Here is a 54689-nt window from a genome sequence, read left to right on the forward strand (position 1 = left end):
CGGTGCCCGGTGGGTGAGCTCGACATCGTGGCGCTCGATGGCGACGAGCTCGCTTTCGTCGAGGTCAAGACGAGGACGTCGACGGCGTTCGGTCATCCGGCCGAGTCGATCACCCGGGCGAAGCTCGCCCGGTTGCGGCGGTTGGCCGGCTCGTGGCTGGAGGCGCACGAGGTGCATGCCTCGGGGATGCGGATCGATGTGGTGGCGATCCTGCAGCGCCGTGGGGAGCCGCCGTTGATCGAGCACGTGCCGGGGGTGGGGTGATGGGTCTGGGTCGCACCTTCGGGGTGTCGCTGGTCGGGCTCGAGGGCAACGTGGTGGAGGTGGAGGCACAGCTGGCGTCGGGGCTGCCGTCGTTCCGGATCGTGGGGCTGCCGGACACCTCGCTCGGCGAGGCACGTGAGCGGGTGCGGGCGGCGGTCTCCTCCTGCGGTCTGGCGTGGCCGATGCGCCGGGTCACCGTGGGTCTGACACCGGCCGAGCTGCCCAAGGCGGGATCGGGTTTCGACCTGGCGATCGCCGTCGCGGTGCTGGCGGCCGATAAGCGGTTCGCACCCGGTCGGGGAGCGGGGCGCGTGCACCTGGGAGAGCTGGGCCTCGATGGTCGGGTGCACCCGGTGCGTGGCGTGCTGCCGGCGGTCGCGGCCGCGGTGGCCGGCGGGCGGCCGGAGGTGGTGGTGCCGATCGGCAACGAGGCGGAGGCCCGCCTGGTGCCGGGCGCGAAGGTGACAGCGGTGCGGCACCTCGCCGAGGTGGCGCTCGCCTACGGCGCCACGATCGGGCCGACGGTCCTCGACGACGCCGACGACGCGCCGGTTCCTGTGATGCCGAAGCCGGCGCCGCGCGGTCCCGATCCGGACCTCGCCGACGTGCTCGGTCAGGAGCAGGCGCGGCTGGCGCTGGAGATCGCGGCGGCGGGTGGGCACCACCTGTTGCTGCACGGCCCACCAGGGACCGGCAAGACGATGTTGGCGGCACGGTTGCCGGGTCTGCTGCCGGACCTCACCGAGTCCGAGGCGGTCGAGGTGACCAGCCTGCACTCGATCGCGGGCACGTTCGACGCGCACGGCGGGCTCGTGCGGCGGCCGCCGTTCGAGAACCCGCACCACACGGCCACACCGGCCTCGATCATCGGGGGCGGCTCCGGGCTGCCACGGCCGGGCGCCGCGTCTCGCGCTCACCGAGGGGTGCTGTTCATGGACGAGGCTCCGGAGTTCGGCAGCCGCGTGCTCGAGACGCTTCGGCAACCGTTGGAGCACGGTGAGCTGGTGCTGCACCGCGCTCGCGGCAGCGCGCGTTACCCGGCGCGGTTCCAGCTGGTGCTGGCCGCCAACCCCTGCCCGTGCGGCAAGGCGACCGGCAAGGGCATGGACTGCGTCTGCACGGCGGTGGCGCGGCGCCGGTACCTCTCCCGGCTGAGCGGGCCGCTGCTGGACCGGGTCGACATCCGCGTGGAGGTGCCCGATTTGGGCTCCGGGGTGCTGCGGGCGGCGACGGCAGGGGAGCCCACAGCTGTGGTCGCTGCGCGGGTGCGGGCGGCCCGGGAGCGATCGGCGGTACGCCTCGGTGGGACGCCGTGGCGGGTGAACGGCGAGGTGCCCGGTCCGTGGTTGCGCGATCTCACGCGGACACGGGTGCCGGGGCTGGTGGGCAAGCTCGACCAGCTGCGGGACTCCGGTCGGCTGAGCCTGCGTGGGCTGGATCGCGTGCTCAAGCTGGCCTGGACGCTCGCGGATCTGGGGGAGCGAGACCTGCCGGAGGCCGGCGACCTGGCGACCGCGGTCTCGCTGCGGGCGGGAGGGACCCATGGCTGAGGCAGTCGCCTACGACACCACCGACGTGCTGCTGGCCACGGTGGCCTGGAGCCGGATCTCCGAGCCAGGCGAGCACGTCGCGGGTGCGCTCGTGCGCGAGCTCGGGCCGGTCGCGGCCCTGGACTGGGTCCGCTCTGAGTCCCTGCAGCCGCCGGGCATGGCCCCGCACGTGGGATGGCAGGCCGCGGCGGCGAGATGGCGGCCACGGCTGCAGGCGCTCGATCCTCGCCGCGAGCTCGACATGATCCGGCGCCGGAGCGGCGCCGTGCTGCTGCCCGACGACCCGCGATGGCCACGTCGGCTCGACGACCTGGGCGACCGGCGCCCGATGTGCCTGTACGTGCGGGGGACCGCCGGTGTGGCTGAGATGACCGAGTCCGCGGTGGCGGTCGTAGGTGCCCGCGCGAGCACGGCGTACGGCAGGCAGATCGCGCGCGAGCTGGGGGTCGGGCTCACCGACCGAGGGGTGACCGTGGTCTCCGGGGGTGCGTTCGGGATCGATGCGACCGCGCACCAGGCGACCGTGAGCCAGGGCGGCCGCGCGATCGCGGTGATGGCCGGTGGGCTCGACCGGCTCTACCCGGCGGACAACCGCGAGCTGCTCGAGCAGGTGATCGAGTGCGGCGCCGTGGTCTCCGAGGCGCCACCCGGCACGTCGCCGATGCGGCAGCGCTTCCTCGCGCGGAACCGGTTGATCGCTGCTCTGTCCGAGGCGACTGTCGTGGTCGAGGCAGCGTGGCGCTCCGGTGCGCTGAGCACGGCGCGGCACGCGGCCGAGCTGTTGCGCCCTGTCGGGGTGGTGCCCGGACCCGTGACCTCGGCGGCCTCGGCAGGGTGCCACCGGCTGCTGCGCGAGGGGGTGGCGATCTGCGTCACCGACGTCGGTGAGGTCATGGAGCTGACAGCCGGTGCAGCAGCGGAGCAGCCGGAGCCGTACACGCAACCTGGTCTGCTCGACGGGCTCGGTGGCAACGAGGCCCGCGTGCTCGATGCGCTCCCGGTGCGCGCGGTCGCCGAGGTCGACAACCTCGTGCGCGCGTGCGGGCTGTCGGTCACCGAGACGCTCGCGGCGCTCGGGCTGCTGGAGATGGGCGGCAGGGTCGAGCGGACGGGATCGGGCTGGCGTCGCGCCCGCACCTGATCCACACCGCTTGACCTTGACACCGTGACAAGGTGTCTCATGGGGTGCTGGAGGTGGTCCCGATGACCCAACGACAGATGACCCGCGCCGACGAGAGGCTGGTGGCTGCGCTCACGGCGCCGTCGGCGTCGGTGCGCCTGCGGGCGGCGCTCGCAGCAGGCAGCGCTCCGCACGCGAGCTATGTCGAGGTGCTGGTGGAGCGGTGCCGGGTCGAGCCCGACTTCTACGTCCGCGACATGCTGACCTGGGCACTCACGCGACACGAGCGCGAGACCGTCATCGATCGGATGATCGGCGAGCTCGGGTCCGAGCTGCCGCAGGCGCGGAGCCAGGCGCTCCACACCCTGTCGAAGCTGGGGGCGCCGCGGACCTGGACCTCGATCACGACCGAGCTGCTGCGGGACGCCGATGAGGAGGTGGCCCGAACGGCGTGGCGCACCGCCGTCGGGCTCGTTCCCGACGGCGAGGCGGAGTCGCTCGCGGAGGTGCTGGCGACCCAGCTCGACCGAGGCGGGCGGGATCTGCAGCTCAGCCTCAGCCGCGCGTTCGTGGCGCTGGGGCACGCTGCGGCGCCCGTGCTCGAACGAGCCAAGGGTCATCCGCACGAGGGCGTGGCGGCCCACGCCATCGCTACCGAGCGGTTGATGGCGAACCCGGACGAGGGTTTCGACGACGCGATCGCTGAGGCGCAGCGGACCGCAGCGCTGCTCGCGGCGCCGAAGGTCGACGTGAGCCGATGCTGATCGGTGAGGTGGCGCAGCAGTCCGGGATCAGCGCCCGGATGCTGCGCCACTACGACCGGATCGGGCTCGTGCGACCCAGCGGGCGTACGGCCGGGGGCTATCGCGAGTACTCCGAGGCCGACCTGCGCCGGCTCTTCCACGTCGAGGGGCTGCGCTTGCTCGGGCTGGCGCTCCAGGAGATCGCTGCCGTGCTCGACGACGTCTCGTTCAGCCCCGCAACGATGGTGGAGGAGCTCATCACCGCCACCCGTGAGCGGCTGGAGCGCGAGCAGGAGCTGCTGCGCCGACTGGGTTGGGTGCGCGCGAGCGAGCCCACGGCATGGTCCGACGTGCTCCGCACGATCGGGATGCTGCGCGGTCTGGACTCCGGCGACCCGCGCATGCGGCAACGGCTCGCGCTCTCGTTGACCGTCGACGGGCACGACGCCGCAGCCCTCGCCGAGGTGCTGCTCGAGGAGCCCGAGACCAACGTGGCCGGGACGTTCGACTGGGTGCTGGCCAGGACGGGCGATCGTGGCATCGAGGTGCTCGTGGAGGCGCTCGACTCCGAGGAGTCGCATCGGCGTCGGCGTGCGGTGGCCGCGCTGACCAAGATCGGGACACCAGCTGCAGCAGGCGCGCTGGCCGAGGCCTTCCAGCACTCTGATCTCGACGTGCGCGCCCCCGCGCTGCTCGCCAGGGGCGGGCTCGGGCGGACCGATGCCATCCTCGGGCTGGTGGGCCTGGTCGTCGAAGGGCGCAGCGACGTCGAGGCCGCCGAGATGCTCGGGTCGCTCGCATCCCGGCACGGGCACGCCGAGGTCATCGTCGCCGCGCTCGAGGCCGCCCTTGGGCACGGGGATGCCACCGCACGACGCCGCCTGGTCGGGGCGCTGGCCGAGGTGCCCGGCGAGGGCGCCGTCGCGACGCTGAGCAGGCTGGCGGCGGACGTCGATCCCGGTGTCGCGCACACGGCGAGGTACCTGCTGCAGCAGCGCTGACCGCGTGTCCGTGACGGCGGTCGACGGGTGCATCTGCCACCGTGGGGCGATGGTGAGCACCGAGACACATCCTCGTCCCGGTGACGAGGAGATCCTGCACGCCTACGCGGGCTACCTCGAGGCGCAGCGCGGGATGTCGCCGCACAGCGTCCGTGCCTACCTCGGTGACGCCGCGCAGCTGCTGGCCACGTTGCCGTTGCGCTCGGGCGCGCCGGTCGAGACCAGTGATGTCGCCGCGCTCGACCTGACGGCGCTCCGTGGCTGGCTCGCCGAGCAAGCCCGACGGCGCATGTCTCGCGCCACCCTCGCACGCCGCTCGGCAGCCGCCCGGGCGTTCACCGCCTGGGCGCACCGCACCGGCCGGCTACCGAGCGACCCGGGGCTGCGGCTGCTCGCACCACGTCCCGACACCGTGGTGCCGACCGTGCTCGCGGTCGACGAGGCCGCCGCGCTGCTCGACGTCGCCCGCACCCGCGCCGACGACGGCGAACCGGTCCATGTGCGGGACTGGGCCGCGCTCGAGCTGCTGTACGCCACCGGCGTTCGGGTCTCGGAGCTAGTCGGCATCGACATCGCCGACGCCGATCTGGACCAGCGGCTCGTCCGGGTGCTCGGCAAGGGCGCCAAGGAGCGCATGGTCCCGTTCGGTCGCCCCGCCTCGGCGGCCGTGCGGGAGTGGCTCGCCGCCCGGCCGTCCCTGGCCACCCCCACCAGTCCCGACGCGCTGTTCCTGGGCCAGCGCGGCGGCCGGCTCGACGCCCGCCAGATGCGCGACGTCGTGCACCGACTCACCGCGCTCGCCGGCGTGCGCGACCTCGCACCCCACGGGCTCCGGCACTCCGCCGCCACGCACCTGCTCGAGGGCGGGTCCGACCTGCGCTCGGTCCAGGAGGTGCTCGGGCACTCGTCGCTCGCGACCACGCAGCGCTACACCCACATCAGCTCCGAGCGGCTGCGCGCCGCGTTCACCCAGGCCCACCCCCGCGCGTAGCCCGCCATCCCGGCCACCCGGCCGCCATCCCACAGTGCCACCGGCCAGGGCGCCGGCCGTACCGCCGCCTAGGTCTCCTGGCCCAGGGCTGGCCGCGAACTGTGCCGATCCTGAGCCGCTGCACGCGCGGTTGGTGATGTTCTGAGGCTGGGATCTTCACGTTTCCCGCGTTCGGCGGAGGGGCCGGAACCTACCGGGGTCACCGGAGGTGGCCGGGTACAGGCGGATCACTGGATCGGACAGCAGTGACAGGGGGTCGAGGTAGTCCTCACCGATTCGGGCACCCCAGTGCAGGCAGACGCCTGGCGCGCAGTGCGACCCGTCGGCGACGAGCGTCCCGATCGGCTGCCCCTGCTCGACGGCGTCGCCCACCTCGACCGTGGCTCTGACGGGTTCGTACGTGGTGCGAATGCCGTCGGGGTGGTCGATCGAGATCACCGGTCGATCGACGACCACGCCCACGAACGCGACCACACCATCGGCTGCGGCGTGGACGGTCGCCCCGGCCGTGGCGGCGATATCCACCCCGCGGTGGCCCGCGCCCCACGGCACCTCGGGATCATCGAAGGATGCGACGACCTCACCCTCGAGCGGCATCGCGTAGCGAGCCTGCGCCTGCCCGAGCCCCGATCCCACGGTCGGCGCGGGGCCGGCCTGGGTTGCGCCGTCGGGTGCCATCGGGGCGACCAAGGTGAGCGTCAACGCGCCCGCCAGGGCGAACGCCCCCAGCACCGAACCGATCCGGGATCCAGACATGCGCCCACTCCAGCGCAGCTGTCCGGCTCCGCGCGCGGTCCGCCCAGGGGTGCTGTGGACGCCGGTGCATCGGCAGCCTTCTGTGGACAACCCGGCGCGCCGGTATCGTCGCGCACATGGCCGAGCCCGTGGATGCCACCGTTGCCGGCAGCGACGACCTGCGAGCGGCGGCACAGGTCGCGGGTCTGGGGAGCGCGATCAAGTCGGCGCGACGGCGGCTGGACCTGTCGATCGCCGAGCTCGCTCACAGCGCCGGCGTCAGCCTCGGGCTGGTGAGCCAGCTCGAACGCGGCATGGGCAACCCCTCGCTGCAGACCATCGCCAAGCTGGCCGACGCTCTCGGGCTCACCGTCAGCCAGCTGCTCGAGGAGTCCGGCTCGGACTTCGAGGTCGTCCGGGCGGGTGCTCATCACGCGCTCCCGATCGATCCGCAGGTCCCCGCCGACCAGCAGGTCGCCCGGGAGCTGCTGACACCACGCGGCGAGTCGATGCTGCAGCTCATCCGCTCGACGCTCCCGGTCGGTTTCACCAACGAGGGCAAGCCGTTCCGGCACATCGGGACCGAGTCCGTGACTGTGCTGAGCGGTCGGCTGGAGATCACGCACGGCGAGCACACAGCGGTGCTCGAGCCCGGCGACACCGCCACCTACGGCTGCTCGTTGCCACACTGGTGGGCCAACGTGGCGAACGGGCCGACCGTCGTGCTGGGCGCCGTCAGCCCGTTCGAGCGCTGACCCGCGCTCAGCCCTCCCCGCGCGCCCGCAGCTGGGCGTCCACCAGTGCTGCGAGCCGGTGCAGGGGTGCCTCGTCGTCGTCCACGCGCAGATCGATGTCCAGCTCCGGCGGGAAGACGCGCCCCTCGCGGGCTCGTGCCACGAGCACGGCCGCGCTCTGCCGCCCGCGCCTGTCACCGCCCGCGGCCTCACCGGCAAGCATGGCCGCGACCATCCGACGGGCCAGGTGACCGATGGTCCCGGCGTCGTCGGACACATCGGCAGCCCCGGCCTCGAACGTGTCGGCGACCGCCTGCAGCACGTCGCTCCCGGTGAGCAGGTTCCCGAGGACGACCACCCCCGGACGCACGATCGCACCGGCCCAGTCCGTGGTCTCGGTGCCGGTGCGCGTATCGGCCTCGCCGGTGGGCAGCATGGCCGCGACCTGACGGCGCTCGGCCTCCTGGTCCCACTCGGTGACCCGCTCGACCACGCGGCTCGGACGCTCACCCGTGGCGAGCGCGTCGAGCATCCGCGCGCGCAGCGCCCGGTTCGTCCACGCCTGGCTGGCCACGACGCCGACCCCGGGGTCGATCGAGATGACCGCGTTCCCGACGGCGAGCGAGCGACTCGCTGCTGCCGCGCCGAGCAGGCCGGTGCGCGGGTCGGCTGCCAGCAGCGTGAAGGTCATCTGGGGTCCCCCGGGGAGTGAGTCGGTCGCGGGTGCGGATGTGACGTTCGGGTTACGACTTCTCGAAAGTGTTGTGACTTGCCGATGATTCTCCCATAATGAACGCACCATCACCAGAATGAAACTTTGGGAGCGCACCATGAAGCGACGCACATTTGTCAGCGGTGTCCTGCTGATGGCCACCGGAGCGGTCGCAGCCGGCTGCTCGACCGGTGAGGGCGTCGACCTCGACGGCGAGAGCACCAGCGGTGGGACCGACGGCGCCACCACCGGCGCGGTCCTGCGGGTCGCCATCGGAGGCGAACCGGACCAGCTGGACCCGAACAAGACCTCGGCCTACTTCAGCTTCCAGGTGCTCGAGAACGTGTTCGACACGCTCGTCGCGCCCGACGAGAAGCTCGAGATGCAGCCGGCGCTCGCCGAGACGTGGGAGACCAGCGAGGACCAGCTCACCTGGACCTTCCACCTGCGCGAGGGCGTCACCTGGCACGACGGCAGCGCGCTCACCTCGGCCGACGTCGTCTACACCTACAACCGGATCATCGACGAGGAGCTCTCCAACGCCTGGAAGTTCGGCAGCGTGACCGGCATCGAGGCACCGGACGAGCTCACGGTCGTGATCACGGTCGGGGCGCCGACGCCGAGCCTGCTCTCCAGCCTCGGTGGCTTCAAGGGTCTCGCGATCGTCCAGGAGGCGAACGTGACCTCGGGCGAGATCGGGACCAAGCCGATCGGCACCGGACCGTACTCGGTCACCGAGTACGCCAGCGGCGACCAGATCACGCTCGCCGCCAATCCCGACTACTGGGGTGGGGCGCCCGCGCTCGGCGGGATCGAGTACCGCTTCATCTCAGAGCCGTCGACGGCGCTCGCCGCGCTGCGGTCGGGTGAGATCGACTGGACCGACGTCGTGCCGCCCCAGCAGGTGGCCGAGCTCCAGGATGACGACAGCCTCGTCGTCGGCATCACGCCGTCGAGCGACTACTGGTACCTCGCGCTCAACCAGAAGCGGGAGGCCTGGAGCGATGTCCGGGTCCGCCAGGCGATCGCGTACGCGATCGACCGCGATGCGATCGTGCAGGCCGTGAGCTACGGGACGGCGGCGGCGAACCAGCTCGCGATACCGCAGGACAGCTTCTGGTACACCGAGTACTCGAGGTACTCCACCGACCTGACCACCGCGCAGGAGCTGCTCGACGAGGCCGGCTTCACGGGCGGCACGCTCGACATGCTCGCGACCAGCGACTACCCCGAGACCGTGACGGCGGCGCAGATCATCGCCTCCAACCTGGAGCCGCTGGGCATCACCGTGGAGATCCGGCAGCCGGACTTCTCGACCTGGCTCGACGAGCAGAACTCCGGCAACTTCGACATGCTGATGATGGGGTGGCTGGGCAACATCGACCCCGATGACTTCTACTACGCCCAGCACCACTCCGCGGGTGGCAGCAACGCCCAGGGCTACGCGAACGCCGAGGTCGACGAGCTGCTGGACGCCGCCCGCACCGAGCTCGACAAGGACGCCCGCAAGGAGCTGTACGCCAGCGCCGCGACCACGATCGCCGACGAGTGCAGCTACATCTACCTGTACAACCCGTCGGTGATCCAGACGTGGAGCCCCGACCTCGAGGGGTACGAGGCGCGTGCCGACCGGGCGATCCGGTTCGCCACCGCCACGCTGGCAGGATGACCTGACCCTTCATGCGTGTCGCCCCTCGCCAGCTCGTGGTGTTCCTCGGGCGGCGGCTGCTGTACTCGGCCGTCGTCCTCCTCGGCGTGCTCGTGCTCGTGTTCGCGCTCGTCCAGGTGGTGCCCGGTGACCCGATCCGGCTGGCGCTCGGCACCAGGTACACCGAGGAGGCGTATCAGGCGCTGCTCGCGGCCTCGGGCCTCGACCGACCGCTCGTCGAGCAGTTCTTCAGCTATCTGGGGCACGCGCTGACGGGTGATCTCGGGGTCAGCTTCCGCAGCGGCGAACCGGTCACGGCGCTGCTGCTGCAGCGGCTGCCGGCCACCCTGTCGCTCGCGGTCGTGGGCCTGGTGATCGCTCTGGTGATCTCGATCCCCGCGGGTATCTGGTCCGCGCTGCACGAGGGGCGGCTCAGCGACGCGATCATCCGCGTCACCAGCCAGTTCGGCGTCTCCGTGCCCGACTTCTGGATGGGCATGCTGCTGATCCTGCTGTTCTCGACGACGTGGGTGCTGCTGCCCTCCAGCGGGTACGTCGCACTCTCGGACGACGGCGCCCAGTGGGCCCGACGGGTCCTCCTGCCCGGGCTGACCGTGGGTCTGGTCGCCGGCGCGATCATGACGAGGTACATCCGCAGCGCGGTGCTCGAGGTGGCCTCGATGTCGTACGTGCGGACGGCCCGGTCGAAGGGGCTCTCGTCGGGGATCGTCGTCCGACGGCACATCCTGCGGAACGCCCTGGTGCCGGTGCTGACGATCGCCGGCATCCAGTTCGCCACCATCCTGGGTGGCGTCATCGTCGTGGAGGTCGTGTTCGCCTGGCCCGGCCTCGGGCGTCTGGTCTACGAGTCGGTCGCCGCGCGCGACTACTCGATGATCCAGGGATCGGTGCTGCTGATCGCGGCGATGTTCTTGCTGGTCAACCTCATCGTGGACGTGCTCTACGCCGTCGTCGACCCCCGGATCCGGCTGTCATGACCGAACCCCGCGACGAGATCGTCGCCGACGAGCACGGAGCCGGCGTGGCGCCGACGGACGAGGCCGCCCGCATGACCCCGTTCCGGCTGCTGGCGAGCAACCCGCTCACGGTCGTGAGCGCGCTCGTGCTCGCCGTCGTCGTGCTGCTGGCGATCGCGGCCCCGTGGGTGGCGCCCTACGGCATCAACGCCGTGGACGTCGCCAACGCGCTGCAACCACCGAGCGCCAGCCACTGGTTCGGCACCGACGACCTCGGGCGGGACGTCTTCTCACGCGTGATCGTTGCCGCCCGGGTGTCGCTGCAGGTGGCGGTCGTGTCGGTGACCTTCGCGTTGCTGGTCGGTGTCCTGATCGGCGTCGTCTCGGGCTACGTTGGCGGCCTGCTCGACGTCGTGCTGATGCGCGTGGTCGACGTGATGTTCGCGTTCCCCGTGCTGCTGCTGGCGCTCGCGATCGTCGCGATCCTGCAGCCCGGGATGGCGACGACGATGCTCGCGATCGGGATCGTCTACACCCCGATCTTCGCCCGGGTGGCACGCGCGAGCACGCTCTCGGTGCGGCACGAGCCGTACGTCCAGGTCTCCCGCACCATGGGCACCCCGACCACCACGATCCTGCGTACCCACGTGCTGCCCAACATCAGCGGCCCGCTGATCGTGCAGACCTCGCTGTCGCTGGCGTTCGCGATCCTCTCGGAGGCGGCGCTGTCCTTCCTCGGCCTCGGCATCCAGCCCCCGGCTCCCTCGTGGGGCGGCATGCTGTTCAGCGCCCAGGGCTTCCTCGGGCAGGCCTGGTGGATGAGCGTCTTCCCCGGGGTCGCGATCTTCGTGACGGTCCTCGCGTTCAACCTGCTCGGCGACGGCCTCCGTGACGTGCTCGACCCGAAGCAGCGCACGCTGATCGAGTCCAGGAGCCGGCGATGAGCCCGGTCCTGTCGGTCGAGAACCTCCGGGTCGCGATCGGCAGCCGCGAGATCGTGCAGGGGCTCAGCTTCGCCGTCGAGCCGGAGGCGACGCTCGGGATCGTGGGGGAGTCCGGCTCGGGCAAGTCGATGACCGTGCTCGCCGCGACCGGGTTGTTGGACGCCCCGGGCGCTCGCGTCACCGGTTCCAGCGTGCTGACGCCCGAGGGTGCTGGTCCGCTCGAGCTGGTGGGCGCCCGGCGGTCCGCGCTGCGCCGCGTGCACGGTGACAAGATCGGGTTCGTCTTCCAGGACCCCACGACCTCGCTGAACCCGCTGCTGACGCTCGAGCGCCAGATCACCGAGTCGCTGGAGGCGCACCGGAGCCTGACCCGCCGGGCGGCGGCCTCTCGCGCGCTCGAGCTGCTCGAGGCGGTCGGCCTCCCGGAGCCCGAGCAGCGACTGCAGTCCTACCCGCACCAGCTCTCCGGTGGTCAGCGGCAACGCGTGATGATCGCGATCGCGCTCGCGTGCGATCCCGCCCTTCTCGTGGCCGACGAGCCGACGACCGCCCTCGACGTCACCACCCAGGCCCAGATCATCGAGCTCGTGCGCACCCTGCAGCGCGAACGGGGCACCGCCGTCGTCTGGATCAGTCACGACCTCGGCGTGATCGGACAGGTGGCCGACGACGTGCTGGTGCTGCAGGAGGGCCGCCCCCTCGAGCATCGCGGCGTCGTGGAGCTGATGGACGAGCCCCGCCACCCGTACACCCGTGAGCTGCTGGCGGCGCGCCCGCGGCTGGGGGCGAGCACGCCGCCGGCGGCCACCGACGACGGCGAGGTGCTGCTGAGCGTGCGAGACCTCGACGTGCGGTTCTCGGTGACATCAGCCGCGGGCCGGAGCATCGTGCACGCCGTCGACGGGGTCTCCTTCGACGTGCGGCGAGGCCAGACGCTCGGCATCGTGGGGGAGTCGGGCTCGGGCAAGTCGACGATCGCCAACGTGCTCACCGGGCTCGTCCGCCCGCACGGAGGGTCCGCCGAGCTCGCAGGCGAGGACGTCCTGCACCGGGCGTCCCACGACCTGCGGCGCCGGATCGCGATGGTCTTCCAGGACCCGTTCTCCTCCCTCGACCCCCGGATGCGGGCCGGCGAGAGCATCGCCGAGCCGTTGCGTGTGCACCGGCTTCCCAGCGACGGGCGCCCCCGTGACGAGCGGGTGGCTGAGCTGCTGGAGCTGGTCGATCTCCCCGCGGCGTTCGCGCAGCGGTACCCGCACGAGCTCTCCGGAGGTCAACGCCAGCGCGTCTCGATCGCGCGGGCGCTCGCGCTGGAGCCCGAGCTGGTGATCCTGGACGAGTCGACGGCGTCTCTCGACGTCTCGATCCAGGCGAGGGTCCTCGACCTGCTGCGTCGGCTGCAGTCCGAGCTGTCGTTGACGTTCGTCTTCATCGCGCACGACCTGGCGATCGTGCAGCAGATGAGCCACGACGTGCTGGTGATGCAGCGCGGCCAGACCGCCGAGCACGCTGCTGCCGCGGATCTCTTCGCCGACCCGCAGCAGGACTACACCCGCCGTCTGCTCGCGGCGATCCCGCCGGACAGACCTCGCCGCGCCGTCGGGTAGTATTGAGCCCGCAGTCGGTGAGCCTTGCGGTGAACCGGCTGACATCGCGCGCTCACATGCCGCCCTCGGGCGGGACCGCACGGCGAGGTCCGGGAGTGATCCCGGGGCCGCACGGTCGTGAGCACCAGGAGGTCCGCCGCCCGGTGGACCGGACAACCGAGTTCGTGCCCACGCCCTGCGGATTGCCTGCAGGCGCCTGAGCACCAGATGAGCGTGAGGGCGGAGCGCCCCGCGCCGGAAGGACGAGCCATGGCCGTCGTCACCATGCGTCAGCTCCTCGAGAGCGGCGTCCACTTCGGGCACCAGACCCGTCGCTGGAACCCCAAGATGAAGCGCTTCATCTTCACCGAGCGCAATGGCATCTACATCATCGACCTGCAGAAGTCGCTCGCGGACATCGACCGCGCCTTCTCCTTCGTCAAGGACACGGTCGCCCACGGCGGCACCATCCTGTTCGTCGGCACCAAGAAGCAGGCGCAGGAAGCGGTCGCGGAGCAGGCGACCCGCGTCGGCATGCCCTACGTCAACCAGCGCTGGCTGGGCGGCATGCTCACCAACTTCGGCACCGTCAACAAGCGTCTGCAGCGACTCAAGGAGCTCGAGGAGGTCGACTTCGACGACGTCGCGTCCTCCGCGTTCACCAAGAAGGAGCTGCTGATGCAGCGCCGTGAGCGTGACAAGCTCGCCCGCACCCTGGGCGGCGTCCGCGACATGGCCAAGGTGCCCTCCGCCGTCTGGGTCGTCGACACCAAGAAGGAGCACCTCGCCGTCGCCGAGGCGCGCAAGCTCAACATCCCGGTCGTCGCGATCCTCGACACCAACTGCGACCCGGACGAGGTCGACTACCCGATCCCGGGCAACGACGACGCCATCCGCGCCGTCTCGCTGCTGACCCGCGTGATCGCCGACGCCGCGGCCGAGGGCCTGGTCGCCCGCGCCGGTGGCAACAAGGGTGGCGAGTCCGCCGCCGAGCCGCTGGCCGAGTGGGAGCGCGAGCTCCTGCAGGCGCACGAGGCCGAGGCGGCCGCTGCTGCCGAGGCTCCGGCTGAGGCCGCTGCAGCGCCCGCCGAGAACGCTGCGGCACCCGCCGAGGCTGCTGAGGCTCCGGCCGAGGTCACCGAGGCTCCGGCTGAGGCCGCTGCCGAGGCTCCGGCGCAGGAGGCAGCGCCGGCTGCCGAGGAGGCGCCCGCGCAGGAGGCTCCGGCCGCCGAGGCCGAGGTCGCCGCCGAGGACGCTGCTGAGGCTCCGGCTGAGGCCGCTGCCGACGACAGCGCCGACAAGGCCTGACCAACTCCTCCACGACACAGACAGGGGCTCACCCATATGACGAACTACACCGCCGCTGACATCAAGGCGCTCCGGGAGAAGACCGGTGCCGGCATGCTCGACGTCAAGAAGGCGCTCGACGAGGCTGAGGGCGACGCCGAGAAGGCGCTCGAGATCATCCGCGTCAAGGGTCTGAAGGGCGTCGCCAAGCGTGAGGGCCGTGCGGCCTCCGACGGCCTGGTCGCCTCCGACATCTCGGCCTCGGCCGAGGGCGAGACCGGCGTGCTGGTCGAGATCAACTCGGAGACCGACTTCGTCGCGAAGAACCAGACCTTCATCTCGCTCGCCGACCGCGTGCTCGCGGCCGCTGTCGCCTCGGGCGCCGGCGACGCCGAGGCGCTGCTGGCCGCCGACACCGACGGCGTGACCGTCGCGGCTGCCGTCGACGAGACGGCTGCCACGCTCGGCGAGAAGATCGTCGTCCGTCGCGTCGCCCGCATCTCGGGCGCGAAGGTCAGCTCGTACCTGCACCGCACCGCCAAGGACCTGCCCCCGCAGGTCGGGGTCCTCGTCGCGAGCGACGAGGCCGGCGCGGCGGTCGCCAAGGACGTGGCGATGCACGTGGCCGCCTACTCGCCGACGTACCTGTCGCGTGAGGACGTCCCGGCCGACCTGGTCGCCGACGAGCGCCGCATCGCCGAGGAGACCGCTCGTAACGAGGGCAAGCCCGAGGGTGCACTGCCCAAGATCATCGAGGGTCGCCTCAACGGGTTCTTCAAGGAGAACGTGCTGCTCGACCAGGCGTTCGCCAAGGACCCCAAGAAGACGGTCGGCCAGGTCGTGACCGAGGCCGGTGGCACCATCACCGGGTACGCCCGCTTCCGCGTCGGCTCCTGACCGTACACAGCACCATCGCGACGCCCCGTCCCGCATCGTCGGGGCGGGGCGTCGTACCATCACCGGGCCGGGCTATCCAGGAAGGACACCATGTCGCGTCGAGTGCTTCTCAAGCTTTCCGGCGAGGTCTTCGGCGGCGGTGAGGTCGGGCTCGACCCCGACGTCGTCGCCTCGATCGCGAACGAGATCGCGGCCGCCATGGCCGAGCACTACGTGCAGGTCTCGATCGTCGTGGGCGGCGGCAACTTCTTCCGCGGCGCCGAGCTCTCCCAGCGCGGCATGGACCGTTCCCGCGCCGACTACATGGGCATGCTCGGCACCGTGATGAACTGCCTGGCGCTGCAGGACTTCCTCGAGAAGGCCGGCGTCAGCACCCGCGTACAGACGGCGATCACGATGGGCCAGGTGGCCGAGCCCTACATCCCGCTGCGCGCGATCCGGCACATGGAGAAGGGCCGTGCGGTCGTCTTCGGCGCCGGGGCGGGGATGCCGTACTTCTCCACCGACACCGTGGCCGTGCAGCGTGCGCTGGAGACCGGTTGCGACGAGGTGCTGGTGGCCAAGAACGGCGTGGACGGCGTGTACACGGCCGATCCGCGCACCGATCCGAGCGCCACGAGGATCGACACGATCACCTACGACGACGCGCTGCGCCGCGACCTTCGCGTCGTGGACTCGACAGCATTCGGGCTCGCCCGCGACAACTCGATGCCCATGCGTGTGTTCGGCATGAGCCCCGCGGGGAACGTCACCCGGGCCCTCGAGGGTGACAAGATCGGAACACTGGTCGTGCCGGAGTCCCTGGCCAAAGAGCACGGGGTCGGCGCGTGAGTGCAGCTGAGCAGACCATGACGAGCAAGGAGCAGCCGTGATCGACGAGACCCTCTTCGAGGCCGAGGAGAAGATGGACAAGGCGGTCGAGGTCGCCCGCGAGGACCTCAGCAACATCCGCAGCGGCCGCGCGAACGCGGGCATGTTCGCGAAGATCTCCGTCGACTACTACGGCGCGGCCACGCCCCTGCAGCAGCTCGCCTCGTTCCAGATCACCGACGCGCGCACCGTGCTGGTGAGCCCGTTCGACAAGAGCTCGATGCCCAACATCGAGAAGGCGCTGCGTGACTCCGACCTCGGCGTCAACCCCTCGAACGACGGGAACGTCATCCGGCTCGTGCTGCCCGCCCTCACCGAGGAGCGGCGCCGGGAGTACGTCAAGCTCGCGAAGAACAAGGGCGAGGACGCTCGCGTGTCCGTGCGCAACGTGCGCCGCCGTGCCAAGGAGGAGCTCGACCGGATCGCGAAGGATGGCGAGGCCGGCGAGGATGAGGTGAACAGGGCGCAGAACGAGCTCGACGCGCTCACCAAGAAGCACACCGACCTCATCGACACCCTCCTCGCCGGCAAGGAGAAGGAGCTGCTCGAGGTCTGAGCATGGCGGATCCTCAGGCGGCCGACGTCTCCGGCCAGGCACGCGCGCCGATGACACGGCGCGAGCTGCGCGAGGCCGAGCGACGTGCGGCACGCGAGGCCGCACGGGTGGCCGAGGCGACCGCTGACGAGGCACCGGGCTCTCCCGCAGCCGCCCAGGCGGTCGAGACCGGCGAGAGCGCCGCCGTCGCGAGATCCGACGAGGGGCGCACGCCCGACGCCGTCAGCGGCGACAGGGGCATCGCGATCTCTCAAGGTATGGAGAGCACCGAGACCGAGCAGGCGCCCGAGGCTCCCGGCCCGGTCGCCGATGGTCGCATCGGCGATCTGTCCGCTCCGATGCCGACCCCTCCAGGCGGCCGCAACGTACCCGTGGCGGTCGGTGTGGGCCTCGGGCTCGGCCTCGTCGTGGTGGCCAGCCTGTTCTTCTGGCGCAAGGAAGCCTTCCTCGGACTCGCGGTAATCGGCTGCGGCGTGGGCCTGTGGGAGCTCAGCCGTGCGGTCGCGGTCCGCGACATCAAGCTGCCGTTGCTGCCGCTGCTGGTGGGTACGGTCGGCATGCTGATCTCGGCATACACCGCGGGCGTCGAGGCACTGCTGGTCGCGTGCGTGCTCACCTCGGGCGGTGCGTTCATCTGGCGGGTGCTCGACGGCGGCGGGGTCGCCGCCATGAGAGACGCCACGGCGGCGGTCTTCGCCACCGCGTACATCCCGTTCCTCGCCGGCTTCATCGCGCTGATGCTCTCGGCCGACGACGGGCCCTGGCGGGTGCTGACCTACATCGCCATCTGCGTCGCGAGCGACACCGGCGGCTACCTCGCCGGGGTCCTGTTCGGGAAGACCAGGATGGCCCCGATCGTGAGTCCGAAGAAGTCCTGGGAGGGTCTCGCGGGCTCGTACGTCGCGGCATCGGCGGTCGGCGTCGGCATGATGGTCGGCGTGCTCGACGGCCCCTGGTGGGCCGGCCTCGCGCTCGGCGTCGCCGGTGTCAGTGCCGCGGTCCTGGGTGATCTCGCCGAGTCGCTGATCAAGCGCGACCTCGGCGTCAAGGACATGGGCAATGTGCTGCCGGGTCACGGTGGCGTGCTCGACCGGGTCGACTCGGTGCTCTTCGCGGCTCCGGTCGCCTTCTTCATCTTCTATGCGGTGCTCGGGAGCAGGTAATGACACGAACGACACAGGGCGACCGGCAGGTTCGGCCCGCCGACGATGCGGCCAAGCCCGCCAGCCTGCCGACCCTCAGCTTCGCCGTGCCTCGACGCGGCAAGCCGCCGCAGCATCTCGCGGACCTCGACCTCGAGGCTCGTGGCGCCGTGCTGGAGGAGATGGGTCACCCCGGCTACCGCGCGAAGCAGGTCTCCACGCACTACTTCACGCACCTGACCCGCGAGCCGGGGGCGATGACCGACATCCCGGCCGCCGTCCGCGACGACCTCACGTCAACCCTGCTGCCGGACCTGCTCACCGAGGTGCGCCGGATGGAGGCCGATGGCGGGGCGACCGTGAAGATGCTCTGGTCCCTCTTCGACGACGTCAAGGTCGAGTCGGTCCTCATGGGCTACAAGGACCGGGCCACGCTGTGCGTCTCGAGCCAGGCCGGCTGCGGCATGGCCTGCCCGTTCTGCGCGACCGGGCAGATGGGACTGACCCGGAACCTCTCGACGGCGGAGATCATCGAGCAGGTGCGGCGCGCCGCGGTGGCGTGCCGGGACGGTGAGCTGAACCGTGGGCCGCGCCGGCTGTCCAACATCGTCTTCATGGGGATGGGGGAGCCGCTCGCCAACTACAAGGCCGTGATCGGTGCGGTCCGGCGCCTGGTGGCGCCTGCCCCCTCAGGCTTCGGGATGAGTGCGCGCAACATCACGGTCTCGACCGTGGGGCTGGTGCCCGCCATCGACAAGCTCACCAAGGAAGCGATCCCGGTGACCCTCGCACTGTCCTTGCACGCGCCCGACGACGAGCTCCGCAGCGAGCTGGTGCCGATCAACACCCGCTGGACAGTGGGGGAGGCGCTCGACGCCGCACGCCGCTACTTCGAGGCCACCGGACGCCGCGTGAGCATCGAGTACGCGCTGATCAAGGACATGAACGACCACGCCTGGCGGGCCGACCTGCTCGGCGAGGAGCTCAACAAGCGTGGCCGCGGCTGGGTGCACGTCAACCCGATCCCGCTCAACCCGACCCCGGGCTCGATCTGGACCGCGAGCGAGAAGGATGTCGAGGACGAGTTCGTGACACGGCTCCGTGCTGCCGGGATCCCGACGACCGTGCGCGATACTCGGGGCAGCGACATCGACGGTGCCTGCGGTCAGCTCGCGATCCAAGAGCCAGTACCAGGCCCAGCGTCCTGAGGGAGTAGAGCAGATGGCGGAGACGTTCCCGCGCAGCAAGAGGTGGTCCAGCGGGTACGACGTCGAGCAGGTCGACGAGTTCTTCGCGGAAGCCCGCGCGGCGTACGAGTCCGACTCCGAGGCGGGCATGTCCGCCGAGGACGTGCGTGCGGCTGCCTTCGACCTGGTGCGCCACGGCTACGACCCCGCGCACGTGGACGCGGCTCTCGACCGCCTGGAGGGCGCGTTCGTCAAGCGCGCCCGCGCCCGCAGCATCCGCACCGAGGGGCAGGGTGCCTGGATGGACGACGTCGCCAAGCGCGCGACCTCGCTCTACGGGCGGCTCGTGAGACCGGCCGGTGAGCGGTTCGCGCCGCCCGAGCGTGGCCGCGGATACTCGGCCGAGGCCGTGGACGCCTTGCTCGACAGGCTCGTGGACTACTTCGACTCCGGCGCCGAGCTGAGTGCCGGCGAGGTGAGGTCGGCGACCTTCCCATCGGCTTCCGGCGACAACGCCTACGCCGAGGGCCCGGTCGACGCGTTCCTCGACCGCGCTGTCGACGTGCTGCTCGCAGTCGAGTGATGACCGGCCGGCGCAAGCGCCTCGAACGCGCACGTCGTGGTGCTCTCAGCGTGAGAGCGACACCTTCCGCGCGTGCGGCCGTCAGATCCAGGATGCCCCGCGGCCTGGAGGGCGCGTGACTCGCAGCGTCGCGCTGCTCGGCAGCACCGGCTCGATCGGGACCCAGGCGCTCGACGTCATCGGTGCCAACCCGGGATCCTTCGAGGTCACCTCGATCGCCGCCGGCGGCGGTCAGCTCGACCTGCTCGCCGACCAGGTGGTGCGGTTCGGCGTGCCGCTCGTCGCGGTGGCCACCGGTTCGGAGCAGCAGGTGCGGGAGGCGATCGCTGCCGCAGCTGCGAGCGCGGGCGTGCGGACGCCGGACGTCGAGGTCGTCGTGGGCTCCGACGCCGCCACCCGAGCGGCGAGGACGGGTGCCGACGTGGTCCTCAACGGCATCACCGGCTCGATCGGCCTCGCGCCGACGCTCGCCGCCCTGGAGGCGGGCTCGACCCTGGCTCTGGCCAACAAGGAGTCACTGATCGCCGGCGGACCCCTGGTCCGTGCTGCGCAGCGCCGGCCCGATCAGCTCGTCCCGGTCGACTCCGAGCACTCCGCGATCGCGCAGTCGCTGCGCGGCGGACGCCGGGAGGAGGTTGCCCGGATCATCCTGACGGCCTCGGGCGGCCCGTTCCGTGGGCGCACCCGCGCCGACCTCGCCGGCGTCACGCCGGACCAGGCGCTCGCGCACCCGACCTGGGCGATGGGACCAGTGGTGACCACCAACTCCGCCACGCTCGTCAACAAGGGCCTCGAGCTGATCGAGGCACACCTGCTGTTCGACGTGGACGTCGCCGACATCACCGTGGTGGTCCACCCGCAGTCGGTGGTGCACTCGATGGTCGAGTTCGTGGACGGCTCGACGATCGCTCAGGCCTCGCCACCCGACATGCGGCTGCCGATCGCACTCGGCCTGGCCTGGCCGAACAGGGTGCCCGGGGCGGCACAGCCGTGCCGGTGGGACGAGGCGACCGCCTGGACATTCGAGGCTGTCGATGACGAGACCTTCCCCGCTCTCGATCTCGCACGTCTGGCCGTCACCTCCTCAGCCACCCATCCCGCCGTCTACAACGCCGCGAACGAGGAGTGCGTGCAGGCATTCCTGGCCGGCAGGATCGCCTTCCTCGACATCGTGGACACGGTGGCGCGCGTGCTCGACGAGCACCACGGCACCGACGCCGCCGCGCTCGACCTCGACGCCGTGGCGGCGGCCGAGGCATGGGCCCGTGGGCGCGCGCACGAGCTAATTGGCTGAGCGACCTCACCAGCCGAGCCGATCGCGCCGCGCCCAGTTGCTGCACGCCTGGGTGGAGCCGCGACCGACGCCGGCGCATCGGGGCAACGGCACAGGCGGCGGGGTGGCGCCCGTGTCGGCTGCTGCTCGCGCTGGCGGAGAGGTGGCCGACCAGAACCTCTGGTCGAGCCACCAGCCGTTGAGGAAGATCTCGCAGTCGCAGCAGGCGCCCGCGCGGTGCAGCCGCCCCTCGAGCGCGACGGCCGCCGGGGCGGTCAGGTCGCGGAAGCGGCTGGCGAACCTCAGGTGGGTGTCGCACCCGAAGGAGTCGAGCATCCGCGCCACGTAGCAGATGAGGCACTCGCCGCTCCGGGGGTCCATCAGCTCCGCGGTGAACGCGCGCAGCATCCGGTCCCAGGTGTCGGGGGTGCCGGGATCAAGATCGAGGTTCGTCATACGGATGTTCTATCGCTAGGCACCGACATCGATCCGTCGTGATGGGCACATGCAAGACCCAGAAGTGGCGGAAGCCGCTCGAGCCGGCGCCCAGGCAGGTCCTGTACCGCCGAGAACGCGTTCTGGTTCGGCTGACCGGTCGATGTCACGTCGCCGAAACCAATGCCGCCCCCGCGCCCCCACTAGCGTGCGGACCATGGCTGCGTCACGGCTCCAGACCCACACGATCCGCCCTGCCACGCACGCCGACCTCGACGGGGTCGCGGCGATCTACGCGGACGAGGTCCGGCTCGGTACCGCGACCTTCGACACCGAGCCGCCCCCGCGCTCGCGGTGGGAGTCGATGCTGGCCTCCGGCTGGCCGAGCGACCACTTCCTGGTGGCGGTCGACAGCTCCGAGGTGGTGGTGGGGTACGCGTACTCGGGCGTCTACCGACCCCGCGGCGCGTACCTCGGCACCCGCGAGGTCAGCATCTACCTCGCGCCGACGGCGACGGGTCGCGGCCTCGGTCGCCGGCTCTACGAGGACCTGCTGCGACGTGTCGAGGCCGGGGGCGCGCACACGGTTCTGGCCGGTGTCGCGCTGCCGAACCCTGCGAGCCTCGCCCTGCACCGCGCCTGCGGGTTCGAGCACGTCGGCATCATGCGCGAGGTGGGGTTCAAGCAGGACCGCTGGATCGACGTGTCGTGGTGGCAGAAGCGGTTCGGCATCCGCTGAGCGTCAGCCTGCCACGCACCGGTCAGCTGATCCGCCCCCGCATCTCGCGGTAGTGGGGGTTGGTCATCACGCCGAGCACGTTCCCGAACGGGTCTGCGACCGTCGCGGTCACGAAGCCCTCGCCGCGCGCCGTCGGAGGTTCGATCGAGACCGCGCCCAGGTCGAGCAGCCGCCTGTAGGCGTCATCGACGTCGTCGACCGCCCAGTTGACGACGAGCCCGGCGGGCGTGCCGGTCGGGTAGGGCGCGTATGCCGCGTCGATGATCCCGACCTCGGTCTCGAGGTCCCCGATGCGCCACTCGGCGTAGGCGGTGGGCCCTCCCTCGGGGCGCAGGAAGTAGGGCGGGCCCCCGAGCAGCTCGGTGTACCAGGCGATCGCGGCGTTCATGTCGGATGCGTAGAGGTTGAGGGTGGCGGGTCCGTGGAACATGGTGCTCTCCTTGGTCGTGATGTCACCCCAGCCTCTCGGCCAAAGTGCTCACCTAGTGATCACTTTTCCCGATAGCGTCTCCGGATGCGCGCCGACCGACTCGTCGCAGCGACGCTCTACCTCCAGCGCCGCGGCACCGTCACGGCCGCCGGGCTCGCCGAGCACCTCGAGGTCTCCGTGGCCACGGCTCGCCGCGATCTCGCCGCCCTCAGCAGCGCCGGCATCCCGGTCTACCCGCAGCGGGGCCGGGGCGGTGGCTGGCAGCTCGTCGGTGGGGCGCGTACCGACCTCACGGGCCTGACCGAGCCCGAGGTTCGCGCGCTGTTCCTCGCGGTCGGGGACGCCGAGGGCGACGCCACCGCCCGCGCCGCGCTGGCCAAGCTGGTACGCGCGCTGCCGGAGCAGTTCCGCGAGAGTGCCGAGATCGCCGGGGCCGCGCGGCGTATCGAGCCGCAGCGCTGGCAGGAACGACCGCGCGCCGGGCACCGCTTCGAGGGCGCGCTCAGGGATGCGATCGTGCGGCGGCTCCGCGCGGCGATCCGCTATCGGTCCCGCGACGCCGAGACCGACAGCGAGATCGATGTCGCGCCGTGGCGGCTGGTTGACAAGGCGGGCGTCGGGTACCTGCTCGCGGGGACCGCACGCGGGCCGCGGACCTATCGGCTGGACCGGATCGCCGCGTTCACGGTGACGAGGGAGACGTTTCGGCGGCCGGCGGAGCACCTGATCGACGAGCAGTGGCGGCAGACCTCCGACGTGGTGGACACCGCTCGCACCAGCACCCGGGCGACGGTCCGCGTGGATGAGGTCGCCAGATCGATCCTCGCCGACCACTTCGGGACCGGGTTCGAGGCTCTCGACGGCGATCGCGCGGCCGTCGCCGCGCAGTCGCCCCGTGGCCTGGCCGAGCAGCTGGCAGGATGGGGTGGCCGGGTGGTGGTGCTCGACGCGCCCGAGGTCGTCGCCGAGCTCCGGGCGATCGCTGCCGAGCTGGCCGCCACCTATCCTGCCGACACGCCATAGCGGGTCCGTGCCTGACCTGGGCTCGTGAGCATCTGGCCCGCCGCGGGCGCAGCCGACTGCCTCGAGCTGGATGAGGTCGCGAAGGCGGCCCGGATCATGGGCACCGGGAGCCGCTGGCCTTCGTGACCTTCGTCCTGGGATGATGGGCCAGCGAGATGGAGGTCCGGTCATGGTTGCTGAGCCCGAGCCAGAGCTCCCCTGGACCGACCCGCGCGAGGAGATCGAGCACTCGGTGCTGCTGCCCACCGGCCGGCTGGCACCCCGACGCTTCGCCAACCGGGCGGAGGCCGAGGCCTGGGCGCGGCCCGAGGAGGGCGAGCAGGTGGTGAGCTACAACACCGTCTGCGAGTGCGAGATGTGAGGTCCGGGCACACCTGCCCCGGCCGTCACGGGCAGTTGTCAGGAATGGTGCCTACCATGACCCGGTGACGTTCTGGATCGGTGTGCTCGCCGTGGCCCTCGGGCTCGTGATCTCGATTGCGCTGCACGAGATCGGACACCTCGTGCCCGCGAAGAAGTTCGGCGTGCGCGTGCCGCAGTACTTCGTCGGCTTCGGCCCCACCATCTGGTCCCGCACACGCGGTGAGACCGAGTACGGCGTCAAGGCCATCCCGCTCGGCGGATTCGTGCGCATGGTCGGCATGTTCCCGCCGGCGAAGCGAGAGCTCAGCGAGGACGCAGCCGCCGAGGCACGGCTGCGCCGCCGCGGCATCGTCGGATGGGCGAAGGAGGTCACCGAGGAGGCTCGTGCGGCGTCCCTGGAGGAGCTCGAGCCCGGTGACAAGGGCCGCGCCTTCTACCAGCTGAGCATGCCCAAGAAGCTCACGGTGATGTTCGGTGGGCCGTTCGTCAACCTCGTGCTCAGCTTCATCCTGTTCGCGATCGTCGTCTCCGGCATCGGCTTCAACGTCGCCACCAGCACGGTGGACTCCGTGGTGGAGTGCGTCGAGCCCACGAGCGACGGCGCCTGCGCGGCCGGGTCGGCGCCGGCGCCCTCGGCCGAGGCGGGCTTCCAGCCGGGCGATGTCATCGTCTCGTGGGGCGGCGTTGCGACCGAGAGCTGGAGCGACGTCACGGCCGGCATCCTCGCCGGCGGCGACCAGCCCACCGAGGTCGTCGTCGAGCGCGACGGCGCCGAGGTCACCCTGACCGTCACTCCCACCCTGATCGAGCGCGAGGTCAGGGCAGAGGATGGCACCACCACCGTGCAGGAGGTGCCCTACGTGGGCATCATCTCCGCCGTCGTGCGCCAGCCTGAGCCGCTGACGGCGGTGCCCGGGATCGTGGGGGAGCAGCTGTCCGCCACGGTCGGCGTGGTGCTCACGCTGCCGCAGCGGCTGGTGTCGATCGGACAGGCCGTGTTCGGCTCCGGTGAGCGCGACCCCAACGTCATCGGCATCATCGGTATCGGACGCGTGGCTGGTGACCTGACGGAGGCCAGCGCCGACAACGGCTTCGTGGCTCAGCTCGCCAACATCCTCGTGATCCTCGCGAGCCTCAACATGGCGTTGTTCGTGTTCAACATGATCCCGTTGCCACCGCTGGACGGCGGGCACATCGCCGGAGCCCTCTTCGAGGGCAGCCGCCGGCAGGTCGCGCGGTGGCGGGACCGTCCGAACCCCGGCTACGCGGACACCGCGAAGCTGATGCCACTGACCTACGCGATGGTGTTCCTGTTCCTCGGCATGGGGCTGTTGCTCGCCGTCGCCGACATCGTCAGACCCGTGGTGCTCACGTAGCTGTGAGCCGTGACACGGTGGCCCCGATCGATGCGCGGTCGCCACAGGTTCTTCACCTCACGGTGAGATACTCGCTTGCGTGACTGCTCCGATCGCGCTGGGTATCCCCGCTGTCAACCAGACCCCTGAGGTCTTGAGTCCGCGACGCAAGACTCGCAAGATCCGGGTCGGCAAGGTCGAGGTCGGCGGCGATGCGCCGATCTCGGTGCAGTCGATGACCACGACCCAGACGACCGACATCAACGCCACGCTCCAGCAGATCGCCGAGCTCACGGCGTCCGGCTGCGACATCGTCCGCGTCGCCGTGCCCACCTCCGACGACGCCGAGGTGCTGCCGATCATCGCGAAGAAGTCGCAGATCCCGGTGATCGCCGACATCCACTTCCAGCCGAAGTACGTGTTCGCGGCGATCGACGCCGGGTGCGCCGCGGTCCGTGTCAACCCGGGCAACATCCGCAAGTTCGACGACCAGGTCGGCGCGATCGCCAAGGCCGCCGCCGATGCCGGGGTCTCGCTGCGGATCGGCGTCAACGCCGGCTCGCTCGACAAGCGGCTGCTGGAGAAGTACGGCAAGGCGACCCCCGAGGCGCTGGTGGAGTCCGCCGTCTGGGAGGCCTCGCTGTTCGAGGAGCACGACTTCCACGACTTCAAGATCTCGGTCAAGCACAACGACCCGGTCGTGATGGTGCGTGCCTACGAGCTGCTGTCCGAGGCGGGTGACTGGCCGCTGCACCTCGGTGTCACCGAGGCCGGCCCCGCCTTCCAGGGCACGATCAAGTCCGCCACCGCGTTCGGCGCGCTGCTGAGCAAGGGCATCGGCGACACGATCCGGGTGTCTCTGTCCGCCCCGCCGGCCGAGGAGGTCAAGGTCGGGCTGCAGATCCTGCAGTCGCTCAACCTGCGTGAGCGCAAGCTCGAGATCGTCTCCTGCCCTTCCTGCGGCCGTGCCCAGGTGGACGTCTACTCGCTGGCCGACGAGGTGACCGCGGGCCTGGAGGGCCTCGAGGTCCCGCTGCGCGTCGCCGTCATGGGTTGCGTCGTCAATGGCCCCGGTGAGGCACGCGAGGCCGACCTCGGCGTCGCCTCCGGCAACGGCAAGGGCCAGATCTTCGTCAAGGGCGAGGTCATCGCGACCGTCCCCGAGGACCAGATCGTCGCGACCCTCCTCGAGGAGGCGCACCGCATCGCGGCGACCATGGAGGCGGCCGGGTCCCCGTCCGTCTCCGTCTCCTGACGGCACCGCCATGGCGCGGTGGCCCTGGCAGAGCACGACGGCCCCCTCCCCGATCCTCGTGCGTGACGCGCGTAACGTCGACATGGGCGGCGTGCTGGAGTTCTGCCAGCAGCGCGCAGTGGACGCCGCCCTTCTCGGGGAGCACGTCGAAGCGATGGTGGCCGGGCCGCAGCTGCGCGAGCAGCTCCTGTGCGTGAGCACACCGGCCGGGCTCGCCGGGCTGTGCTGGACCGGCGGCAACATGGTGCCGCTGGGCATCGAGCCCTCCGCGATGCCGGACGTCGCCGCCGAGCTGCGCCGCCGCTCGCGCCGCTACTCCTCGATCGTGGGCCCTGCCGAGGGCGTGATGGCGCTGTGGGAGCTGCTCGAGCCCACCTCGCCGCGGCCGCGTGACATCCGGCCCGAGCAGCCGTCGATGGCGATCGCGAGCGACCCGCTGGTCGAGCCGGACCCCGAGGTCCGGGTCACCACCGAGGATGACTTCGACATCCTCATGCCCGCGTGCGTCTCGATGTTCACCGAGGAGGTCGGGCACTCGCCGCTGAGCATCGGCGGTGGGTACGAGCGCCGTGTGCGGTCGCTGGTGGCCGCGAAGCGGTCGCTCGCGAGGATCGAGGACGGCCGGGTGGTGTTCAAGGCCGAGCTCGGGACGGTCGCGCTGGGGGTCACGCAGATCCAGGGCGTATGGGTCGACCCCGAGCTACGCGGCCAGGGCATCGCGAAGGCCGGCATGGCGGCGGTCGTCGCGTACGCCCGCGCGCACATCGCCCCGACGGTCTCGCTCTACGTGAACTCCTACAACGAGACGGCGATCCGCACCTACGACGCTGTGGGTTTCCGCCAGGTCGGGACCTTCGCCACGATCCTGTTCTGAGCGGGGCGTGCCCGACGGCGCTACTTGAGCAGCTTGGACATCCGCCGGTCGGCCAGGATCTTGCCGCCGGTCTGGCAGGTGGCGCAGTACTGCAGCGAGGAGTCGGCGAAGCTGACCTCGCGGACGACGTCCCCGCAGATCGGGCACGCCTCACCTGTGCGCCCGTGCACGCGCATGCCCGAGCGCTTGGCGTCCTTGAGCTCCTTGGCAGGCTTGCCCGACGACGCCGCGATCGCCGCGCGCAGCGTCTCACCGATGGCGGTGTGCAGGCGGGTGAGGACCTCGTCGTCGGCCGCGATGGACCGCGTCTTCGCGAACGGGCTGATACGCGCGACGTGCAGGATCTCGTCCGAGTAGGCGTTGCCGATCCCGGCGATCGTGGCCTGGTCCCGCAGCAACCCCTTGACCTGCTGGTTCCTGGTGTTCAGCAGCTCGCGCAGCCGCTCGAGCGTGAAGTCCTCGCCGAGCGGATCCGGACCGAGCGTGGCGATCATCGGCACCTCGGCCGGGTCCGCCACCAGGTAGACCGCCAGCTTGCGCTTGGTGCCCGCCTCGGTGAGGTCGAAGCCTCCGGCATCGGTGGCGACCCGGAACGCGAGCGGAGACTTGGGGGAGGGGCGAGGGATCGTCGTCGGCATCTCGTCGTACCAGCGCAACCAGCCCGCCCGGGCGAGGTGGAAGACCAGGTGCCTCTCGCCGTCGGGCGTGCTCACGACGACATCGAGCCACTTGCCGTGCCGCGCGACCCCGGTGATCTCGCCACCGACGAGCTGCTCCGGTCCGATGGCGAACGTCTTGAGCGCGGTGAACGCGACCGGTCGCACATCGGTGAGCGTGCGGCCACGGAGCCGCTCGTCGAGGAAGTCGACCAGCCCCTGCACCTCGGGCATCTCGGGCATGTGCCAAATCTACGGGCTGACTGGGCCGAGAGAGAGGCCCGGACGGGTGGGGTCTGCTGCCCGCATAGACTCGCCCGCGTGCTGAGGATGTCGAGTCTGTTCGTGCGGACGTTGCGTGAGGACCCTGCTGATGCCGAGGTGGCGAGCCACAAGTGGCTCGTGCGTGCCGGGTACATCCGGCGGGCCGCCCCGGGGATCTACACGTGGCTGCCGCTCGGGCTGCGGGTGCTCGCGAAGGTCGAGGCAGTCGTTCGCGAGGAGATGAACGCGGCCGGCGCCCAGGAGGTCCACTTCCCGGCGCTGCTGCCGCGGGAGCCCTATGAGGCGACCGACCGCTGGACCGAGTACGGCCCGAACCTGTTCCGACTGCAGGACCGCAAGGGCAACGACATGCTGCTGGCGCCCACGCACGAGGAGATGTTCACGCTGCTGGTCGGCGACCTGTACTCCTCGTACAAGGAGCTGCCGCTGACGCTCTACCAGATCCAGACCAAGTACCGCGACGAGGCCCGCCCCCGCGCGGGGCTGCTGCGCGGCCGTGAGTTCATCATGAAGGACGCCTACTCCTTCGACATCGACGACGCCGGCCTCGAGGCCTCCTACGAGGCGCAGCGCGAGGCGTACCAGCGCATCTTCACGCGGCTGGGCCTGGAGTTCGTCATCGTCACCGCCACCTCGGGCGCCATGGGGGGCTCGCGCAGCGAGGAGTTCCTGTTCCCGTGCGACATCGGTGAGGACACCTTCGTCCGCTCGCCCGGCGGTTACGCCGCCAACGTCGAGGCCGTGGCCACGCTCGCGCCCGCCCCGCTGCCGGCGAGCGAGATCACGAAGCTGCCCGCCGCCGTCGTGCACGACACCCCGGACACCCCCACGATCGAGTCGCTCGTGGCGCTCTCCAACGCCGAGTACCCGCGTGCGGACGGCGTCGCCTGGACCGCGGCGGACACGCTCAAGAACGTCGTGGTCACCTACGAGCACCCGGGCGGCGAGCGTGAGGTCGTGGTCATCGGCATGCCCGGCGACCGCCAGCTGGACATGAAGCGCCTCGAGGCGGTCGCGTTCCCGGCCGAGGTCTCGCAGGCGACCGCGGACGATCTCACGCAGCACCCCGAGCTGGTGGCCGGCTACATCGGCCCCGCCGTGCTCGGCCCCAACGGCGCCCCGCGCGAGGAGAGCGGCAGGGGAGCGGTGCGGTACTTCCTCGACCCCCGGGTGGCTGAGGGCACCTCCTGGATCACTGGTGCGAACGAGCCCGGCAGGCACGTCTACGGACTGGTGGCGGGGCGTGACTTCACCGCCGACGGCGTGCTCGACGTCGCCGAGGTCAAGGAGGGCGACCCCGCCCCCGACGGCTCCGGGCCGCTCGAGCTGGCGCGCGGCATCGAGATCGGCCACATCTTCGCGCTCGGCCAGAAGTACGCCAAGGCGCTCGATCTCAAGGTCCTTGACGCAGGAGGCAAGGCCGTCACGGTCACGATGGGCTCCTACGGCATCGGCGTCACGCGGGCGCTCGCGTGCATCGCCGAGAACACCGCCGACGACGCCGGGCTCGCCTGGCCGATCCAGGTGGCGCCCGCCCACGTGCACGTGGTCGCCACCGGCAAGGACGAGGCGGTCTTCGCGGAGGCCGAGCGGCTCGCCGAGGCTCTCGAGAGCTCCGGCCTCGAGGTCCTCTACGACGACCGCCCGAAGACCTCGCCCGGCGTCAAGTTCGCCGACTCCGAGGTGCTCGGCGTGCCCTACACGCTGGTGGTGGGGCGCGGCCTGGCCACCGGTGTGGTCGAGGTCCGCACCCGTGCCACGGGCGAGCGGGTCGAGCTCGCGCCCGACGACGCCGTGACCCACCTGGTCGCGACGGTCATCGCAGCGCTGGGCTGAGCGGGGCGAGGGCCCTCCCGTAGGCGGCCACGTCGGCGGGGCGGTCGCTCAGCAGCCGGAAGAGGGCCGCGCGGATCATGGCCTGGCGAGGCACGCCGTCGGCCCATGCGGTCATCGCCTCGACGTCCGCGCCCCACCACATCACCGAGTCGAGCACGCAGGTGGCCTCCGCCCACAGCGGCGGCCGCCAGTAGGGTGCGATGTCGATGACTACGGGCGCGCCGTCGGGATCGAGCAGGACGTTGCCGGCGAGATCGCCGTCGACGAGCTGGGGCTCACCGAGGTCGGCGCCCGGGTCCCGCTGCTCCAGCAACCAACGCAGCAGCGGCTCGGCCTCCGCACCGGCGGCCCCCGGCTCAGGTGACGCCTCGCCGAACGCGATCCGCTCCGCCTGCGACCAGCGCTCGCGGGGCGGCTGCTGCGCCGGCGGCCAGTCGCTGACGCGCGGTGCCAGCTCGGCGTGCAGCACCGCGGCGACCGCGAGCGTGGCCTCGAGGTCGACCAGCAGCTGCGCGCCCGGCTCGTAGCGGGAAGCGCTCCAGCCGTCGACCACCCAGGAGCCGTCGCGAGCCGGGATCGGCATCGCGATCCGCAGGTCCTGCCGCTCGCGAGCCGGGCGGGTATCGAGGTCGACGGCGAGCCGTGCGATCACGGGGTTGAGGAGGTCCTGCACGACGGCGTCCCGCCCGGGGGACAGCACGAGGTCACCCGCGCGGACCGAGCCGCCCTGGCCGCCGGTCAGCGGTTCGACGTCGCCAGGGACGGCGAAGAGGTCGAGGACGTGCTCGGACGGGGGCATCCCGATCAGGCTACCGAGGTCCCGAGGATCGCCGGGATCTCGGCACCGGGCTCACCGAGACCGGCGTCCCTCGCGGCCGCGAGCGCGAGGTCGATCACCGCACGGCGGTCCTCGCCGGTGGTCGTGGCGACCTGCGCCAGCCAGCACGGCACCAGATCGGCGCGGAGATCGGCGATGGTCTCGTCGAGGTCGCCCGCGAGGTCGTAGGAGACGGCCCGCGGATCCTCGGGTGTGTCGGCGACACCGGCGAGGACCGCGAGCTGCTGCGCCTGGTCCCGCCAGCTCGCCGCCTCCGCGCTCGCGGACGCGGGGTCCTCGCTGCGGGCCGCGACGACCTCCCAGGCCTGCCCGAGCGCATCGAGCGTGCGGACGAGATCTGCCGACGTGGCCGGGTCGACCGCATCGGGCAGGGCAGGCTCGACGGCGTCCGGCTCGGTCCCGAGCGCGGACGCCAGCTGGTCGGTGCGCAAGGACCGCGAGACCGCGATGCCGGCGAACATCCCGGCGAGGTCGCCGTCGCCGTCGATCGCGCTCTGAGCCGCAGCCGCCGTCGAGGCCGCGAGGAGATCGACCACGGCGCTCGCGTCCCCGCGGGGCGTTGCAGGCTCCAGGTGTCGGCCTGCCGGCTGCCAGACGCCCCCGAGGGCATCGAGCTGGACGAGCGCGTCCTGCGTCACCGACTCCAGCACAGCGGCGTGATCGGGGTCGGTGGCCGCTGCGGACCGGGCCAGCTCGGCCAGTCGCCAGGTCTGCGTGGCGTGCTCCTGGCGCAGCTGCTCCTCAGGACCAGCGCTCTGCGCGGGCGGGTCCTCGGACTCCAGCCGCAGCGCGCCGCACCCGGCGAGTGTGAGAGCCGTCACCACGGCCGCGAGCGCGGCGAGGAGACGACGAGGCATAGGCCGATCTTGTCACGCGTGCGCGGACCGGCCGCGCGTGCGCGGGCGACGGCGGCAACGTAGTCTGGGAGGCTGCACCGACAACTTCACACAGGGAGGCACGATGGGATCCGATATCGCAGCTCGGCTGCACGAGGTCCTCGCTCCGGTCGTCACCGGATCGGGTCTGTACCTGGAGCACGTGGATGTCTCCGGGCCGGCGCGCAAGCGCCTCGTCCGGGTGACGGTCGATCTGCCGGACGGCCCCGGCGGGGTCGACTCCGACCAGATCGGCGAGGTCTCGAAGGTCGTCTCGGACGCCCTCGACGAGGTCGATGACGCGCTCGAGGGTGCCTACCTGCTGGAGGTCTCGACGCCCGGCGTGGCCCGGCCGTTGACCGAGGCGCGCCACTTCCGGCGCGCGCAGGGACGCCTGGTGACCGTGGCCACGGCCGAGGGCAACCTCACGGGGCGAGTGGTCGCCGTCGAGGGGGATGTCGTCCAGCTGGACGACGAGTCCGGCAAGGGTGGCCCGAAGCGGCACGAGGTACCGCTGGCGAGCATCACCAAGGGTCGTATCGAGGTCGAGCTGCGCAGGGCAGCCGAGGGGGAGGGCTGACATGGACATCGACATGGCCACGCTGCGGATGGTCGAGCGCGAGCGGGAGATCCCGCTCGAGGTGCTGGTCACCGCGATCGAGCAGGCGCTCCTCTCGGCCTACCTGCGGACCCCGGGTGCGCAGCACCACGCCCGCGTCGTGCTCGACCGCAGCTCCGGGCACGTGAGCGTGCTGGCCCGCGAGGTCGAGGAGCCGGCTTCCGAGGACGCCGAGGAGAAGCTCGGCCCCGAGTTCGATGACACCCCCGAGGGCTTCGGTCGCATCGCGACCTCCACCGCGCGGCAGGTGATCGTGCAGCGGCTGCGCGACGCCGAGGACGAGCAGGTGCTCGGCGCGTTCCGCGGCAAGGAGGGCGACATCGTCGCCGGCGTGGTGCAGCAGGGCGGCAGCCCGAGCACCGTGCTGATCGAGATCGGCGGCATCGAGGCCAACCTGCCGCAGCACGAGCAGGTGCCCACCGAGACCTACGTGCACGGGGAGCGCATCCGCGCCTACGTCCTCGAGGTCACGCGTGGCATGCGCGGGCCGCAGATCACCGTCTCGCGCACCCACCCCAACCTCGTCAAGCGGCTGTTCGCCCACGAGGTGCCGGAGATCGCCGACGGGTCGGTGGAGATCTCGGCCATCGCCCGTGAGGCCGGGCACCGCAGCAAGATCGCGGTGCGCTCGCGTGTGCAGGGACTCGGCGCCAAGGGGGCGTGCATCGGTCCGATGGGGCAGCGGGTACGGGCGGTGATGGCTGAGCTTCGCGGCGAGAAGATCGACATCGTGGACTTCTCCGAGGACCCGGCCACGTTCGTGGCCTCGGCCCTGTCGCCCGCGCGGGTCAGCAGCGTCGAGATCGTCGACGCCGAAGCCCGCTCCGCACGCGTCATCGTGCCCGACTACCAGCTCTCGCTGGCGATCGGCAAGGAGGGCCAGAACGCACGCCTCGCTGCCCGCCTGACCGGCTGGAAGATCGACATCCGACCCGACACCGAGCCCGAGCCGGAGGAGGCAGCGCCACCCGCTGAGTAGTACACTGGTCTGCGGGCTTCGCGCCCGATGGCTTGTTGCCCGAGCGCAGCTCGGATGATCTGGAGGTCCGTGAGGTGGTCAGCACGACTGCCCCGGCCCGCACGATCACCGGGATGCGCACGTGCGCCGGCTGTCGGGGCAAGGCCCACCGGTCCGACCTGGTACGCCTGGTCGTGGACCGACGCACCGCGACTCCGGTCGTGGTGGTCGATCCCCGAGCGGCACTACCCGGACGAGGCGTCTGGCTGCATCAGCAGACGCACTGCCTGGACCGTGCCGAGACTCGCCGGGCGATCCAGCGGGGACTGCGCATCGCGCCGTCGCTGCCGATCGAGGCGGTCAGGGCATGGTTCGACATCCACGCAACACGTCGTTGAGCATCGATATCAGAAAGCGGGTCAAGGCCGATGGGCACCCGATGAGCACCCAGCGATGAGCAAGCACCACTAACGACGGTCTGACCCTGTCCGGGGCGGGCCGAGACAGGAGAAGTGTGGCCAAGGTCCGCGTCCACGAGCTCGCGAAAGAGCTCGGCGTCGACAGCAAGACGGTGATGGGCAAGCTCCAAGAACTTGGAGAGTTCGTCAAGTCAGCGTCGTCCACGATCGAACCGCCCGTTCAGCGGCGGCTCCGCGAAGCGTTCCCCGACGCCCCCGCGGAGACTGAGAAGAAGCCGGCTCCCAAGCCTGCGGCGAAGTCCGGCGTCAAGCCGGGCCCCGTGCCCGGGCCGAAGCCTGCACCCGAGCCCGAGCCGGCTCCCGAGCCTGCACCTGCGCCCGAGCCGGCTCCCGAGCCCGAGCCGGAGCAGCCTCGCACCGAGGCGCCCGCGGCCTCTGCCGAGCCTGAGCAGGGCACCGACAAGCCGACCCCTGGTCCGGCTGCACCCCGCCCGGCAGCGCCGCGCCCCGCTGCGCGTCCTGGCAACAACCCGTTCGCGTCCTCGCAGGGCATGCCGCGCCCCGGCCAGCGCCCGCGTCCCGATCGCGAGAGCCGTGGAGACCGCGGCGAGCGTGGCGAGGGCGGCGGAGCTCCGCGTCCCGGTAACAACCCGTTCGCTTCCTCGCAGGGCATGCCGCGCCCCGGTGGCAGCGGCGGACCCCGCCCTGGCACTCCGCGCGGCGGCTCACGCCCGAGCCCGGGCATGATGCCCGACCGTTCCTCGATCGGACGTCCCGGCCAGCCCGCCCGCGGTGGCGGCGGCGCCGGTGGTGGCGGTCGCGGTGGCGGTCGTGGTGGCTCCGGTGGTCCCGGCGGCGGTGGTGGCGGCTTCGGCGGTCAGCGTCCCGGCGGCGGTCCCGGTGCCGGCGGTGGTTTCGGTGGCGGTCGTGGCGGTGGCCGCGGCGGTCGCGGTGGCACGCAGGGCGCGTTCGGTCGCGCTGGTGGTCGCCCCGCGCGAGGCCGTAAGAGCAAGCGCGCGAAGCGTCTCGAGTTCGAGCAGCAGGGCGCGCCGTCGCTCGGTGGTGTCAGCGTCCCCCGTGGCGATGGCAGCACCGTCATCCGCATCCGTGCGGGTGCCTCGCTGAGCGACTTCGCAGACCGTATCGACGCGAACCCTGCGAGCCTGGTCACCGTGCTGTTCCACCTCGGTGAGATGGCCACAGCGACCCAGTCCCTCGACGAGGACACGTTCCAGACACTCGGTGCCGAGCTCGGCTACGTGATCGAGATCGTGTCCCCCGAGGAGGAGGACCGCGAGCTGCTCGAGAGCTTCGACATCGACCTGCAGGCCGAGGAGGACGCCGAGGGCGACGACGAGCTCGAGGCGCGCCCGCCGGTGGTGACCGTCATGGGTCACGTCGACCACGGCAAGACGGCGCTGCTGGACGCGATCCGGCGCACCGACGTGGCAGGCGATGAGGCCGGTGGCATCACCCAGCACATCGGTGCCTACCAGGTGCACACCGAGCACGAGGGCCAGGATCGTCCGATCACCTTCATCGACACCCCGGGTCACGAGGCGTTCACCGCCATGCGTGCGCGTGGTGCGAAGGTCACGGACATCGCGATCCTCGTGGTCGCTGCCGATGACGGCGTGATGCCGCAGACAGTCGAGGCGATCAACCACGTGCAGGCGGCAGGAGTGCCGATCGTGGTGGCCGTCAACAAGGTCGACAAGGAGGGCGCGAGCCCGGACAAGATCCGTGCCCAGCTCACCGAGTACAACCTGGTGGCCGAGGAGTACGGCGGCGAGACCATGTTCGTGGACGTCTCCGCCAAGCAGCGGACCGGCATCGACGAGCTGCTCGAGGCCGTGCTGCTGACCGCGGACGCAGCCCTCGATCTGCGTGCCAACCCGGACAAGGCTGCGCGAGGCGTGGCTGTCGAGGCCAACCTCGACCGCGGCCGCGGTGCCGTGGCCACGGTGCTGGTCGAGTCCGGCACGCTGGCCGTCGGTGACGCGATCGTGGCGGGTACCGCCCACGGTCGTGTGCGAGCGATGTTCGACGAGCACGGCGAGAACCTCGACGTCGCGCTGCCTGCGCGGCCGGTCCAGGTCCTCGGCCTGACGTCGGTCCCGCGCGCCGGTGACTCGTTCCTGGTGGCCCGCGATGACCGCACGGCACGACAGATCGCCGACAAGCGGGAGGCCGCCGAGCGTGCCGCCACGCTGGCGAAGCGCCGCAAGCGCGTGTCGCTCGAGGACTTCACCCAGGCTCTCGAGGCCGGCAAGGTCGAGACCCTCAACCTCGTCCTCAAGGGCGATGTCTCGGGTGCCGTGGAGGCGCTCGAGGACGCGCTGCTCAAGATCGACGTCGGCGACGAGGTCGAGCTGCGGATCATCCACCGTGGTGTCGGTGCGATCACGCAGAACGATGTCAACCTCGCCACCGTGGACAACGCGATCATCATCGGCTTCAACGTGCGTACCGCACCGCGCGTTGCCGAGATGGCCGACCGTGAGGGCGTCGACATCAAGTACTACTCGGTCATCTACCAGGCGATCGAGGAAGTCGAAGCAGCACTCAAGGGCATGCTCAAGCCGGAGTTCGAAGAGGTCCAGCTGGGCTCGGCCGAGATCCGACAGGTGTTCCGATCCTCGAAGTTCGGCAACATCGCCGGTTCGATCGTCCGGTCGGGTGTCATCCGCCGCAACAGCAAGGCTCGCCTGCTGCGCGATGGTGTGGTGCTCGCCGACAACCTCACGATCGAGTCCCTCCGCCGCGAGAAGGATGACGTCACCGAGGTCCGCGAGGGCTTCGAGTGCGGTATCGGTCTCGGTCAGCGGGATGTCGCCGAGGGCGATGTGATCGAGACCTTCGAGATGCGCGAGAAGCCGCGCGACTAGCGCACGCACGCTGACCTCGGCCAGAGGGTCTCGACGCTGATTCGGCGCGTTCGGGAGACGAGGAGATCTCGTCCCAGAACCGCTGGATCGGCGTCGGGACCCGACGGCGAGGTCGGGGGGACCAAGGAGAAGATCAAGTGGCAGACCACCCACGCGCCAGGAAGCTGGCGGAGCGCATCCACGAGATCGTGGCCCGGATGCTCGACACCCGTGTCAAGGACCCTCGACTCGGGTTCGTGACCGTCACCGAGGTGCGCGTCACCGGGGACCTGCAGCACGCGACCGTCTTCTACACCGTCTTCGGTGACGAGCAGGCGCGCGTCGACTCAGCCACGGCTCTCGCGTCGGCGACCGGGCTGATCCGCTCGGAGGTGGGCCGCCAGACCGGTGTGCGACTCACGCCCACGCTCGAGTTCACGCTCGACGCCGTGCCCGAGACCGCCGCCCATCTCGAGGCTGCGCTCTCCGAGGCTGCGGCGCGCGACGCCGAGCTGGCGAAGGCGCGCGAGAGCGCCACCTACGCCGGCGACGCCGACCCCTACCGCAAGCCGGCCGAACCGGTGGGCGACGACGCCGTGGACGAGGGCGAGGACGGGTCCGACGACGACGCGTCCGACGACAAGAGCTGAGCCGCCGTCATGACCGCCGTGGGTGATGGCCTCGTCCTGGTCGACAAGCCCGCGGGGATCACCTCGCACGACGTCGTGGCGCGGGTTCGCCGGTTCGCCGGCACCAAGAAGGTCGGCCACGCCGGCACGCTCGATCCGATGGCGACCGGGCTGCTCCTGCTCGGCGTCAACCGCGCCACGCGGCTGCTGACCTACCTCGTCGGCGCCGACAAGACCTACCGCGCCACGATCCGGCTCGGCCAGAGCACCGTGACCGACGACGCCGAGGGTGAGGTCACGGCGAGCCCCGGCGTCGGTGACGTCGACGAGGCCGGCCTGAGCTCCGCCGTCGGAGATCTGACGGGGCGGATCGAGCAGGTCCCGAGCTCGGTCAGCGCGATCAAGGTCGACGGCAGGCGCTCCTACGCCCGTGTGCGCGCGGGGGAGGAGGTCGCGCTCGCGGCCCGACCGGTGACCATCCACTCCTTCGCCGTGCTGGCGTCGCGCCGTGAGGAGGTCGAGGGCACGCCTGTGCTCGACCTCGACGTCGAGGTGCGCTGCTCCAGCGGCACCTACATCCGCGCCCTCGCGCGCGACCTCGGGACCGCGCTCGGCAGCGCCGGTCACCTCACCGCGCTGCGCCGCACCCACGTGGGGAGCTTCGCCGTCGAGGAGGCGGCGGGCTTGGAGGAGCTGGCCGACGGCGTCAGCCTCCTCGGGATGAGCGACGTCGCCAGACGCGTGCTCCCGGCCCGCGAGCTCACCGACGCCGAGACGATCGAGCTCCGCTTCGGCCGCGGTGTCGCTGCCTCGCGCTCCGAGGGCGTCGTCGCCGCCTTCGCGCCGGACGGGCACGTCGTGGCGCTGCTCACCGACAAGGGCGCTCAGGCCCGCCCCACGCTGGTCCTGGACCCCGCCTGAGGTCGCGGTCAGTCGCGGGGGCCGGTGACGGTGCCCTGGAACACGCGGGTCTCGACGGCGGAGCCGGGGTCGATGCCCACGCTGCGCCACCAGGCGTCGAGCTCGGGGCTGCTGGCGCGCGCCACGAGAGCGGCGTACTGGTCAGATGAGTGCGGGTGGTCGCCGCTCCAGGCGCCGATCACCTCGATCGCGCGCTCGGGGGCCCCGCCGATGCGTGCGACCGGGTCGAAGGGGTTCCGTACCGAGACGATCGTGGTGCCCTCGGGGATGTCGAAGTTGCCGCCACCGGCGCCGGTGGTGACGACCGAGGCGATGTCGTGGCGGGCGCGCACGTAGGGATCGGCGGCGAGGTCGAGCGCGGCGAAGCTGCTCTGGCTGTGCGTGGCCAGGTGGATCGGGACCCCCTCGGGGATCTCCTGCATCGACTCGAGCATGAGCTGCCGCAGGGGAGTGTCCTTGCCCGAGGCCGCACCGACAGCGCCATAGGCACCCATCGGGTTGCTGCCCTCGGTATCCATCGACCAGTCCTGCGTGCCAGGCACGTACATGAGCGCGACCTGGCTGCCGTCCGGTCGGGTGACGAGGTCGACCCGGACCGCGCCGTCGTGGTCGTACATCGCTGACATGTCGTGGAGCATGTCGGCCGGGCTAGTGGGCAGTGCGTCGCGGATGCCGGCACCGGCGGTGATCTCGGTGACCACCGTGCGATCGGCCCGGACATCGGCGACCCCGACGAGGTGGTCCACCAGCCGTGGTCCCGCCAGTGCCCCGAGGATCGTGCCCACGGGGCCGCCGATCGCACCCCCGAGCAGCCCGAGGATGGCGCGGCCCGCGCCGCGTGCCCAGCCGGCCTCCCGCGCCTCACGGGCGTCGTTGCTCGCGTTCTCCTGCTCGTTCGCCTCCCGCGCGACCTGGTCCGACGCGGCAGCGAGCCCGGCGCTGACATCGCGGAGCGCTGGAGTGAGGTGGCGCTGCCAGGCCTCGGAGAACCGCAGGTGGTCCGGCCCGGTCCACGCGAACACCGTCAGGCAGCGGTCGAGGCCGGTCGCGATCTCCTGCAGCTGCTCGGCGCCCGCGCCGGCCGCGGCCGACCAGTCGCGCAGCGCCGCCAGATCGGCGCCGTGGCTGACGGCGGTCATCGCAGCAGCCCGTCCACACGATCGGCCAGCTGCGGACCGGGCTCGACGGCGGTGATCTCGGCGTCGGCGAGCGCGACCATCACACGCGCCCGCTGACCGACGCTGCTCGCGAGCGCCGCCACCGCGGCACCGGGCGTGGTGGCCGCGTCGAGGGCCGCCACCTCGACCGCCGCCCCGGCGGGCGCGAGGAGCAGCACCCGGTCGGCACCGACCGCGAGCAGTGCGGCCAGCCCCTGCTCGTCGCCGACCGAGATCAGTGCCGTTGCCGAGGTCAGCGCATCGCCGACGACGGCGGACTCGCCGCGGGGGAGCACCTCGCCTCTGCGTTCCTGGGCTCGCCCGTCGGCGAGCAGGTCCTCGAGGACGCTCGCCTCCGGCGACCGGTCGGGCAGCGGCAGCGGCAGGTCTAGCGCCGCGGCGACCAAGGTCGCCGGCCTGCCGGGTCGCAGCGACAGCAGCCAGGAGAGCTCCGCCGTCGAGATCCTCGTCGCGGCGACCGGGGTGGAGGACATGCGACCGACGGTACGGACGCGGCCGTCGTCCCCACCAGAGGTGACCAGGCGGAAACTTCCGCGGCCGTGGCATCTGACAGCGCGACGCGTGTTGACATCCGATACAGTGTCGATATATCGTGAGTGCATCGCGAAAGGAGACACACATGCGATTCACAGACCACAACAGCGCCGGGGACAGCGCGCCGCGTCGCGGTCGCCGCCGCCCCAGCTTCGGCGACGCGGTGGGCCCCGGCTTCGTGCACAGGGCGTTCGACGACCAGGATGCCGAGGAGGGCGACAGGCCGCGTCGCGGCCGGGGCCGCGGCCGAGGCGGGCCGGGCTTCGGGCCGGGGTTCGGCCCCGGCTTCGGACCGGGAGGACATCGCGGCCGTCGTGGCCGAGGGCGACCGCGCGGTGACGTGCGTGCGGCGATCCTGCTCCTGCTGGAGGAGGGGCCGCGGCACGGCTACCAGCTGATCCAGGACATCGCCGAGCGTTCCGACGGGGCATGGACCCCGAGTGCGGGGTCGATCTACCCCACGCTGCAGGTTCTCGAGGACGAGGGGCTCGTGACCATCGAGCCCGTCGATGGCCGCAAGACCGCCTCGCTGACCGAGGCCGGCGGGACCTATGTCAACGAGAACCGTGAGCGCCTCGGCAGTCCCTGGGAGCAGCCGGAGGGGGAGGGCGGCGAGACCGTCTTCGCCCTGCGCGAGGCGATGATGGGGCTGGCCGAGGCCAGCAAGCAGGTGTTCCGGGTCGGCACGCCCGACCAGCAGAAGCGGGCGGCCCAGGCGCTGACCGACGCGCGCACCGCCGTCTACCGCATCCTCGCCGAGGACGGCTCGGCCGACTGACACCGCACGTCGTACGGCGTGAGACCCAGGCCGCTCGGATTGACCGGGCGGCCTTCGTCGCCTACGGTGAGAAAACGATTACTGGCGAAGGCGGGGCGAACGTATGACCACTCGATCCCGCGCGCGCACTGCGGCTGCACCGCTCGCGGCCGCCGCGCTCGCCCTCGGAGCGTGCACCTCGGAGTCGCCGACAGGGGAGCCGCCGCCGGCCGACCCGCACGCGCCGACGTCGACCACCTTCGCCACGATCGACATCCCGTACCACTCGAGCGTCGCGACCGACAGCGACGGTGACCTGTGGCCGGCCGCCTGGGCCGACGACGGCTACCTCTACACCGCCAACGGCGACGGCCGCGGGTTCTCGACCGCGGCGTTCGCCGACATCGTCGTCAACCGCGTGGACGGCACGCCCGAGGAGGGGCTGACCGGCATGCGGCTCGCATCAGGCGCCGCCGTCGCGCCGCTGTGGTCCGACCCGGCCGAGTACAACCGCAAGCCCACCGGGATGGTCGCCGTCGACGGTGACGGCGACGGCCGCGACGAGCTCTACTTGGCCGTCCAGGACCTGCGCATGAAGCCGGCCGCGCTCGCGTTCAACGACGCACCGGCGGCGACGATCGTCCGCTCGGACGACTACGGCCGCACCTGGACCTGGGCGGACGAGCCGATGTTCTCGGACTACGTCTTCACCACCGTGATGTTCCTCGATCTTGGCCAGAGCAACGGCCTGGCGGCCGCGGTGGAGCCCGGTGGTGAGGAGTATGTCTACGCCTACGGCCTGGACAACAACTGGCGCGACTCCTTCAGCGACACGGTGCCCGATCCCGTGGACCTCTACCTCGCGCGGGTGCCGGCGAGCTCCATCCAGGACCGCTCCGCCTGGGAGTTCTTCGCGGGCGCCGAGGGTGAGGCGCCGCGGTGGTCCGCCGAGATCGAGGAGCGCGTCGCGGTGCTGCACGACGAGCGCCGTGTCTACCAGGACCTCTCCGTCGACGGGCCGCGGAGCTCGACCGTGATCTCGCAGGGCGGGATCGTCTACGACGCCCCGATCGACCGGTACCTGTACACCTCCTGGACCGAGTTCACGTGGGAGCTCTACGAGTCCTCGGCGCCCTGGGGTCCCTGGGAGCTGTTCGCCCGGCGCGACTTCGGGCCGTACCCCTGGTACGGCGCCGAGAACCCGGCCGGCTGGGTCAACGGCGGCTACGCCGTCACCACGCCGTCGAAGTTCATCTCCGCGGACGGCCTGCACCTGTGGGCGCAGGCCAACTGGTTCGTGGGCGCCGCCGGCCCGGGCGAGCTCACCACCTATCACTACGCCCTGCGCCCGATCGCGCTGACCCTGCGCGATCCCGAGGCCGCGCCGTTCGAGCCCGAGCCGGGCACCGACCTCACCGACCCGGCGACCGGCAGCGGCGCGGTGGTCGTCGACACGCACGCGCGCTACGGCAACATCGGTGCGCTGACCGATGACAACCCGACCACGGCCGTCTCCTCGTGGAACGGGACCTCGAAGCTGCGCGACCAGTGGGGCATCGAGCTCCCGCACCCCGTCGTGATCGATGAGGTGGTCATGGTTCCCGGCCCCACGCCCGACGACGGCGGCTGGTTCGAGGGCGTCCCCGCCGTCGAGGTGCGCATCGACGGTGTCTGGAGCGCCCTCGGGGGCGTCACCGTCTCGCCCGCGTACCCTGGCGACGCCAGCGCGGCCGACGAGGCCGAGTACCGGTTCACGTTCGAGCCGGTGGCGGTCGACGGCGTCAGGATCGCGGGGACGCCCGGCGGGTCCGGCTGCTACACGACGATCGCCGAGCTCGAGGTCCTCTCCGCGGGATGATCGGGCCTGATTCGTCACCCGGTGGCCCGCGGTGGCAGGCTGGCCCGCGGCAGCGATGACAACGAGCGAGGGTAACGGGTGCAGGTCTGGCACGAAATCGATGAGGTCCCTGCTGAGCTGCGCGCCAGCGTCGCCACGATCGGGAACTTCGACGGCGTCCACCTCGGGCACCGCGCCGTGCTCGGTGTCACGATCGCCGCGGCCCGCGCCGTGGAGGCCAGCGCGGTCGCCGTCACGTTCGAGCCGCACCCTGCCGCCGTGCACCGACCGGACGCCTCGCCGGTGCTGCTCACCGGGCCCGAGGACCGCCTCGAGCTCCTCGCCGAGACCGGCCTCGACGGCGTGCTCGTGATCGCCTACGACCTCGACTTCGCGCGGCTGACCCCGCGCGAGTTCGTCTCCCGCTACCTGGTCGACGCGCTCAAGGTGCGCCGTGTCGTCGTCGGCGAGGACATCCGGTTCGGACTGGAGAACTCGGGCGACCGCGAGACCATGCGCGAGCTGGGGGAGGAGCTGGGCTTCGCCGTCGACGTGGTCCACGACATCGAGGCCGCCGGCACGCGGCGGCGTTGGTCCTCCACGTGGGTGCGCGAGCTCCTCGCCGCCGGTGACGTGGCGCAGGCGGCCGCCGTGCTCGGCCGCCCGCACCGGATGCGCGGCGTCGTGGTGCACGGGGAGGCGCGCGGTCGGGAGCTGGGGTTCCCGACGGCGAACCTGGCCCCGACCTCGTCGGGCACCGTTCCCGCCGACGGCGTGTACGCCGGATGGCTCTGGCGTGGTTGGGGCACGCCCGACGCCGTGCGGCTGCCGGCCGCGATCTCGGTCGGCACCAACCCGACCTTCGACGGCGAGGTGCGCCAGGTCGAGGCCCACGTGCTCGGGCGCACCGACCTCGACCTGTACGACGAGGAGGTCGTGGTCGAGTTCACGCACCACCTGCGGCCGACCCTGAAGTTCGAGGGCATCGAGCCGCTGGTGGGGCAGATGCACGCCGACGTCGCCCAGGCTGCCGACCTGCTGGGCGTGAGGCGCCCGATCGGGTGAGCCCCGCCGTCGAGATCCGCCGGTACGACGGCGAGGCGATCCGCGCGGACACGGCGCTCCGCGCACGGCTGGGCGAGATCTTCGTCGAGGCGTTCACCGAGCCGCCCCACCACGAGGACCCGGTGCGGGCAGGGCAGTGGGCGGAGGGCAAGTTGGTGCAGCACGCCGGCTACCCCGGTTTCCGGCTGGTCGCCGCGCTGCAGGCGGGGAGGGTGGTCGGCTTCGCGTACGGGCTGCTCGGCGCGGACGACCAGTGGTTCACCCAGACGCTTCGGCAGCGGCTCCCGGCGGCGGTGGCCCAGGGCTGGCTGGGCGGGCACGGAGAGCTGGTGGAGCTCGCCGTGACGAGCGGTGCGCGCGGACGTGGGCTGGGCCGGCTGCTGCACGACGCCACGGTCGAGGACCTGCGTGCGGTCGGGGCCCGCACGGCGTTGCTCGTGGTCGATGCCGAGGCGCACGCGGCCCGTGCCCTGTACAGCGCCTCCGGATGGGTGCACGTCGCGGAGATCGCGCCCGGATCGCACCTCCTGGGGCGCAGATTCACCGATCCCGAGCCCGGCTGATAGTCTGAGCGCTGCCGTTCGATCGGCCGCGGTCTCGTCATGCCCGGGTGAACCAGCCCCGGTGCTCCGCGCAACGATTCTCTGAAGGAGAACCAGTGGCCCTGGATTCAGCCGTCAAGCAGCAGATCATCGCCGAGTACGCCACGACCCCGGGCGACACGGGCTCTCCCGAGGTGCAGATCGCGCTGCTCAGCAAGCGCATCACCGACCTCACCGAGCACTTCAAGGACCACAAGCACGACCACCACAGCCGTCGTGGTCTGCTCCTCCTCGTCGGTCAGCGTCGCCGTCTTCTCGGCTACCTGCGCGACGTCGACATCGAGCGCTACCGCTCGCTCATCGAGCGGCTCGGCCTGCGCCGATAGCGCTCACACCGGCTCGGACCCTCCTCGGGTCCGGGCCGGTTCTTGTGTCGCACCACGCGGCACCGCATCACCCACAACACGAATACCACCACTGCCCGCCGGACCCGCGGTCCTCGGTAGTGGCTCCCGGAGCGGGCTTGTCCCGGATCCGTGGGCCTCGATCGATGACCACGTGAAGCCCGGGGGCCGAACACGAAGGAGGGCACCCATGGAGGGTCCCGAGATCCAGTTCGCCGAGGCCGTCATCGACAACGGCACCTTCGGCACGCGCACCATCCGCTTCGAGACCGGTCGGCTGGCCAAGCAGGCCGGCGGCGCGGTCGTCGTCTACCTCGACGAGGAGACGACCGTCCTGTCGACCACCACGGCGGGCAGGCACCCCCGTGAAGGCTTCGACTTCTTCCCGCTGACGGTCGACGTGGAAGAGCGTCAGTACGCCGCGGGCAAGATCCCCGGCTCGTTCTTCCGCCGCGAGGGCCGCCCCTCGACCGAGGCGATCCTGGCCTGCCGCCTGATCGACCGCCCGCTGCGCCCGCTGTTCGTCAAGGGCCTGCGCAACGAGGTCCAGGTCGTCGAGACGGTGCTCTCGATCCACCCCGACGACGCCTACGACGTGGTCGCCATCAACGGCGCCTCGATCTCCACGCAGATCTCCGGTCTGCCGTTCTCCGGCCCGGTCGGCGCCGTCCGCATCGCGCTGATCGACGGTCAGTGGGTCGCGTTCCCGCGTTACTCCGAGCTGGAGCGGGCCGTCTTCTCGATGGTCGTCGCGGGCCGGATCGTCGGCGACGATGTCGCGATCGCCATGATCGAGGCCGAGGCCACCGACAACGCCTGGACGCTCATGAAGGAGCAGGGCGTCGGAGCCCCGACCGAGGAGATCGTGGCCGAGGGCCTCGAGGCCGCCAAGGCGCCGATCCGGGTGCTGGCCGAGGCGCAGCTCGACCTCGCGGGTCGCGTCGCCAAGGAGGTCCAGGAGTTCCCGCTGTTCCCGGACTACGCCGACGACGCCTACGCCGCCGTCGAGTCCGAGGTCACCAGCGCGCTCGAGGAGGCGCTGAGCATCGCGGGCAAGCAGGAGCGGGAGAACCGCCTCGACGAGATCAAGGACGCCATGATCGGCGCCCTGCAGGCAGGCTTCGACGGTCGCGAGAAGGAGCTGCACGCCGCGTACCGCAGCGTGCAGAAGAAGCTGATCCGCCGCCGGATCATCTCCGACGGCTTCCGCATCGACGGCCGCGGCCTGCGGGACATCCGCACCCTGTCCGCCGAGGTGGAGGTGCTTCCTCGCGTGCACGGCTCGGCGCTGTTCGAGCGCGGCGAGACCCAGATCATGGGTGTCACCACGCTGAACATGCTCAAGATGGAGCAGCAGCTCGACACGCTGTCGCCCCAGACGCGCAAGCGCTACATGCACAACTACAACTTCCCGCCCTACTCGACCGGTGAGACCGGCCGCGTCGGGTCGCCGAAGCGTCGCGAGATCGGCCACGGTGCGCTCGCCGAGCGCGCGATCATGCCGGTGCTGCCTTCGCGTGACGAGTTCCCCTACGCGATCCGTCAGGTCAGCGAGGCGCTGGGCTCCAACGGCTCGACCTCGATGGGATCGGTGTGCGCGTCCACGCTGTCGCTGCTGAACGCCGGTGTGCCGCTGCGCGCCCCGGTCGCCGGCATCGCGATGGGTCTGGTCAGCGAGGAGATCGACGGCGAGACCAAGTTCGCGGCTCTCACCGACATCCTCGGTGCCGAGGACGCGTTCGGCGACATGGACTTCAAGGTCGCCGGTACCCGTGAGTTCGTGACCGCGATCCAGCTCGACACCAAGCTGGAAGGCATCCCCGCCTCGGTGCTCGCCTCGGCGCTCACCCAGGCCAAGGAGGCCCGCCTCCACATCCTGGACGTCATGGCCGAGGCCATCGACTCCCCGGACGAGATGGCTCCGACCGCGCCGCGCGTCATCACCGTCAAGGTCCCCGTCGACAAGATCGGTGAGGTCATCGGCCCCAAGGGCAAGATGATCAACCAGATCCAGGACGACACGGGCGCCGACATCTCGATCGAGGACGACGGCACCGTGTTCATCGGCGCGACCGACGGACCGTCGGCCGAGGCCGCGCGGCAGGCGATCAACGCCATCGCGAACCCGCACATGCCGGAGATCGGCGAGCGCTTCGTCGGCACGGTCGTCAAGACCACGTCGTTCGGCGCGTTCATCTCGCTCAGCCCGGGCAAGGACGGCCTGCTGCACATCAGCCAGGTCCGTCGTCTGGTCGGCGGCAAGCGGATCGAGGCGGTCGAGGACGTGCTCAGCGTGGGTCAGAAGGTCCAGGTCGAGCTCGCCGAGATCGATCCGCGCGGGAAGCTCTCGCTTCACGCCGTGGTCGAGGAGGACGACGCTGCCGAGCGCACAGCCGACGAGGCCGACGAGTCGGTCGAGGCCTGATCGGCCTCCATGCCTGAGCTGATCCTCGGCCCGGCCGGTCAGCCGGACACCGAGCTGACCATCGAGGCCGGCGACGGTTCGGGGACGGTGCGCCGCTCCGTCCTACCTGGTGGGGTCCGAGTGCTGACCGAGGCGATGCCCGGTCAGCGCTCGGCCGCCATCGGGGCGTGGGTGGGCGTCGGCTCTCGTGACGAGAGCGACGGTCACCACGGCTCGACCCACTTCCTCGAGCACCTGCTGTTCAAGGGCACCCCGAGCCGATCGGCGATGGAGATCGCCTCGGCTTTCGACGCCGTGGGCGGTGAGGTCAACGCCGCCACCGGCAAGGAGCACACCTGCTACTACGCCCGGGTGCTCGATGCCGACCTGCCCATGTCGACCGACGTCATCATCGACATGGTCACCTCCTCGCTGCTCGATGCCGATGAGTTCGAGAGCGAGCGCGGCGTCATCCTCGAAGAGATCGCGATGAACGAGGACGACCCGACCGACGTCGTGCACGAGCGGTTCGCGGGCGCCGTCTTCGGCGAGCACCCGCTGGGCCGCCCGATCGGCGGAACGCCTACGACGATCCAGTCCGTGCCCCGCGCGGCCGTGCTCGATCACTACCGGCGCACGTACAACCCCGCCGAGCTGGTCGTCACCGCTGCCGGCGGTGTGGACCACGACACGCTCTGCGACCAGGTCCTGGAGGCCGTCGAGGCCGGCGGGTGGTCGCTCGAGCAGGGTGCCCACCCCGCCGGCCGGCGGCATCCCGGTGATGTCACGGCGGTCCCGACCGAGGGCACCGCGCTGACGGTGTCCCGCCCCACCGAGCAGGCGAACGTGGTGCTCGGGGGGCTCGGCCTGGTCGCCGGTGACGAGCGCCGGTTCGCGATGAGTGTGCTCAACGCGATCCTCGGCGGCTCGATGAGCTCGCGCCTGTTCCAGGAGGTCCGTGAGAAGCGTGGCCTCGCCTACTCGGTGTACTCGTTCGCCTCGGGCTACGCCGACGCGGGCCTGTTCGGCCTGTACGCCGGCTGCGCGCCCGGCAAGGTGGACGCCGTCGTCGAGATCCTCGCCGACCAGCTCGAGCGGCTCGCGGCCGAGCTTGTCGACGGCGCTGAGCTGCAGCGGGGTATCGGCCAGGTGTGCGGCGGACTGGTGCTGGGCCTGGAGGACTCCGGCTCGCGCATGTCCCGGCTGGGGCGCGCCGAGCTGACGCTCGGGGAGTTCACCACCGTCGAGGAGAACCTCGCCAAGATCCAGGCTGTGACCGCCGACGACGTTCGTGCGTTGGCCGCCGAGCTCACCTCGCTGCCTCGTCACCTCGTGATCGTCGGGCCGTACCAGGACGACGTCGCCACCCGACTGCTCCCCGTCCTCGCCTGAGCCGAGGGCCCGGGGCTCAGCTCGCTGGGCGGTGTCGCAGGATCGCCGTCGTGAGCGCCTCGATCGGTGCGCGCTCGGTCAGCGGGTTGGCGAGCAGCGTGAGATCGACGTCCCCGAGTGCGGGTAGGTCTGGGCCGGGGGACAGCACCTGGAGGTCCGCTGGTACCAGCGATGCCGGGAACGGGGCGATGCCCAGCCCGGCACGGACCGCGGCGAGCACGCCGTTGACCTCGAGGACCTTGCACGTGATGCGCCAGGTGCGGCCGGCCTCGGCGAGCACCCGGGTCGCCGTGAGGCGGCTGAGCGAGGGCGCCGAGTAGGCGACGAGCGGGATCGGCTCGTCCGGCACGAGTCGGGTGCCCGGGATCGCGACCCACACGAGCGGGTCGCGGCGCACGAGGGTGCCCGTGGTGGTGCCTGGCGCCTCCTTGACGAAGACCAGGTCGAGCTGGTTGGCGTCCAGCCGGCGCCGGAGCATCGACGTCTGGCCGACGGTCAGGTCGAGCTGGATCGAGGGGTGCAGCTGTCGGAAGGCGCGCAGCACGCCGGGGAGCTGGGCGAGCGCGAGGTCGTCCGCGGCGCCGAAGCGCAGCCGACCGGTCATCGTGGGGGAGGCGAAGTAGGCCTCGGCCTCTTCGTGCGCAGCGAGGATCGTGCGCGCGAACCCCGCCATCGCCTCACCGTGCTCGGTCAGTCGGACCGAGTGGGTGTCGCGGTTGAGCAACGGCCGCTCGGCGGCCTGCTCCAGCCGCTTGATCTGCTGGCTGACGCTCGGCTGACTCACGCCGAGCAGGTGCGCGGCTCGCGTGAAGCTCAGGGTCGAGGTGACCGCGAGGAAGGTGCGGAGGTGCTGTGGCTCGAACACGAGTCCACCTCTCTGAGACGCTCATCACAGGGGATTATCACGACTATAGGGCGGATAAGTCTGGTCGCTAGCGTCGACGACGGTACCCTCAAAACTCGAAACGTTACGACTCGAGACTTCCAGGAACCCGTGACCGTCGCTGCGCCCCGCCCACACCTCTCCTTCGATGCACTCCGGTCCGCGCCACGGCGCGGCATCGTCCGCACCTTTCCAGCGCTGCGGGAGTCGAACTACCGGCTCTACGTGGCCTCGCAGCTCCTCACGAACCCCGGCGGCTGGATGCAGCGGATCGCCCAGGACTGGCTGATCCTGCAGCTGTCGGGGAACGTGGCTCTCGTCGGCCTGACGGTGACGTTGCAGCTGGGTCCCATGCTGCTGTTCGGGCTGTGGGGCGGCGTCCTCGCCGACCGGTACAGCAAGCGCGCGATCCTGGCGATCACCCAGTCGATCTTCGCTGCCTCCGCGCTCACCCTCGGTGTGCTCGTGGTCACGGGTGCGGTGCAGCCCTGGCACATCCTGCTCAGCGCCTTCATCCTGGGTCTCGCCACCGTGCCGGACAACCCGGCACGGCAGGCTTTCGTCGTCGAGGTCGCCGGAGGTGACAACCTCCGCAACGCGATCAGCCTGAACTCCACGGTGTTCCAGCTGGGCGGTCTGGTCGGGCCCGCGATCGCGGGTGTCGCGATCGCTGCCTGGGGCGAGGGTCCCGCGTTCCTCATCAACGCGGCTGCGGGCGTGGTGGCGGTGATGCTGCTGGCGAAGATGGACGCCTCGAAGCTGTCCCCGGCGCCGCGTGTCGCACGCGAGAAGGGACAGCTCAAGGCCGGTCTCGTGCACGTTCGTCAGAGCCCGGAGATCATGTGGACCGTGGTGCTGATCGGCTTCGTGGCGCTCACCGGCATCAACCTGGCCACCGTGCTGTCCGCCTACGCCGACAACGTGTTCCGCTCCGGAGCCGGTGGGTACGGGCTGCTGAGCGCCTCCGTGGCCGCCGGAGCCGTGATCGGCTCGATCGCCTCGGCGCGGCGCGCGCGGGTGGGGCTGCGTCAGCTCGTGTACCTGGCCATGGCGCTGGGTGCGCTGCAGGTGGTCGCTGCCCTCGTGGGCGTGCAGGTGCTGTTCGTCGTGGTGCTGGTGGCCGTCGGAGCGGTGGCGCTGTACTACCTGACCGGTGGCAACACGCTCATCCAGACGACGGTCTCGCCGTCGATGCGCGGCCGCGTGATGGCGGTCTACATCATGGTCTTCTTCGGTGCGCAGGCGATCTCGGGAACCCTCATCGGGTTCGTCGCCGACCACTCAGGTGCCCAGCTGGCCATGGTGGTCACCGGCCTCGGTCCGCTGCTGGGTGCGGCGCTGGTCGGAGCGATCCTGGCCCACCGCCGTGGGCTGCGACCGCGGCTCATCCTGCACGACAGGCCGGGCCGAGGATTCGTGTACGTGCGACCCCGTGAGATGCAACGCGCCGCCTGATCGAGACGCAGCGTGTGGCGTTCGCCACACAGGGCAGATCGACCGGGTCCGTGGCAGCAGAGGCATCAGCGCCGGTTGTTACTCTTCCCGCCGTGACATCGTCCCCCTCGCAGCCGCAGCGTCCGATCGCTCCGCTCGGCCACCTCATTTTCCTGTCGCGCTGGCTGCAGGCTCCGCTCTATCTCGGCCTGATCGTCGCGCAGCTCGTCTACGTGTGGCAGTTCATGGTCGAGCTCTGGCACCTGATCCACGACGTCATCCTCGACCCGACCCACATGAACGAGGCCACCACGATGCTGGCGGTCCTCGGGCTGGTGGACGTCGTGATGATCTCGAACCTGTTGATCATGGTGATCGTGGGTGGTTACGAGACCTTCGTCTCCCGACTGCGGATCGACGGGCACCCCGATCAGCCCGAGTGGCTCAGCCACGTCAACGCGAACGTGCTCAAGACCAAGCTCGCGATGAGCATCATCGGCATCAGCTCGATCCATCTCCTTCGGACATTCATCGCCTCAGGCCAGACGATCGAAGGTGTCGACCCGCCGACGCCCGACGACATGATGTGGCAGACGATCATCCACCTCGCCTTCATCGTGTCTGCGATGGCGTTGGCGTGGATCGACCGGATGTCGCTCACCGCGCACCAGCGCGCGGCGAACGCCAAGACTGACGCCGAGGTCGCGGCCGAGCACTGAGTCGCGGATGGCGCGAGCCTCACGGTGTCGGTGCCCGCCGATAGCGTCGGTGCATGACGATCAACGAAGAGTCACGTGAGCTCGAGGACCTGATCGAGGCGTTGGCCCGGCACCGGGGATTCCTGCGTCAGACGCTGGCGGGTGTCACGGACCAGCAGGCGGGGGAGCGGTCCACGGTCAGCGCGCTCTGCCTCGGAGGGCTGGTCAAGCACGTCGCCGCCACCGAGAAGAGCTGGATGGAGTTCGCGGTCCACGGTGAGCAGCATCCCGAGGACCCGGTCGACTGGGGCGCCATCGACTGGTCCGACCCTTCACCCGACGTGCTCGCGTTCGTCGCGGCCCGCGAGGCCGAGTTCGCGATGGGTCCGGGCGAGACCGTTGCAGGCGTGCTCGCGATGTACGAGCAGGTCGCGGCCGAGACCGAGCAGACCCTGCGCAGCCTCGACCTCAACACCTCTCACCCGCTTCCCGCGGCGCCATGGTTCGAGCCCGGAGCGGAGTGGACCGTGCGCCGCACGATGATCCACATCGTGGCTGAGACGGCCCAGCACGCCGGCCACGCCGACATCATCCGTGAGGCGATCGACGGCGCCAAGACGATGGGCTGAGCGCCGCTCGCTCAGTCGATCAGGGCGTCGAGGCCGACGGTGAGCCCCCGGCGCTCGGCGACCCGACGGGTGGCCAGCAGCACGCCGGGCATGAACGAGGAGCGATCGAAGGAGTCGGTGCGGATCGTGAGCAGCTCGCCGGGGTTGCCGAGCAGGATCTCCTCGTGGGCGACGAGGCCGCGCAGGCGGACCGCGTGCACGGGGATCCCGTCGACATCGGCACCACGAGCGCCGTCGAGAGCCGAGGACGTCGCATCCGGTGCAGGGGCGAGTCCGGCCGCCCGGCGTGCCTCCGCGATCGCGTGCGCGGTGTGGACGGCGGTGCCCGAGGGCGCGTCGACCTTGTCGGGGTGGTGCAGCTCGACGACCTCGACGCTCTCGAACCACCGGGCGGCCTGCGCCGCGAAGCGCATCGCCAGCACGGCGGAGAGCGCGAAGTTCGGGGCGATCACGACACCCAGGTCGGTGTCGCCGAGCCGGTCGCGGACCCGCTGCAACGCCGCCTCGCCCCACCCGGTGGTGCCGACCACGGCGTGGACGCCGGCGTCGATCAGCGCGTTGACGTTCGCCTCGGCCACAGCGGGGACGGTGAAGTCGATCCCGACGTCCGCGACCCCCGCGAGGGTGTCGATGTCGTCGCCCACGTCCAGCCGAGCCACCAGCTCGAGGTCCGGTGCGCCGTCGACCGCCTCGCAGACGGTCCGACCCATGCGACCCGCGGCACCGATCACGGCGACCCTCAGCCCAGCCACGCCCTCAGTCCTCGGTCCGGCGCGCGGCGCGCAGCCGCTCTTCCTCGGCGACGACCTTGGCGTGCGTCTCACGCTCGGCGACCAGCCATGCGGGCGGATCGTCCCGCAGCTGGTTGATCTGCTCGGTCGTGAGCGCATCCTCGACGCCGCCGCGCGCCAGGCCCGAGATCGAGACTCCCAGACGGCCGGCCACGACCGGCCGCGGGTGCGGCCCGCTGCGCCGTAGCTCGGTGAGCCACTCCGGCGGGTTCTGCTGCAGGTCGGCCAGCTGGTCGCGCGTGATCCCACCGGCGCGGAACTCCTCGGGGGTGGCCGGCAGGTGCACGCCGAGCTTCTTGGCAGCCGTTGCCGGCTTCATGGCGTGCGGGGAGGGCTCTGTGGTCATGGGACCAGCGTAGGACCGCGGCAGCGACGTTCCCACGCCTACGCTGGAGTGGTGGACAACCCAGGGCCTGCTGACGATCACGCCGTGGATCCCGGTTTTCGCCTCGGCTTCGTGCCGGGCGTGACCCCCGCGAAGTGGGCAGGAATCTGGCAGCAGCGCCACCGGGGTGTCCGGCTCGAGCTGGTCCCGATCTCCGCGGACCAGGCGGCGCAAGCCGTGATCGACGGTGATCTCGATGCAGCGATCCTCCGGCCGCCGGTCGACCGGGATGTGCTGCACGCGATCGTCCTGTACACCGAGGAGCCCGTGGTCGTGGTCTCTCGCGAGCACGCGATCGCTGCCCTCGGGGACGACGAGGCCGTCCAGCCGGATGATCTCGCGGACGACGTGCTGCTGCAGCCTGCCGACGACGTGCTGCTGTGGGCGGGGCGCCCGGGAGCAGTCGAGGGCGCGCTCGCACCCCCGGGCGAGGCGCCGCGCGAGGTGCCGACGATGACCGTCGAGGCGATCGAGCTCGCGGCGGCCGGGGTCGGGGTCGTCGTGGTGCCCAGGTCGCTGGCGCGGCTGCACCACCGCAAGGACGTCACCGCGCGAGCGCTGGCACACGCACCCGAGGCGCCGGTCGCGCTCGCGTGGGCGATCGACCGTGAGGACGAACGTACCGAGGACCTCATCGGGATCGTGCGCGGCCGGACCGTCAACAGCTCGCGCGGGCGGCAACAGCCGGCGGGTGAGGAGCCTGGGTCGTCGTCGTCGCCGCCGTCGCCGTCACCGCCGCAGCGCGGACAGGCGGCGACACGCGGCGGGCAAGGAGGGCCACGACCGCGGAGCAAGAGTCGTCAGAAGCCCTCTCGTCGCGGACGGCGACGTTAGGGCGCACAGGGCCGCCCCGGTCGTGTGAGTGGCTCGGCAAGCGGCAAGCGGCAAGCGGCAAGCGGCAAGCGGCAAGCGGCAAGCGGCAAGCGGCAAGCGGCAAGCGGCAAGCGGCAAGCGGCGGGTGGGTGGCTGGACAGCCGTGATCCAGTGCGCCGTGCCTGGCTCTGCAGCCGCGACCCGGCCGCGTCGGTAGGGCGGCGACGACGCTCGACGCTGCGATGGCCAGCGGGCACCGCCCTTGGGCGGTGCTCGGGAGGGAGCCTCAAGGTCATGGGAGTGCGCGGCCCAGGAGCCGTTCTGGGAGGGCCGTGGGGTCATGGGAGTGCGTGGCCCGGGAGCCGTTCTGGGAGGGCCGTGGGGTCATGGGAGTGCGTGGCCCGGGAGCCGTTCTGGGAGGGCCGTGGGGTCATGGGAGTGCGTGGCCCGGGAGCCGTTCTGGGAGGGCCGTGGGGTCATGGGAGTGCGTGGCCTGGGAATCGTCCCGGGGAGGGCCTCGGAGCATCGGAGTGCGCGCCCTGGAGCCGTCGTGGGGATCTTGGGGTCATGGGTCCGTGCACCCCGGGAGCTGTCCTAGCCGTCACATCTGTGCTGGTCAGGGCCGTTGTCAGTGGTCGGTGATCTACTTCTCGTATGGATGTTCTACCTCTGGGTCTGGTCGGTGATGGCGCGTTGCGTGCTGCTGCTGTGGCCGATCGTGAGGTGACTCGGATGGAGGGGGTGCGGCTGGATCATCTGGTGCAGT

At 71.2% G+C, this 54689-nt stretch carries 55 protein-coding genes; 43 read left to right on the plus strand and 12 right to left on the minus strand.

The window, feature by feature from the left end; translation table 11 throughout:
- The 6 genes from GPA03_RS21785 to GPA03_RS21810 all read left to right on the plus strand — a co-directional run.
- Window positions 1–264 (plus strand): YraN family protein (locus GPA03_RS21785; RefSeq protein ID WP_156254178.1); only part of this gene is annotated, 264 nt, incomplete at its 5' end.
- Window positions 264–1814: a YifB family Mg chelatase-like AAA ATPase gene (locus GPA03_RS21790; protein WP_156254179.1), complete on the plus strand. Its 1551-nt coding sequence runs from the start codon at window positions 264–266 to the stop codon at window positions 1812–1814. The genes GPA03_RS21785 and GPA03_RS21790, both read left to right, overlap by 1 nt.
- The gene (dprA, locus tag GPA03_RS21795; RefSeq protein WP_156254180.1) at window positions 1807–2955 is read left to right on the plus strand and encodes a DNA-processing protein DprA; all 1149 of its coding nucleotides are present in this window, start codon (window positions 1807–1809) and stop codon (window positions 2953–2955) included. The genes GPA03_RS21790 and dprA overlap by 8 nt, the downstream gene beginning before the upstream one ends.
- Before the next feature lie 62 nt (window positions 2956–3017).
- A complete protein-coding gene (locus GPA03_RS21800; protein WP_156254181.1) occupies window positions 3018–3698 on the plus strand; it encodes a HEAT repeat domain-containing protein in 681 nt (226 codons plus the stop codon).
- On the plus strand, window positions 3692–4678 hold the full coding sequence (locus tag GPA03_RS21805; protein ID WP_156254182.1) for a MerR family DNA-binding transcriptional regulator: 987 nt from the start codon (window positions 3692–3694) through the stop codon (window positions 4676–4678). Before GPA03_RS21800 ends, GPA03_RS21805 begins: the two co-directional genes overlap by 7 nt.
- 49 nt (window positions 4679–4727) lie before the next feature.
- On the plus strand, window positions 4728–5669 hold the full coding sequence (locus GPA03_RS21810; RefSeq protein ID WP_156254183.1) for a tyrosine-type recombinase/integrase: 942 nt from the start codon (window positions 4728–4730) through the stop codon (window positions 5667–5669).
- Between the two features lie 156 nt (window positions 5670–5825).
- On the opposite strand, the gene GPA03_RS21815 is transcribed toward GPA03_RS21810, so the two are convergent.
- Window positions 5826–6425, minus strand: coding sequence for a M23 family metallopeptidase (locus GPA03_RS21815; protein ID WP_156254184.1), 600 nt, complete (start codon window positions 6423–6425; stop codon window positions 5826–5828).
- 116 nt (window positions 6426–6541) lie between these two features.
- On the opposite strand from GPA03_RS21815, the gene GPA03_RS21820 reads away from it, so the two are divergent.
- Window positions 6542–7159 (plus strand): helix-turn-helix domain-containing protein, encoded by a 618-nt coding sequence (locus tag GPA03_RS21820; RefSeq protein ID WP_156254185.1) that lies wholly within the window; start codon window positions 6542–6544, stop codon window positions 7157–7159.
- A gap of 7 nt (window positions 7160–7166) precedes the next feature.
- Here GPA03_RS21820 and GPA03_RS21825 read toward each other — a convergent pair whose 3' ends face one another.
- The gene (locus tag GPA03_RS21825) at window positions 7167–7829 is read right to left on the minus strand and encodes a DUF1028 domain-containing protein (protein WP_156254186.1); all 663 of its coding nucleotides are present in this window, start codon (window positions 7827–7829) and stop codon (window positions 7167–7169) included.
- Window positions 7830–7968: 139 nt separating this feature from the next.
- On the opposite strand from GPA03_RS21825, the gene GPA03_RS21830 reads away from it, so the two are divergent.
- The 12 genes from GPA03_RS21830 (at window position 7969) to dxr (ending at window position 20821) form a co-directional block, all read left to right on the plus strand.
- Window positions 7969–9519 (plus strand): ABC transporter substrate-binding protein, encoded by a 1551-nt coding sequence (locus tag GPA03_RS21830; RefSeq protein WP_156254187.1) that lies wholly within the window; start codon window positions 7969–7971, stop codon window positions 9517–9519.
- Window positions 9520–9530: 11 nt separating this feature from the next.
- A complete protein-coding gene (locus tag GPA03_RS21835) occupies window positions 9531–10496 on the plus strand; it encodes an ABC transporter permease (RefSeq protein WP_156254188.1) in 966 nt (321 codons plus the stop codon).
- The gene (locus tag GPA03_RS21840; RefSeq protein WP_156254189.1) at window positions 10493–11419 is read left to right on the plus strand and encodes an ABC transporter permease; all 927 of its coding nucleotides are present in this window, start codon (window positions 10493–10495) and stop codon (window positions 11417–11419) included. The genes GPA03_RS21835 and GPA03_RS21840 overlap by 4 nt, the downstream gene beginning before the upstream one ends.
- Entirely contained in the window at window positions 11416–13026 is a 1611-nt protein-coding gene (locus GPA03_RS21845; RefSeq protein WP_156254190.1) for a dipeptide ABC transporter ATP-binding protein, read from the plus strand. Before GPA03_RS21840 ends, GPA03_RS21845 begins: the two co-directional genes overlap by 4 nt.
- Window positions 13027–13275: 249 nt before the next feature.
- Window positions 13276–14313, plus strand: a complete 1038-nt coding sequence (gene rpsB / locus GPA03_RS21850) for a 30S ribosomal protein S2 (protein WP_156254191.1) — start codon at window positions 13276–13278, stop codon at window positions 14311–14313.
- Between the two features lie 36 nt (window positions 14314–14349).
- Window positions 14350–15189, plus strand: a complete 840-nt coding sequence (tsf, locus tag GPA03_RS21855) for a translation elongation factor Ts (RefSeq protein ID WP_156254192.1) — start codon at window positions 14350–14352, stop codon at window positions 15187–15189.
- Between the two features lie 90 nt (window positions 15190–15279).
- Complete coding sequence (gene pyrH / locus GPA03_RS21860) at window positions 15280–16020, plus strand: UMP kinase (protein WP_156254193.1); 741 nt, start codon at window positions 15280–15282, stop codon at window positions 16018–16020.
- A gap of 37 nt (window positions 16021–16057) precedes the next feature.
- Window positions 16058–16615: a ribosome recycling factor gene (frr, locus tag GPA03_RS21865; RefSeq protein ID WP_156254194.1), complete on the plus strand. Its 558-nt coding sequence runs from the start codon at window positions 16058–16060 to the stop codon at window positions 16613–16615.
- A 2-nt stretch (window positions 16616–16617) separates the two neighbouring features.
- Complete coding sequence (locus tag GPA03_RS21870) at window positions 16618–17778, plus strand: phosphatidate cytidylyltransferase (protein ID WP_338325744.1); 1161 nt, start codon at window positions 16618–16620, stop codon at window positions 17776–17778.
- Complete coding sequence (gene rlmN, locus GPA03_RS21875) at window positions 17778–18965, plus strand: dual-specificity RNA methyltransferase RlmN (RefSeq protein WP_156254195.1); 1188 nt, start codon at window positions 17778–17780, stop codon at window positions 18963–18965. Before GPA03_RS21870 ends, rlmN begins: the two co-directional genes overlap by 1 nt.
- A gap of 13 nt (window positions 18966–18978) precedes the next feature.
- The gene (locus tag GPA03_RS21880; RefSeq protein ID WP_156254196.1) at window positions 18979–19527 is read left to right on the plus strand and encodes a DivIVA domain-containing protein; all 549 of its coding nucleotides are present in this window, start codon (window positions 18979–18981) and stop codon (window positions 19525–19527) included.
- Between the two features lie 115 nt (window positions 19528–19642).
- A complete protein-coding gene (dxr, locus tag GPA03_RS21885) occupies window positions 19643–20821 on the plus strand; it encodes a 1-deoxy-D-xylulose-5-phosphate reductoisomerase (RefSeq protein ID WP_156254197.1) in 1179 nt (392 codons plus the stop codon).
- A gap of 6 nt (window positions 20822–20827) precedes the next feature.
- Here the strand turns inward: dxr and GPA03_RS21890 are convergent, their stop codons facing one another.
- Window positions 20828–21256, minus strand: a complete 429-nt coding sequence (locus GPA03_RS21890) for a DUF2695 domain-containing protein (protein WP_156254198.1) — start codon at window positions 21254–21256, stop codon at window positions 20828–20830.
- Window positions 21257–21452: 196 nt separating this feature from the next.
- Here GPA03_RS21890 and GPA03_RS21895 point away from each other — a divergent pair, with 196 nt between their 5' ends.
- On the plus strand, window positions 21453–21974 hold the full coding sequence (locus GPA03_RS21895) for a GNAT family N-acetyltransferase (RefSeq protein ID WP_162458469.1): 522 nt from the start codon (window positions 21453–21455) through the stop codon (window positions 21972–21974).
- Window positions 21975–21996: 22 nt separating this feature from the next.
- On the opposite strand, the gene GPA03_RS21900 is transcribed toward GPA03_RS21895, so the two are convergent.
- The gene (locus GPA03_RS21900) at window positions 21997–22404 is read right to left on the minus strand and encodes a VOC family protein (protein WP_156254200.1); all 408 of its coding nucleotides are present in this window, start codon (window positions 22402–22404) and stop codon (window positions 21997–21999) included.
- Window positions 22405–22488: 84 nt separating this feature from the next.
- Here GPA03_RS21900 and GPA03_RS21905 point away from each other — a divergent pair, with 84 nt between their 5' ends.
- The 5 genes from GPA03_RS21905 to GPA03_RS21925 all read left to right on the plus strand — a co-directional run bounded on the left by GPA03_RS21905 (window position 22489) and on the right by GPA03_RS21925 (window position 27274).
- On the plus strand, window positions 22489–23427 hold the full coding sequence (locus tag GPA03_RS21905; RefSeq protein ID WP_156254201.1) for a helix-turn-helix transcriptional regulator: 939 nt from the start codon (window positions 22489–22491) through the stop codon (window positions 23425–23427).
- 169 nt (window positions 23428–23596) lie between these two features.
- Window positions 23597–23788 carry a hypothetical protein gene (locus GPA03_RS21910; protein WP_156254202.1) on the plus strand — a complete coding sequence of 64 codons (192 nt, stop codon included), beginning with the start codon at window positions 23597–23599 and terminating at the stop codon, window positions 23786–23788.
- Window positions 23789–23852: 64 nt separating this feature from the next.
- Complete coding sequence (locus GPA03_RS21915; protein WP_156254203.1) at window positions 23853–25166, plus strand: M50 family metallopeptidase; 1314 nt, start codon at window positions 23853–23855, stop codon at window positions 25164–25166.
- A gap of 79 nt (window positions 25167–25245) precedes the next feature.
- A complete protein-coding gene (ispG, locus tag GPA03_RS21920; protein WP_156254204.1) occupies window positions 25246–26400 on the plus strand; it encodes a flavodoxin-dependent (E)-4-hydroxy-3-methylbut-2-enyl-diphosphate synthase in 1155 nt (384 codons plus the stop codon).
- A gap of 10 nt (window positions 26401–26410) precedes the next feature.
- Window positions 26411–27274: a GNAT family N-acetyltransferase gene (locus GPA03_RS21925; RefSeq protein ID WP_156254205.1), complete on the plus strand. Its 864-nt coding sequence runs from the start codon at window positions 26411–26413 to the stop codon at window positions 27272–27274.
- A gap of 20 nt (window positions 27275–27294) precedes the next feature.
- Here the strand turns inward: GPA03_RS21925 and GPA03_RS21930 are convergent, their stop codons facing one another.
- Entirely contained in the window at window positions 27295–28173 is an 879-nt protein-coding gene (locus GPA03_RS21930) for an Fpg/Nei family DNA glycosylase (RefSeq protein WP_156254206.1), read from the minus strand.
- An 87-nt stretch (window positions 28174–28260) separates the two neighbouring features.
- Here GPA03_RS21930 and GPA03_RS21935 point away from each other — a divergent pair, with 87 nt between their 5' ends.
- Entirely contained in the window at window positions 28261–30051 is a 1791-nt protein-coding gene (locus tag GPA03_RS21935; RefSeq protein ID WP_156254214.1) for a proline--tRNA ligase, read from the plus strand.
- On the opposite strand, the gene GPA03_RS21940 is transcribed toward GPA03_RS21935, so the two are convergent.
- Together GPA03_RS21940 and GPA03_RS21945 are read right to left on the minus strand one after the other, a co-directional pair.
- Window positions 30032–30850 carry an aminoglycoside phosphotransferase/kinase family protein gene (locus GPA03_RS21940; protein WP_156254207.1) on the minus strand — a complete coding sequence of 273 codons (819 nt, stop codon included), beginning with the start codon at window positions 30848–30850 and terminating at the stop codon, window positions 30032–30034. The two genes, GPA03_RS21935 and GPA03_RS21940, sit on opposite strands and share 20 nt — an antisense overlap.
- Before the next feature lie 5 nt (window positions 30851–30855).
- Window positions 30856–31746, minus strand: a complete 891-nt coding sequence (locus GPA03_RS21945; protein WP_156254208.1) for a hypothetical protein — start codon at window positions 31744–31746, stop codon at window positions 30856–30858.
- A 103-nt stretch (window positions 31747–31849) separates the two neighbouring features.
- Between GPA03_RS21945 and rimP the strand changes: the two genes are divergently transcribed.
- The 6 genes from rimP (at window position 31850) to truB (ending at window position 38177) form a co-directional block, all read left to right on the plus strand.
- Window positions 31850–32344 carry a ribosome maturation factor RimP gene (gene rimP / locus GPA03_RS21950; protein WP_156254209.1) on the plus strand — a complete coding sequence of 165 codons (495 nt, stop codon included), beginning with the start codon at window positions 31850–31852 and terminating at the stop codon, window positions 32342–32344.
- A 1-nt stretch (window position 32345) separates the two neighbouring features.
- Window positions 32346–33362 (plus strand): transcription termination factor NusA, encoded by a 1017-nt coding sequence (gene nusA / locus GPA03_RS21955; protein WP_156254210.1) that lies wholly within the window; start codon window positions 32346–32348, stop codon window positions 33360–33362.
- A 74-nt stretch (window positions 33363–33436) separates the two neighbouring features.
- Complete coding sequence (locus GPA03_RS21960) at window positions 33437–33739, plus strand: YlxR family protein (RefSeq protein ID WP_156254211.1); 303 nt, start codon at window positions 33437–33439, stop codon at window positions 33737–33739.
- A gap of 116 nt (window positions 33740–33855) precedes the next feature.
- Complete coding sequence (infB, locus tag GPA03_RS21965; protein WP_156254212.1) at window positions 33856–36648, plus strand: translation initiation factor IF-2; 2793 nt, start codon at window positions 33856–33858, stop codon at window positions 36646–36648.
- 137 nt (window positions 36649–36785) lie between these two features.
- A complete protein-coding gene (gene rbfA, locus GPA03_RS21970) occupies window positions 36786–37277 on the plus strand; it encodes a 30S ribosome-binding factor RbfA (protein WP_156251261.1) in 492 nt (163 codons plus the stop codon).
- Window positions 37278–37295: 18 nt separating this feature from the next.
- The gene (gene truB, locus GPA03_RS21975) at window positions 37296–38177 is read left to right on the plus strand and encodes a tRNA pseudouridine(55) synthase TruB (RefSeq protein WP_194239506.1); all 882 of its coding nucleotides are present in this window, start codon (window positions 37296–37298) and stop codon (window positions 38175–38177) included.
- An 8-nt stretch (window positions 38178–38185) separates the two neighbouring features.
- On the opposite strand, the gene GPA03_RS21980 is transcribed toward truB, so the two are convergent.
- Together GPA03_RS21980 and GPA03_RS21985 are read right to left on the minus strand one after the other, a co-directional pair.
- Window positions 38186–39316 carry a WXG100 family type VII secretion target gene (locus GPA03_RS21980; RefSeq protein WP_156251259.1) on the minus strand — a complete coding sequence of 377 codons (1131 nt, stop codon included), beginning with the start codon at window positions 39314–39316 and terminating at the stop codon, window positions 38186–38188.
- The gene (locus tag GPA03_RS21985; RefSeq protein ID WP_156251258.1) at window positions 39313–39828 is read right to left on the minus strand and encodes a hypothetical protein; all 516 of its coding nucleotides are present in this window, start codon (window positions 39826–39828) and stop codon (window positions 39313–39315) included. Before GPA03_RS21985 ends, GPA03_RS21980 begins: the two co-directional genes overlap by 4 nt.
- Window positions 39829–39974: 146 nt before the next feature.
- Here GPA03_RS21985 and GPA03_RS21990 point away from each other — a divergent pair, with 146 nt between their 5' ends.
- The 7 genes from GPA03_RS21990 to GPA03_RS22020 all read left to right on the plus strand — a co-directional run bounded on the left by GPA03_RS21990 (window position 39975) and on the right by GPA03_RS22020 (window position 48290).
- Window positions 39975–40667, plus strand: coding sequence for a PadR family transcriptional regulator (locus GPA03_RS21990; protein WP_156251257.1), 693 nt, complete (start codon window positions 39975–39977; stop codon window positions 40665–40667).
- A gap of 103 nt (window positions 40668–40770) precedes the next feature.
- Entirely contained in the window at window positions 40771–42504 is a 1734-nt protein-coding gene (locus GPA03_RS21995; protein WP_156251256.1) for a DUF4185 domain-containing protein, read from the plus strand.
- Window positions 42505–42582: 78 nt separating this feature from the next.
- Window positions 42583–43548: a bifunctional riboflavin kinase/FAD synthetase gene (locus GPA03_RS22000; RefSeq protein ID WP_156251255.1), complete on the plus strand. Its 966-nt coding sequence runs from the start codon at window positions 42583–42585 to the stop codon at window positions 43546–43548.
- Window positions 43545–44111, plus strand: coding sequence for a GNAT family N-acetyltransferase (locus tag GPA03_RS22005; RefSeq protein ID WP_156251254.1), 567 nt, complete (start codon window positions 43545–43547; stop codon window positions 44109–44111). The genes GPA03_RS22000 and GPA03_RS22005 overlap by 4 nt, the downstream gene beginning before the upstream one ends.
- A 95-nt stretch (window positions 44112–44206) precedes the next feature.
- The gene (gene rpsO / locus GPA03_RS22010; protein ID WP_156251253.1) at window positions 44207–44476 is read left to right on the plus strand and encodes a 30S ribosomal protein S15; all 270 of its coding nucleotides are present in this window, start codon (window positions 44207–44209) and stop codon (window positions 44474–44476) included.
- Window positions 44477–44684: 208 nt separating this feature from the next.
- Window positions 44685–46919: a polyribonucleotide nucleotidyltransferase gene (locus tag GPA03_RS22015; protein ID WP_156251252.1), complete on the plus strand. Its 2235-nt coding sequence runs from the start codon at window positions 44685–44687 to the stop codon at window positions 46917–46919.
- A 9-nt stretch (window positions 46920–46928) separates the two neighbouring features.
- Window positions 46929–48290, plus strand: coding sequence for a M16 family metallopeptidase (locus GPA03_RS22020; protein ID WP_156251251.1), 1362 nt, complete (start codon window positions 46929–46931; stop codon window positions 48288–48290).
- 16 nt (window positions 48291–48306) lie between these two features.
- On the opposite strand, the gene GPA03_RS22025 is transcribed toward GPA03_RS22020, so the two are convergent.
- A complete protein-coding gene (locus GPA03_RS22025) occupies window positions 48307–49155 on the minus strand; it encodes a LysR substrate-binding domain-containing protein (RefSeq protein ID WP_156251250.1) in 849 nt (282 codons plus the stop codon).
- A 129-nt stretch (window positions 49156–49284) separates the two neighbouring features.
- Between GPA03_RS22025 and GPA03_RS22030 the strand changes: the two genes are divergently transcribed.
- The 3 genes from GPA03_RS22030 to GPA03_RS22040 all read left to right on the plus strand — a co-directional run bounded on the left by GPA03_RS22030 (window position 49285) and on the right by GPA03_RS22040 (window position 51934).
- Entirely contained in the window at window positions 49285–50628 is a 1344-nt protein-coding gene (locus tag GPA03_RS22030) for an MFS transporter (RefSeq protein WP_241681122.1), read from the plus strand.
- Between the two features lie 92 nt (window positions 50629–50720).
- Window positions 50721–51326 carry a TIGR00645 family protein gene (locus GPA03_RS22035; RefSeq protein WP_156251249.1) on the plus strand — a complete coding sequence of 202 codons (606 nt, stop codon included), beginning with the start codon at window positions 50721–50723 and terminating at the stop codon, window positions 51324–51326.
- A gap of 53 nt (window positions 51327–51379) precedes the next feature.
- Window positions 51380–51934, plus strand: coding sequence for a DinB family protein (locus tag GPA03_RS22040; RefSeq protein WP_156251248.1), 555 nt, complete (start codon window positions 51380–51382; stop codon window positions 51932–51934).
- 11 nt (window positions 51935–51945) lie between these two features.
- On the opposite strand, the gene dapB is transcribed toward GPA03_RS22040, so the two are convergent.
- Together dapB and GPA03_RS22050 are read right to left on the minus strand one after the other, a co-directional pair.
- Window positions 51946–52644, minus strand: a complete 699-nt coding sequence (gene dapB / locus GPA03_RS22045; protein WP_241681150.1) for a 4-hydroxy-tetrahydrodipicolinate reductase — start codon at window positions 52642–52644, stop codon at window positions 51946–51948.
- Between the two features lie 46 nt (window positions 52645–52690).
- Window positions 52691–53071, minus strand: a complete 381-nt coding sequence (locus GPA03_RS22050; protein WP_194239497.1) for a DUF5997 family protein — start codon at window positions 53069–53071, stop codon at window positions 52691–52693.
- Window positions 53072–53122: 51 nt separating this feature from the next.
- Between GPA03_RS22050 and GPA03_RS22735 the strand changes: the two genes are divergently transcribed.
- Window positions 53123–53944, plus strand: coding sequence for a LysR family transcriptional regulator substrate-binding protein (locus GPA03_RS22735; protein WP_241681121.1), 822 nt, complete (start codon window positions 53123–53125; stop codon window positions 53942–53944).
- The last annotated feature ends 745 nt before the right edge of the window (window positions 53945–54689 follow it).

The sequence above is a fragment of the Pseudactinotalea terrae genome, assembly GCF_009733845.1.
Classification (GTDB): domain Bacteria; phylum Actinomycetota; class Actinomycetes; order Actinomycetales; family Beutenbergiaceae; genus Pseudactinotalea; species Pseudactinotalea terrae.

Excerpts from the sequence above, each read along its gene's own strand:
- GPA03_RS21845 (WP_156254190.1), top strand. The coding sequence starts at position 11,416 with ATGAGCCCGGTCCTGTCGGTCGAGAACCTCCGGGTCGCGATCGGCAGC.
- GPA03_RS21830 (WP_156254187.1), top strand. The coding sequence starts at position 7,969 with ATGAAGCGACGCACATTTGTCAGCGGTGTCCTGCTGATGGCCACCGGA.
- GPA03_RS21985 (WP_156251258.1), bottom strand. The coding sequence starts at position 39,828 with ATGTCCTCCACCCCGGTCGCCGCGACGAGGATCTCGACGGCGGAGCTC.
- rlmN (WP_156254195.1), top strand. The coding sequence starts at position 17,778 with ATGACACGAACGACACAGGGCGACCGGCAGGTTCGGCCCGCCGACGAT.
- GPA03_RS21925 (WP_156254205.1), top strand. The coding sequence starts at position 26,411 with ATGGCGCGGTGGCCCTGGCAGAGCACGACGGCCCCCTCCCCGATCCTC.
- dprA (WP_156254180.1), top strand. The coding sequence starts at position 1,807 with ATGGCTGAGGCAGTCGCCTACGACACCACCGACGTGCTGCTGGCCACG.
- tsf (WP_156254192.1), top strand. The coding sequence starts at position 14,350 with ATGACGAACTACACCGCCGCTGACATCAAGGCGCTCCGGGAGAAGACC.
- nusA (WP_156254210.1), top strand. The coding sequence starts at position 32,346 with ATGGACATCGACATGGCCACGCTGCGGATGGTCGAGCGCGAGCGGGAG.
- GPA03_RS21880 (WP_156254196.1), top strand. The coding sequence starts at position 18,979 with ATGGCGGAGACGTTCCCGCGCAGCAAGAGGTGGTCCAGCGGGTACGAC.
- dapB (WP_241681150.1), bottom strand. The coding sequence starts at position 52,644 with ATGGGTCGGACCGTCTGCGAGGCGGTCGACGGCGCACCGGACCTCGAG.
- rimP (WP_156254209.1), top strand. The coding sequence starts at position 31,850 with ATGGGATCCGATATCGCAGCTCGGCTGCACGAGGTCCTCGCTCCGGTC.
- GPA03_RS21905 (WP_156254201.1), top strand. The coding sequence starts at position 22,489 with ATGCGCGCCGACCGACTCGTCGCAGCGACGCTCTACCTCCAGCGCCGC.
- GPA03_RS21910 (WP_156254202.1), top strand. The coding sequence starts at position 23,597 with ATGGTTGCTGAGCCCGAGCCAGAGCTCCCCTGGACCGACCCGCGCGAG.
- GPA03_RS21900 (WP_156254200.1), bottom strand. The coding sequence starts at position 22,404 with ATGTTCCACGGACCCGCCACCCTCAACCTCTACGCATCCGACATGAAC.
- GPA03_RS22015 (WP_156251252.1), top strand. The coding sequence starts at position 44,685 with ATGGAGGGTCCCGAGATCCAGTTCGCCGAGGCCGTCATCGACAACGGC.
- GPA03_RS21790 (WP_156254179.1), top strand. The coding sequence starts at position 264 with ATGGGTCTGGGTCGCACCTTCGGGGTGTCGCTGGTCGGGCTCGAGGGC.
- GPA03_RS21890 (WP_156254198.1), bottom strand. The coding sequence starts at position 21,256 with ATGACGAACCTCGATCTTGATCCCGGCACCCCCGACACCTGGGACCGG.
- GPA03_RS22040 (WP_156251248.1), top strand. The coding sequence starts at position 51,380 with ATGACGATCAACGAAGAGTCACGTGAGCTCGAGGACCTGATCGAGGCG.
- GPA03_RS21840 (WP_156254189.1), top strand. The coding sequence starts at position 10,493 with ATGACCGAACCCCGCGACGAGATCGTCGCCGACGAGCACGGAGCCGGC.
- GPA03_RS21945 (WP_156254208.1), bottom strand. The coding sequence starts at position 31,746 with ATGCCTCGTCGTCTCCTCGCCGCGCTCGCGGCCGTGGTGACGGCTCTC.
- GPA03_RS21800 (WP_156254181.1), top strand. The coding sequence starts at position 3,018 with ATGACCCAACGACAGATGACCCGCGCCGACGAGAGGCTGGTGGCTGCG.
- GPA03_RS21805 (WP_156254182.1), top strand. The coding sequence starts at position 3,692 with ATGCTGATCGGTGAGGTGGCGCAGCAGTCCGGGATCAGCGCCCGGATG.
- GPA03_RS21935 (WP_156254214.1), top strand. The coding sequence starts at position 28,261 with ATGTCGAGTCTGTTCGTGCGGACGTTGCGTGAGGACCCTGCTGATGCC.
- GPA03_RS21990 (WP_156251257.1), top strand. The coding sequence starts at position 39,975 with ATGCGATTCACAGACCACAACAGCGCCGGGGACAGCGCGCCGCGTCGC.
- GPA03_RS21825 (WP_156254186.1), bottom strand. The coding sequence starts at position 7,829 with ATGACCTTCACGCTGCTGGCAGCCGACCCGCGCACCGGCCTGCTCGGC.
- GPA03_RS21810 (WP_156254183.1), top strand. The coding sequence starts at position 4,728 with ATGGTGAGCACCGAGACACATCCTCGTCCCGGTGACGAGGAGATCCTG.
- pyrH (WP_156254193.1), top strand. The coding sequence starts at position 15,280 with ATGTCGCGTCGAGTGCTTCTCAAGCTTTCCGGCGAGGTCTTCGGCGGC.
- GPA03_RS21815 (WP_156254184.1), bottom strand. The coding sequence starts at position 6,425 with ATGTCTGGATCCCGGATCGGTTCGGTGCTGGGGGCGTTCGCCCTGGCG.
- GPA03_RS21835 (WP_156254188.1), top strand. The coding sequence starts at position 9,531 with ATGCGTGTCGCCCCTCGCCAGCTCGTGGTGTTCCTCGGGCGGCGGCTG.
- GPA03_RS21980 (WP_156251259.1), bottom strand. The coding sequence starts at position 39,316 with ATGACCGCCGTCAGCCACGGCGCCGATCTGGCGGCGCTGCGCGACTGG.
- GPA03_RS21870 (WP_338325744.1), top strand. The coding sequence starts at position 16,618 with ATGGCGGATCCTCAGGCGGCCGACGTCTCCGGCCAGGCACGCGCGCCG.
- GPA03_RS22020 (WP_156251251.1), top strand. The coding sequence starts at position 46,929 with ATGCCTGAGCTGATCCTCGGCCCGGCCGGTCAGCCGGACACCGAGCTG.
- rpsB (WP_156254191.1), top strand. The coding sequence starts at position 13,276 with ATGGCCGTCGTCACCATGCGTCAGCTCCTCGAGAGCGGCGTCCACTTC.
- GPA03_RS21895 (WP_162458469.1), top strand. The coding sequence starts at position 21,453 with ATGGCTGCGTCACGGCTCCAGACCCACACGATCCGCCCTGCCACGCAC.
- GPA03_RS22050 (WP_194239497.1), bottom strand. The coding sequence starts at position 53,071 with ATGACCACAGAGCCCTCCCCGCACGCCATGAAGCCGGCAACGGCTGCC.
- GPA03_RS21940 (WP_156254207.1), bottom strand. The coding sequence starts at position 30,850 with ATGCCCCCGTCCGAGCACGTCCTCGACCTCTTCGCCGTCCCTGGCGAC.
- GPA03_RS21995 (WP_156251256.1), top strand. The coding sequence starts at position 40,771 with ATGACCACTCGATCCCGCGCGCGCACTGCGGCTGCACCGCTCGCGGCC.
- GPA03_RS21930 (WP_156254206.1), bottom strand. The coding sequence starts at position 28,173 with ATGCCCGAGATGCCCGAGGTGCAGGGGCTGGTCGACTTCCTCGACGAG.
- GPA03_RS21820 (WP_156254185.1), top strand. The coding sequence starts at position 6,542 with ATGGCCGAGCCCGTGGATGCCACCGTTGCCGGCAGCGACGACCTGCGA.